The sequence below is a fragment of the Candidatus Nomurabacteria bacterium genome (genome assembly GCA_023898645.1).
Classification (GTDB): domain Bacteria; phylum Patescibacteriota; class Saccharimonadia; order Saccharimonadales; family Saccharimonadaceae; genus UBA2112.
In genome coordinates, this window is sequence record CP060232.1 from 806,567 (window position 1) to 862,455 (window position 55,889).

Consider the following 55,889-nt stretch of genomic DNA (forward strand, 5'->3'; position numbering starts at 1 on the left):
AATGCCCGCATGTCTAGACCCAAAGTCACACTAGAAAACTACGAAGAAGTTTACGACTGGTATGCCAATTATTATCAGCCACGCCGCGCAACCAAGCTTGCCTATAGCGTACTCAACCGCCGCTTCAATCCTGAAGTTCACTACGAGCCAGGTGCTCTCGACGAATTCAGCGACTTTCGCCGCAGCGACACTCCGCAAATCTTTGCGCTCAATCACCTCACAAATACTGTCGACCAGTTCGTCGCATCTTCCTTTGCGTACCAAGCCGTACCCGAAGACGTCGGCCGCACGCGCGTCATGGCCAAAGACGAGTTATTTCGCAAATCATACCGTCGCTTCATCGACCTGATGGGCGCCATACCTACATACCGCATGAAAGACCACGCTCAAATGGAAGGCGGCGAAGAGTTAGTGCGCCAGAGCAACGACATGCTCATAGACACTTGCGGCATCATACTAGCCAGCGGCCAAAATTTGGGCGTGTTCGTCGAAGGCTCACACAACAAAGTCGACCCAGCAGTCGTACAAACTGTCCGCTCAGGCTTTGCTCGCACGGCGTTCAACGCGCTGAGTAGGGGAGTCAGCACCATGGTGACACCCGTCGGCATGTCGTTTGGTACCAGCCTCGAAAATCTCGACCCACGCCAAGCCGTCTTGGTCGTAGGCCGCTCCATACCTGTCACCACCGAGCACACCGAAGACTCACTTATTGCTAGCACAGCTACAGCACTGCAAACCGCAGTAGACCGCGCAAACGAAATCCGTAGCACCAGAACTAATTAATCACTGGCAGCTGGTATACACCATTCATTCAAGCACTGCCTAAAAGTTGCTTAGCTATACATTTCAATTAAAAAGGTCGGGGCCATGAGTTTGCGCATTGCAAACTCATGACTCCCGACTACATCTAGTGTGGAACTACTCGACGAGCAACGTAACACTCATCATCGCTTTTGGAGTCGCCTATGTGGCCCAACAAAAAACGATGCACCGAGATACAGAAGCGCCACAACAAATAGGTTGAGCAAGAACTGCACTGCGACGCTGTCAAGCAGTATGAACCGATTAACGGTAAAGCTCATCGAAAACCCATACGCTAGGCCAGACGCGTACCACTTCCAGTCTGTAGTATCCTCGAGTCTCAAAGTGACCCACAAAAGCACGAGGCTCAGGACACACAACATAACAGTAATAACCATTTTCCACCTCTTTTTCAGTACCAAGATGCTCGGACAAGCAACTCGGCTCATCTGACTAGACTATTATACAATAAGCACATAATATAGCAATGTACTGTCGCGCTCTTCGACACCTTGAAGCAGCCACACACCTCAAATTGAAAACGAAGTACAAAAAGGGTATAATAACCTCATAAAATTATGACCGAAGTAAATTTCCAAAAATGCAGCAAAGACCCAGAGACTTGTGACGTCATACACGACTTGATCGAACTCGACACATTTTACGAAATCGCCAGCGACATGGACGAGCACTACCAAGAACCACGCAAAATCGTCTGCGGTCTTTTCAACGCCTGCGTAAACGGCACATGCCCCGGCCAAGCGCCAGAACTCCTCGAACACTTCAACCGGGAAATCACTAACGAACTACGCGAACGCGAATAAACTCCGCAACCGTCTACGGCAGATCTTCGACAGATTCAAGGGTAGTCAAAAGCTCTTCAATCTCGTCAGCAGACATCTCGAGCAAGCCAAGTTCTTTGGCCGTTGCTTCCGAGCGGCGCTTGTCGTGGTAGCGGGTTTCTATGGCTTGCATAAACCGCTCAGTCTCGGCTTGGTCATAGTGCTCGGCCACAAAATTCCTGAGAGCATTCAGGCCTTCGGTCAAATCATTAGGGCTCATTGCGCCACTCAGCAGGGGCAGTACCATATCTCTTTTGCCAGCGCCTACTAGTTCCAAAGCTTCGTTTATCAGCTCATCGTCTCGCGACCTCGCGCTACTCATCGTTTCAAATCTGCCATCGTCATTCATATATACAGTACTTCCGCTCAGCACATATTCGTCGCGTACTGTCACTGAAACCGCCTGTAACGAACGCCCCTCTGCCAGTATCAACGTCGTAGCCAGAAGCATCATCTTGTTGCCGGTGACGGCATCGTGTAGCGGAAGCGCCGAGTGCACGCCGTCTTCGAGTCGTACAGACGTTGCGTCGGGGTATAGTCGTTTATAAAAAGCCGCCAAGCAATGCACGTGACTCTTGGCAGACATCCGCATCAATTCATTTTGCCCATCAGACTCATCGTTGGCGACTTCCGAGCGGTGCAATTCCACCACGTCTAAACTCTGCGTGCGTGCATGCGAAAGCAATACATCATTAACTCTCTCCACCAGCGCTATCACAGCATCTTGCTGCTTCTCGTATTCGCTACGTTCGCGGGCTCCAAATTCACTCATATGTCAATCTCAACACACCCACCTAAAAAATACAACTCGCCGCCATGCACAAGCACTTTAATTTCTGCTTAATTTATATTACTGTTATCACATGTCTAAAAGCCCCGAAAACCATTCCGAAAACGAATCAGAACTAACCATGTTGCGTTCCGACATCTCCGAACTCTTTCAGGCGCATGCCGACAAACTCGCTTTTCGACAGCCCAAAGACCTACGAGAACCAATCGAAGTAATCTTGGCAGGTACATACGACACGACCTACAACAACAATCCCATCAATCTCGAAGTACAAGTGCGCCAGCGCCTCGACGACAATGGCACAGACTATCTCATCATCATTGGCAAACAGGGCAGCTTCAAGTGGTGCCAGATCACCGACAACTTCGCGAGTGTCATATACGACAAAGGTGAAAAGCCCATCAATGCAGAAGACATCATGGTTATCCGAAAAGTCGCCTCTGCAGACAGCACCGACTGGTCGACCAAAGATTCACAGCGTTGGGCAGGCAAAGGCGACCTTTACCAAGTAGCTGAAACCCACGCACGCCGAACATAACCCACAAGGCTCACAGCATGAACACAGAACGACCACTACAACACACGCCCGACCAAAACCTCCAGACACTTCTTGGCCGATACAGCCTGGTAGGCGAGGGCGACGATTACTTCACTGAGTACATGCATAGTCCAGAATCGCCACGGCAGCTCGGCCAACGTATCGGCTACCTATACGGCGAGCTCACGTCAAAAGGCCTCGTACACGTATGGGCCGACCCGGAAAAGTCCGACTACGCCAACGCCGAAGTACTAATCATCGACCACAGCTTTGTGTCGACATACACGCACGTATACACACTTGCCAGGGACTCGAAGTTGATTATGTCGGAGTTATCATTGGGCCTGACTTTATCGTAAGAGACGGCGTGGTCGTAACCCACCCAGAACACCGTGCAACCACCGACAAGTCTATATGGGGTTGGAAAAAAATGATGAACGAAGACTCCGAAGGCACCTACGCAAAACTCGATGCAATCATAAAAAATACCTACCGGACGCTCATGACGCGCGGGCAAAAGGGCTGCTATGTATACTGCACAGATCCTGAGACTGCAGCGTATTTACGTTCGATGATACGAGTCAATCAGGAGAATAGCTTAGCTGATTTTTCTAGGTCGTGACGCGCACAAAGTAGACGTATGGGGCAGTATACACTACTGATGATATAATACGTGCATGAGAGCCTGGTGCCGCAATAGTGTTTCTGAATTCTTACTCGAAAATATCAATAGTGTCATAGGCGAGCTGGCAACATCTAGCGTTAATGATGGTTTTGACGTAGAACAACTGCAAAACGATTCATGGCGATATGAAATATCAAATCTCCAAGAAATCTTACCAGCGAATATCCCATGCCATATTTTTTTTGAGTTCAACATTCCTCGTATGGGCCGAAGGATTGACGCCGTATTACTTGGGCCGAATTTTCCGTACGTTTTTGTAATTGAATATAAAGTGGGCGCCGATAAGTTCATGAGATCCGATATTAATCAGGTGCATGATTACGCATTAGAACTCAAGAACTTTCACAAGGGAAGTCACAAATCGACTATTATCCCAATCTTGGTCGCAACGGAAGCGGAAGATACCGAATTTAACATCAAATATGCTGTTGACAATATAGCAGAACCTATATGCGTGAATCCGGACGGCCTAAAACGGGTGATCGACGGCTTTGCTTTCGAAGGTCAAGTTGATGGCCTAGATTGGGAAAATGCACCATATGAACCAACACCTACGATAATTGAAGCAGCGCGCGCGCTTTACCGCGACCAAAAAGTCGAGGATATCACGCGAAGCGAAGGGGGCTCAGAAAACATCAAGTCTACTTCATCTCGCGTTTCGGATATTATTAATGATTCACGAATTAATAACAAAAAGACCATTATATTTGTCACAGGCGTACCTGGCGCGGGCAAAACACTCGTGGGCCTAAACATCGCAACTCAAAAACGGCAAAATACTACCGATCATGCTGTCTATCTATCGGGTAACGGTCCATTAGTTGAGGTCTTGCAAGAAGCTCTTGCGCGGGATGATGTAAAACAAACCGGTGTCAAAAAGGGTAGTGCCGTCACCAAAGCGAAAACATTCATACAGAATATACACCACTTCCGCGACGAGGCTCTTAGATCCGACACTCCACCCTCGGAGCATGTTGCTATTTTTGACGAAGCACAACGGGCCTGGAACCGTGAACAAACAAGCAATTTCATGCGCCGCAAAAAAGGCGTTCCAGATTTCGATGCTGCCGAATCAGAGTATCTGATATCATACATGGATCGACACAAGGACTGGGCTACGATTGTTTGCTTAGTTGGGGGTGGTCAGGAGATTAACGTAGGAGAATCCGGCATTTCAGCTTGGATAGAATCAATTTTCACAAAGTTTCCAAACTGGAATATTGCGATTTCAGACAAATTGCATGACAAAGAATATGCACTACCAGAAGAAATAAACGAAGAGCTTTATTCGTCACAAAGCGTTTCGGTATTTTCAGAACTTCATCTTGGCGTATCGATGCGCTCATTCAGGGCAGAAAATGTGTCCAGTTTCGTCAAAGCACTACTCGACCTCAACCACGATCAGGCCAAAGACTACCTAGAAAAGTTTAATGAAAAGTATCCAATAGTAATCACTAGGGATCTAATGGAAGCAAAAAAATGGGTACGCAAAAAAGCGCGCGGTACCGAGAGGTATGGATTAGTCGCCTCATCCAAAGCTATGCGACTAAAACCATTTGCAATAGATGTAAAATCAGAGGCAAAGCCAATACACTATTTTCTAGATGGTAGTGATGATTTACGCTCGTCATATTTCCTGGAATCTGCAGCTACGGAATACCAAATACAAGGTCTCGAACTAGACTGGACAATAGTAGGATGGGACGCTGATTTACGACTAGTTAATGATAGATGGTCATACCACGATTTCAAGGGTCATAAGTGGCTAAACATCCACAAAGAAGACAATCGTGTATTTTTGAAGAATGCATATAGAGTACTCTTAACTAGGGCTCGTCAAGGAATGGTTATTTTTATACCTTATGGAAACTATCCGCCAGATGAGTCACGGCTCCCTGGTTTTTATGACGAAACCTTCGCTTACTTAAAATCGCTTGGGATCCCAGAGCTGCAGTCGTCTGAAATCGATATCGGCTACTAAAAAGTTTAATCTAGTAAGCGGCTCTCTGGGGATACAGGGTCTAACCCTAAACAGATAGGGGATACAGGGTCTAACCCTAAACAGATAGAATAACTCCGATTTTTGATATACTGCGTATATGCCGTCACGCAATACTGTCCGTCAATACGATGCGCCCGCTTATTATCATGTGTATAATCGCGGTGCCGGCGGGATGGCGATCTTTCGGGACGCTCAAGACAAGCATAAATTCTTAGACCTCTTGCGGAGATATCTCAGTGACGATCCGGATTATGCCAGTTATCCGACATACGACATTGAACTTGTTGCATTCTGTATCATGGAGAATCATTTTCACATGCTGCTTTTTCAAGAGCATGATCCGACCTCTATCACACAGTTGATGCGATCCGTATCCACTGCTTACTCTATGTACTACAATCTGAAATACAAGTCGCACGGGCACGTTTTTCAAAGTGTTTTCAAGGCATCTAGAATCACCGAAGAGCCGTACCTCGCACACATTTCGAGGTATATACACCTCAACCCAGAAACGTATAAAACCTACAAGTGGTCGAGCTTGCCATACTACCTGGGCACAAAACCTCCCGATTGGGTAAAGCCTGACCGCTTGCTCGATATGCAGCCGGCAGCCTACGAACAATTTCTCGAAGACTACGAGGATCGACGAGAGCTCTTAAAAGAAATAGGCGAGCAGTTAGCACAATAATATGAAATTCGTACTTATTATCTCTGTTTAGGGTTAGACCCTATAGTTTACGACGGGCCAACTGCAGAGTATACCCCAGGTATACTCAACATATTGGCTCGAGAACATGTAAAGGCGACTTTCTTTATGACTGGCGTCGACATCGTAGATAATCCAGATTTGGTAAAAAGAATTATTAGCGAAGGCCATGCCATCGGTAATCATACTTTGACCCATATCGATTTCGACGAGCATAGCGACTTACGCAATCGCGAAGAGTTAATAGGAAACGATCGCCTCATTCGGGCTATCGGCGACTATTCAACTAGATTGTTCAGAATGCCATACGGCGATCCGGACAATAACGTACTTGCGTTGCTGCAGTCTCAACAACTTGGCTATGTCCATATTGATGACGACCTCGACAGCAAAGACTGGTCGTATGCACCTGGTGAAAAAGTTCCGACTCCACAGCTCGATGGAAAGGGCTACGTAGTACTCATGCACGATGGCGGTGGAGACAGGACCGCAACCGAGCATATGCTAGAAAAGCTTATCAAGGAAGCTAAACAAATGGGATACACGTTCAGTACGGTAGCAGACATGCTACCACAGGAACTAAAACCCCACACGTATGACGCATCCTTTAATCCTGACAAAATAACCCTGCACATACTTCAGGCAATCTGGGTACTGCCAGGTAAATTGTTGGGGTGGCTTTTCTGGCTTGGAGTAAGCACCCTGACGATCATGTCGGTGCTTTACTTGACTCTAGCACTCTACAACAATCGGCAGCGCAACAAGCTCCGCTGGACACGAGTGCTAGACAAGGATATGCCCTACGTAAGTGCCGTCATTGCGGCATACAACGAAGCGAAGGTCATAACAAAGACCCTTGATGCGTTGCGTGCTAGCGACTACCCTCAGTCAAAGCTTGAGGTAATAGTTGTTAATGACGGCTCTCAAGATGAGACGCTAGCAATAGTCGAAGACTATGCGCGCAAATGGCCACAATTGCGAGTGATAAACCAGCCTAACAACGGTAAATCATCCGCGATTAATAACGGCATAGCAAATGCGCGACCAGAGTCGAATATTATTGTAACGCTCGATGCGGACACGTTGTTTATGCCACAGACGATTCGCCTGATGGTGCGCCATTTCGTGAGAAATAGCCACCAAAAGGATTTCACACCTGTGGGGGCGGTCGCAGGCCATATCAAGGTCGGCAACCGCCGAAACATCATAACCGCATGGCAGAGCCTGGAATACATTTCTGGCATCTGCGTCACCCGACTAGCCGAGGATGCAATTGGCGCAATCGCCATTGTACCTGGTGCATGTTCGGCTTGGAACCGGCACGCACTAGAGCAAATCGGTGGATTATCCGAAGACACGTTGGCCGAGGACGCCGACGCAACACTCACGCTACACAAGCATGGGTACAGGATACTCCAAGACAACGAAGCAGTAGCCTACACTGAAGCTCCGGAATCAATCCGGACTTTGGCAAAGCAACGCTTGCGATGGACATTCGGCAACATCCAGGTGCTATGGAAGCACAAATCAATGATGCTACGTCCAAAGTACGGCTTGCTCGGCATGGTAGCGCTACCGTATTCACTCCTTTCGTTGCTGATACCATTGGCATTCCTACCGCTAATGGTCTTGGCTGCCGCTACAAGTTTGATGAGCGGTAACTGGTTAAGTATCGTGTTGTTTGCGTCATTTGTGATGGCGCTCCATATGGCCACTTCGACCATTGCAATAGCAGTGGCTCGCGAGCGAGCTTGGCATCTGTTTGTCGTACCGATCTACAGACTGATTTATGAGCCACTGAGGGCATACTTGTTGTATGCATCCCTCATGCGAATACTCAGAGGAACATCGGCCAAATGGAACAAGCTGGAACGTCTAAATAGCGCATCACTACAGTTCGAGGGATAACACCCGAGAACGGGGGCTTGTATAGCAAAAACTATACAAGCCCCCTTTTCATTGAAAATAATAAGTTCTAGTGAACGGTTTTCCTGATAGATACGTCAAAGAATCGGTACTAGTGTAATCGAAATCGAGTAGCCGTTTCTGCTACCATAGCTATATGCAAAAACAAGTCGCTAGAAAAATTATTCGGATTAGCTGGATAGCATTTGGTTTAGCCCTGGCATTGTGGCAACTTGATCCTACCAACCAGTTTGTTATAGACGTAGTTACAAAGTTTGGACTTTTTGCGTTTTTCACACTTGTAGGCGCCACAATAGCCGTAAACGTTCGCTCGCAAAGCGACAAGAAAGACCCAGAATATGCCAGCGCGCCACCGCTTCCGACCATCGGCACTGCCATACAAAAATCATTTATGTACGTGATAATACCTGGGATCCTACTGACCGTTATTTTCTTTGCCGTGGCATACGCACTTGGCTGGCGCCCGTAGAAGGCGCATGGCGCAACCATAATGAGCTACGCCAAAATACATAGCTCGACGCTCAAGAACTTTGCTCAAACACTTGCTATAATATAAATATGACCAAAGAACCAAAACGACTCTACCGTTCGCGCAAGGATCGCATGATTGCGGGTGTGTGTGGCGGCATAGCCGAGTATTTCAATATCGACCCTGTAATCGTCCGCGTCATCGCAATTCTTCTGCTTTTCCCGGGCGGACTACCAGGCCTCGTTCCATACCTTGTGCTATGGATCATAGTGCCCGAAAACCCAAGACAAAAAAAGCAATAATTAACCAAGATAGAAAAAAGCCGCGCAGTATAAGCCGCGCGGCTTTGTAGTAGGAAAGGTACGAGGTTCAAAGATCTTCGTCGTCAGTGCTGGGCCGATTGTCTCGACTCAAGCGTGGTACTGCGCCTTTTGTCAACGCAATCACAACGATGGCTAGCGCGTATAGCGCCACTGCACCGAAAAACACAGTCAGTCTGTCGCCGTATGATTGCGATGCATCAGGTGGCAGTGTAGCCGCATAGGCAATCCCGGCAGAAGCCGCGACAATCATCACGACGTTGAGCCAGCCTTGCCATGCAAAGGGCGGCCGCTTTTTAGGATTTTGTGTCATGATCAGAAACGTGTCCAATCTCACTCGTCGACATAGTGATGCCGGGCTTCCAGCAACTCCTCGTCGTGCTCTAGCTGCCGTTCCCTCATGGGATGACGCAAGGCCAGCACTACGTACACGGTGAGGAAAGTCAACGCGCCGACCGTAGCGTCGTTTGTCAGGTATCCTGCGAAAAACGACACGACACCCGGAACGACCGGAAACCACATGAGCTTACGCTCATATACGCTTACGATCACCATGATTACCACGGTTGTCAGACCAGCCCTGAGGACTGCTTCCCACAAACTCATCTTTGCTCCTTGTTTCAGAACGTTAGCATACGAACGCATGCCAATGGTATATTTTTATCACATTTTCACTAAAAATTCAAATAACTAGCAGCCCTTGCGCTTTATTTACTGCTGAGATTACATTTAACAAAATTAATAGTTGCAATATTTGGTGCATGAGGCGTACAATTGCTAGCAATACTCAAGGGGAAAGTATAAGCGTACAATTGCTAGCAATACTCAAGGAGGAGACATATGGCAGAACGTATCGAAACGAATAACGCCAAACATAATCTGTTCGCAAAGATCGACCAGCACAAAGGAGATCTGGAACGTTTACGGTGGGAGGGGTCATTCGGGGAATACGTCGACATGGTTGTCGAAAATCCTGCTATATCTAGAACTGCGCATCAGACTGTATATAAAGCCCTGACTTCTCGTGAGGACTTCTTTACCACCGGACGCAACGCGCTGTTTGGAGCCGAAGAAGCAACTAGTCGTTACATCGAAATCCTGAAAGCAGGCGCTGAAGGTTTGGAACTAGGCAAACGAATCATCTTGCTTGTAGGCCCTCCGGGCAGCGGTAAGTCAACGCTTGTCAACGGAACAAAGCGCGGCATAGAAGAGTACAGCAAGACCGACGAAGGTGCGCTGTACGCGATCAAAGGCTGCCCAATGTTCGAAGATCCGCTACACCTGATACCACACGACATGCGCCCGATGCTCGGTGAAGAATACGGCGTACATATAGAAGGCGACTTATGCCCTCAGTGCGCCGACAAATACGGACGAGAACACGTGACCGCAGACAACCTGAAAGATGTTCGCGTAGAACGCCTGATACTTTCCGAAAAAGACCGCGTGGGAATCGGCACGTTCAAACCGTCTGACCCGAAGTCACAAGACATTACCGAACTTGTCGGTAGCGTGGACTACTCGAAGATCGGCGAGCTTGGATCTGCTTCCGACCCAAATGCGTACCGTTTTGACGGCGAGCTTAACGTCGCCAACCGTGGCGTCATGGAATTCGTAGAAATGCTCAAGAGCGACGAGCGATTCCTGTACTCACTGCTCGACCTAGCGCAAGACCGCGTAATCAAAAGCCCGCGATTTTCAAACATCTCGGCCGACGAAGTGATATTAGCTCATACCAACCTGACAGAATACAAACGCTACGTCAGCGATCCTAAAAACGAAGCTCTCCGCGATCGAATCGTCGTCATACCAGTGCCGTACTCGCTACGCGTTTCGGACGAAGCGAAGATCCACGAAAAGCTAATTGGCGACAGCGAGCAGGTACGTGCAGCGTCGGTTCACATCAACCCGCACACACTACAGACCGCAGCAACATTTGCCGTATTGTCCAGACTCAAGCCGTCTGCCAAATATACAAAGGTGCAAAAACTCAAGATTTATGACGGCAAAGAAACCAACGGTTTGTCGCAGCGCGACATAAAAGAGCTACGTGCCGAGCACCCAGACGAAGGTATGTCAGGTATATCGCCACGTTACATCATCGATTCACTGTCGATGGCGCTTACCACGCAAGGCAGCAGCAAAAAATGTCTGACTCCTATCGACACCATCCGCGCGCTTCGCGAAAACTTAGATCGTCACCCGCACACACGCGACATGAAAAAGGAAGACAAAGACGCGCTGCTCGACGACATTGCGAACGTCAAAGCCGAGTTTGACGAAGCTGCCAAAAAGGAAGTACAGAGCGCGTTTATATTCTCATACGAAGACACCGCCCGAACACTTTGCGACAACTACCTGGCAAACATCGAAGCGTTTTCGACTCAGTCAAAAATCGTAGACCACATTACCGATGAAGAATCCGAACCAGACGAAAGACTAATGCGCAGCATCGAAGAGCAGATCGGCGTGAGCGAAAGCGGTAAAAAAGAATTCCGCAACGAACTGTTGATTCGCATAGGCTCGACTCTCCGCAGCGGCAAAACGTTTAACTATACGTCGCACCCACGGCTAAAAGAAGCGATTGAAAAGAAGCTATTTGCAGACATGAAAGACGTCGTCAAACTGACCACAAGCACGTCGGTACCAAATGACGAACAGCAAGATCGTATCCGCGGCGTGGAACGAACACTTGTCGAAGATCGAGGCTACTGCCCACACTGTGCCTCAGAGCTACTACGCTATGTCGGCACACTACTAAGCCGCTCATAGATTTACCCGACACACTAACAAAAGAGGGGAAAGCGCATGGAAAACCACGAACAAAGGAATATGTCGGTATCGCGCCAAGACTGGACGTTTGATCGGCGCATAGAGCGCGACGAAAACCGTCACAATGACAAAGTTAAAGAAGCGATTCGCGACAACCTAGACTCCGTCGTGAGCGACGGCACTATCGTGACGGCCGACCCTCGTAGCAAAAGAATAATCAAGGTACCTATGCGCTCAATCGAGCTGCCGCACATTCGCTATGGCGAACCAAAAGACGGCATAGGTACGGGCTCGGGCAAGGGCAAACCAAAACCGGGCGACAAAGTAGGTACCGATCCTGAAGCTGGCGACCAAGCAGGCGAAGAATTTTACGAAGCCGAGATGACAATCGCCGAAATTCAAGAAATGGTATTTGCCGACCTAGGCTTGCCGAACCTGAAACCCAAAGGCGAGCCGACGATCAACGAAACTGAAATTGTATACAACGACGTACGAAAAAAGCGCACAACTACCAACCTAGACATGGGGCGCACCATACTACAAAACCTGTTGCGCAACGCCAAAGAAACAGGCGAGGCAAAAATACACGGCATATCACCGGAAGATTTTCGCGTGCGCACATGGGAAGAAGAACAGCGGCCAAAAGACAGCGCCGTAGTCGTAGCCATGGCCGACATATCGGGCTCGATGGGCGAGTTCGAAAAATACGTCACCCGGGCGTTTTGCTGGTGGACGGTATCGTTTTTGCGTACCAAATATCCGTCGGTCGAAGTGGCATTTATAGCACACGACACCGAAGCATACGAAGTCACCGAAGAGCAATTCTTTACCCGTGGTTCGAGTGGCGGCACCAAGTGCTCGAGCGCCAATCGCAAAGCACTGGAACTCATAAATGACCGCTACCAGACCGATCGCTACAACGTATACCCGCTGCATTTTTCGGACGGCGACAACTGGTCGACAGACAACCCCGACTGCGTGAATCTGGTACAAGAGCTGCTTAACAGCGACATCAGCCAATACGCCTATGTGCAAATAGGAAAGACCAGCCGCAGCCAGCTACTCGACGCCTACACTGACGGCATCCACGACGACCGATTCAAGGGACTCATGATCCAGCAAAAAGAAGACGTACTGAAAGCACTCAAGCAAGTATTTACCGTGGAGCAGGGGAACGCATAATGACAGGCGAGTTCCAACCGCAAGCAGCAACAAACCACGAATACGCGGCCGAGGACCAAGAGCTGGAGCAGGCGCTCGAACATATATGGGATATTGCGCTCGAAAATCACCTTGATCCGTTTCCGACGAATTTTGAAGTAGCGCCAGCTAGTGTCGTGTACCAGATCGGTGCGTACGGCATACCGGGGCGGTTTTCACACTGGACCTATGGCCGCGCGTACAGGCAGATGAAAACGCAGTACGACTACGGTCTGTCGAAGATTTACGAACTTGTCATCAACAGCAATCCGTCGCAGGCGTTTTTGCTTGAAAACAATCCGCCAATCGACAACAAATTCGTCATGGCCCACGTGCTGGGACACACTGACTTTTTCAAAAACAACGCAACATTTGCCAACACACGCCGCGACATGCCCGAAGCCGCCGCACGTAGCGCTATGCGGATTCAGTCGTACGAAGATCATGAAGGACGCATGGCAGTAGAGCAAACACTCGACGCAGCACTGGCTATCGAACAGCACATCGACCCGTATCATATCCACCGACTCGACCGCAACGAAGAGCTAAAGCAATGGCGCGCGCAAGCAGCCAAAAACGCTAAACCAGCCCGCGAAGGTGATAGTGAGTTTGACGACCTGCTACCACGATCGGGTAGTGTGGAGCAAAACCTCGGACGCCAAGCACTTGCCATGATGATACCGCCAGCGCCCGACCAAGATTTGCTAGGGTTTATACGCAACCACGCACCATACCTGGAAGATTGGCAGCGCGACGTCGTCGATATCGTACGTAGCGAGTCACTGTATTTTTATCCGCAGCGCCGCACCAAGATCATGAACGAGGGCTGGGCCGCCTACTGGCACAAACGAATCATGCGTGAAATGGGCGATCGCGGACTCATAACTGACGCCGAAAACGAAGCGTGGTGGAAGCTACACTCGGGCGTAGTAGGACCAAACCCACGATCAATTAACCCGTACTATTTGGGCATGAAGATTTATGAATACATCGAAGATTACTACAACGGCACGCTAACCGATGAAGAGACTGCGCAGCTACAAAAAGAGGGTGTACCGACATACCCACGCTACGATGGTCCACTCAAAGATAGTCCGGCTATGCCGCACCTGCGCGAAGCCATGATGTACAACGATGATCAATCGTTTATACGCAATTACTTCAACAAGATCATTGCTGATCGCACCGAGATGTATATATACGAAGAACGTCGGCTCTCGCCGTATCATCAGCCCGAAATGGTAGTTGCCGATGACGGCTGGTTGCGTATACGCGACATGCTGACAAAGTCTATGGACAACAACGGTACACCGCGGATAGACGTGATAAACGGTGATCATAGCCGTGCTGGCGAACTATACCTCAAACACGAATTTGACGGGCGATCGCTCGATCCGCAATACGTCGAAAAGACCCTACCTTACATACACGCTCTATGGCGACGCCCGGTGCACATCGAAACGCGCGAGGCAGCTGGCAACAAAGTGCTTATATATACGTACGACGGTAAAAAAGTCAAAAAGCACACCAAATAGCCTTCAAGCCTTTTGCGTTATTGCTATTTTATAGTATTTATGCTATAATAATTATTCTAAACGAGGTTTATCGATGGCAAATTCATTTTCGTTTGAAATTTGTAAGGATGTCAGTGCCACAGACATCTCTATTGACCCTGTAATGGCCAGTCTCGAAAGTATGCGCGAACATACTGGCGAGATAGATATCATAGATACTGATCACTTGATTGAGTTTCCAGACTCAGACAGCGAAAGAATACGCCCACGCCAGCTTGGCATCAAGCAAATGGCAGACTTTGCGTTAGTACTTACCAACAAGCCAATCGGCGAAGAGGACGAAAGAACCAAGGGTTTCACGTATTCATTCCCAGACGGTAAGCCACTCGGACTTCGCGCGTCAATAATATCTACCCACGACAATTATAATCTTGAAGTCGTGACAGACCACGAGGTAGGGCATTTGTTCAACATGGTTAACCACGGTGAAAAACACGACGGCAACGGCCACTGCACCGACGAAGAATGTATGATGCACAAGAGCCTTACAAGAGCGCTTGAAAGAACCGTATACGTGAGCAACGAGAACGGCGAAGAGCATCGCACTATAGGCGAGACTCGACCGACGTACCTCAAAAAGCGCCTGTGTCAGACATGCGAGTCGCTCTTTGCATACAATACCCAAGTCCTTTTGGACGCAAAGCGAGGCAAAGAGGTCGCGAATAGTCTGGTTTTTGCCGCAATGGCACGCGCCGGTCACCTGTAACACTGCTATAATGCACACATGACAGCAAACCGAATGCGTAAAAATTTTATGCAAAGTCGCTTAGCAATAGCGCTGCTAATATTGGTAGCAATCTTGGCACTGTTGATTGGGTTTAGCATACTCCGACAAACCATCGTAAAAAACGACATAAACAGCTTTGAAGACTGCGCAGCTTCTGGCCGACCAGTTCTGGAAACATTTCCCGAGCAATGTATAGGGCCCGACGGCACACGCTACACAAAACAGTACGACACAACACCAAGAAGCAGTATATAAAGTCTTACAAGTTTTCGGCGCTACGATGAAAATCGCATTCGTTCCACAAAATCTTGCGAGCGCATTTTTGCACTTGGGCGATTTTTTGTGGCGAAAAGCCAAGTTCTTCTAGCGCATCTTCGTAGGTTTTGTCGCGCGCGTCTTCCACGATTTCTTCTGGCGTCATAGCTGATTTGGAGTATGAATACCGACCACCCACAGGATCTTCGATGTCGACCATGCGAGCAACCGCAGCGCAAAGCAGGGGAGCGTCGACGTCATTTGAGGCAATAGGGCAGTTTTTGCAGGTTTCGGACATAGCTGTTCTCGATTTTACATGGAAATTCAGATTTGTCTAACGCGGGTAACTACCAAATATTAATAAAAAATGGTATAACTATACAACCGGTCAAATACCGGTGATATTTAAAATCCCACCCCAGAAAGAGATGATGCGATGCGAATCATGCGGTTGCTTATGGCAGCTACGCTATCGTTTGGCGCTGCACTGATGGGCGCCACTGGTGCTCATGCTGATACATTGCCGATCAATTGCAATGCTCACGTTCTAGACGCGACAACCTCGGGAGGTGTCGACACGGCTTTTATCCAGAAAAAGATCGACAGCCTCCGTGCAGTTTCACCGACAGCCGATATTTATATCCAGGCGTACCAAAACCTCCCAGGTGGAGGCGCAGGGCAGTTTTGGCAGGCGGGTCTACAACAATGCTCGAATTGGAGATCTGCGTCGGGCAACCGTGCAGCCGACAATGTACTCGTAGCAGCATATGGCGTTGATTCAGGCGGACTTGCATTGTACTACGGCAAAGATTTCGCCTTGGCGATGTCTACCTACGAAAAAGAAATCCGCTCCACCGTGTTGATTGAGTTGGCAAATTTGAACGGCCAGCCAGGCAATCTTGACTACGTGACAAGTGGTTTGGCGCAAGTACTGATGAATGCGGAATTCTATATCAGAAATTCGCAGTACTATTCGGAAGTTGACGGCATCTACTATCCACCGGTAACTTCTGTCCCCGCAGTTGAGGAATTCCGCTTCGAACCGACTGCGTTCATCAAAGCTAGTGGCCTCGGGCTGCTTTTGATTGTTGGATTTGGACTACTCGTCGTGGTTCTTTCTCCTGCAGCGAAGCATCTGTCGCGGTTTGTACCGCCCGAACTCAAAATAGGCAGGCCTATGTAAGAGCTGGGTCTAATGGGAAATAACTAGCCGGAGCTGCGCATCAGCGTAGCTCCGGCATTTACCCCTGTCTTTATATGAAGGTAGAGGTGAATCAAATGTCAGCACGATATCGTTAATCTACGGTGCAATAAAAGGTATTGTCGCAACTATGAAAATCACAGTCACAGTAAAACCAGGCAGCAAAAAAGGACCGCTAGTTCAGCCAGATCTACTGGGTGGATATTTAGTATACGTGCGCGAGCCAGCGATTGAAGGCAAAGCAAATCGTGCTGTAGCAGAAATGCTAGCAAAATTTTTTGATATACCGAAAACTAAGGTCATATTGGTGCGTGGTGCAACCAGTAAGATAAAGGTATTTGAAATCCCAGAATAGACTATTCGTTCCAGTCGTCTGGTAGAGTGTCGGGGATTTTAGTATGCCCAACTTCGTAATCTACATAACTGTCGCGAGAATTTGCAGTAGCAATGCGGCGCAAATCCGCCTCGCCGAAACTGGCTTGTTCAAATCCGTCGCCCATGATGCTAAGCACAGTTCGTGCAGCCTTTTTTATGCGCGCTGATATGCTCTCACGATTGTCGTTGTATGATTCATAATTCATAGATTGATTATACAACAAATGCATGTTTTTAGCAATTTATAAAGAGGTGAGTGACTTTAAGTAATCACTTTTTTGATGGCATCGTACTGCTCGCGGACAACCTTTGCTACGTTTGGCGTAGCAGCGACAAATTCGAGGGTTTTGTAGTCGTAGTCCCTACCTTCAAACGATACGATTTCGCCACCGGCTTCTTGAACCAACAACACCCCCGGTATGTCGTCGTGTAGCATTGATCCACTACGCAGTTTGGTGACACCCTGTATGTTGCCCTGAGCCAAACGAGTAAACTCGTATCCCGAAGCACCGATAGGCGCATACATACCGAGCCCCGAATAACTCAGCACAGGATAAACATCCTTGTATGCCACTGCACCCGCAAATACGATCGAATCGTCTAACACAGTATTATTTATATGTATACTTTCACCGTTGCGATAAGCGCCCAGCCCGCGGATGGCCGTATAAAGCTCGTCGGTTGCGAAATGATATATGACGCTCGCTACCGTGACACCGTCTACCACCAAGCCCGCCATGTTGCTACAGTCGGGCAGTCCGTGCATAAAACTTCGCGTACCGTCGATAGGGTCAACGAACCACGTCGCGTCTATAGTGCCTTCGACGTCGTCGGTCTCTTCGCCATGAAAACCAAAGTCAGGGTAGGCGTCTGCTAGTTTTGTTTTGAGCGCCTGCTCGATCTTGACGTCGAGTTTGGTAACCGGAGAACCGTCTTGTTTAGATGAGTGCTTGATCTTGCCGTACGATTCCATAAGTTCATCTCGAAAGCTCTTAAACACGTCGATGACGAGCTGTTGAGACTCACGGATTACTTCTGGCGATATAATCATGGCTCTACTATAGCAGAGCGGTAATCAAGTAAGGTTTACGGTGTAAAAATTGACTGCATACTTATAAGTGCTATCATTCACTTACATGCACTATAACCGCAATCTCAGCATAGAGATATTCCGGGACAGTGAAACGCCCGATGTCCAAGTTGACCTTGCCGTGACGGCCCTGGAAGAAATACGACAAATCACAAAACATATAGAAATCGTTGAACGTGGAAATGTGCTGCAACTGAGCGAGCCAGGTGTCGACGCTGTGTACACAAAAGATGTGCCGCTACACAAAATTCAAACTGATTTTGGCATTATACTTTCAAGCCGTCCGCTTGTGTTGCCGACTATGCTAGGGCAACCGCCAAACACAGGAAACATAACGGTAGGCAATGCGTGGGTAGGGCTAGACAAACCATTTGCTGTCATAGACGCTGAGCGTACGTACTCACTCAAAAACTCGACCAAACACGAAGTAGGGCATTTCATAGGAGTGCCGCGAAAAGGCAAATACTTTGACGGTGACTGTCACTGCAATCGCCCGAACTGCGTGATGCACTCCATGACCAAAATCGAAATCGAACAAGATGATTATTGCCACAACTGTACCGCGCAGCTTGCCAAAAATGCGTTTAATTTAATGAGACTCAAAAAGTAAAAACCCGCACCGATAGTTTCGATGCGGGTGTGTTCGGACTCATCCGACTGAAGTTGTTGGTTAAAAATCCTCGTCTGGATTGTCTCCGGGTTTTTTACCCCAGCGCCAGCGCGGAGCAGGGCCTTTGGCACTGGTAATCAGCATAACCGCTACAATGTCGGCGACAACTATGCCGATAAACAGTACCAGCTGACTAGCCGTGGGCTGTTCGGGCTTGGGCGGTAGAACGGTAATCCCCGCCGTGATAACCACTGCAAACAGTGCAGCAATAATTAGCCAACCCTGCAGGGTGACCGGAGTCCAGCCCCAGCCGTAGCGTTTGCGTTTGAACCAATACTTTTTCGATTGTTTTTGTATCATAAACTCAGTATACATCTATTCGAGCTTGTAAAAAATATATTCCACTGCCATACTCAAACATATGAATAAAAGGAGTGGGCACGGCTTCACAATCGTTGAACTTTTAATAGTTATTTTCATTATCGGTATTTTGGCGGCAATTGTCATCGCACTGTACAACGGTATCACGCAAAGAGCATACGATAGTCGTTCTCAATCAGAAATGTCCGCACTCACAAAAGCCGTACAAATATTTCAAGCAGTAAACGGTCGTTACCCCAACGATGTCAGCAGGGGAATCCCGGCCGAAATCACACCCTACATAGACGGATCTTCGACTAATTGGCCAAACGCACCGTGGCCAGGAAGTATATACGATTACGACACCTTCACGGGATCTGACGGCAATGAAGTAGTACAAATGAGTATTCGATTTTGTCCAATGGGCGGGCCACTTAGCGCATGTAAATTCCCTAATGAACCTTGGGCAAGCGGGTTCAATATCGACAGTAGCGCTTATTGGTGCATTACAGGAAAATGTCGTGCCCATCCATCGCAACCAGACAACTATCCAGGTTACTGTCTAAACTGCGAAAGTTAAGTTCATTTTGATTTAAATACTATGCAAATAGACTCAAATTAACCATGCAGTAACACCATGTGGCCTGCAAAATCAATATAAAAATTGGGGCGAGTGCCCCGATTTTTATACCGCTACTTTAGGTTGTTTCGGTTTTTTGACTTCTTTGCGTTTGTTTTGACCTTTTGACATATTTGCCCCTTTGATTACTAATCATAGTATAGCATGCGCATAGGAGTAAAAGAGCCCCCGAGAAAACTCTTTCGAGCTCTCGAGGGCTTGATCTAGAAACAGAAGTCGCATTGGCCCGTAGGGGGCAGAGTGACGAAGCAGGTTGGGCAATACGGTGAGCGCTGCTCATCGGAATGCAGAGATCGAACGCTCAAGTCTTTGCTACCCAGTGGCCTACCAAGGTGCGATAAACCATTCGGCCAGAAAATCTCGTTGATTTCAGTACCGAGAGCCCTGCAAAGTGCGTGTGCCACGTTATAAGACACACCCTGTCCATACCCGCCATGTTCAATGCGTGAAATGGTGGATTTCGAGACGTTCGAAAGCTTTGCGAGCTTAGTGAGTGTCATGCCGTGGTCCAGACGAACTTGCCTAAGACTGTGCAACCTAACGTATACAGAGGTCACGCAACCAACTCCTAATTATCTAGAACAACACAATTTGTGTATAGGCATGTTTTATCATGAATTTAAATATATTACAAGTAAACACGTGTTGTCTGCCACGCAATCGACAATATTGAACGTACGGTCAGCTAGATGAGTTTTGATTTTTTGGCGGCCGCAATGCCTACAAATACGCCCAAGCCAACTTTTGCCACGTCAAGCGCCTGAAAGCCAATTTTTTTGAGTAGTTCTTTGCGTTTGACGCTTGGCTTTTGTTCGTAATTTTCTGCACTAATGGCAGAAAGTTGGTTCATGTCGGCTTGAAAACACATCTGGTACAACTCGAGAACTTGCTCGGCCACACTCTCGTCATCGTTGTCGTCGCTCTCAGATTCTAGTAAATAGCTGCGTAGCGAATCAAAAGCATCGTTTGCCACAGTGTATGGCTCATCCTTGCTTCCACTGATTTCATTGAGAAATGCAACGCGTTGGATTTCGAGCCCTCTGGCGTATTCAATCATTTCATTTATATTTTCAACGCTACCGGACTCGTCGTCGATTTGCTCAAGTGCAATCCGTACCGCACTTAAATGCGCAGATGCGGCCTTTTCAAGTGGGTCGCCGTTTTTTAAAAGAGGTTTTTCTGCAAAGGCAGTGCATAAGTCCTTGATGTCCGAGAGTTGATCGAGTATACGCATGTCGATGAATGCCGTGCCTTCCAGCTTGAAATCGTCTTCACCAGTAAACTCGTGATTCATGACGAGACTATATCATAAGTAACAAAAAACGTCAAAGATAAATTCTAATACAGAGATTTTCTTGGTAATTTGCTTAATTTACAAAAATATGGTAAATTAAGTATAGAAAAGTCATTACGACGAAATCACTAAAAAGAAGTCTCTACCCCAAACTCAGTAGTTTACTCCCAAACAAGCGATCAGCCTAACGCGCAAGGAGAAACAACTATGAATATTTACAATCACAAAAAAGAAATTTCACTTAATCAATGGCAGAAAAATCTCGAAATAGCTAACGACATTGAAACAGAAAGAGTTCGAGCAGAAATTGCAGGAATCAAACAAGCATATACGGACAAGTACGGCCCGCCAGACGTAGTGGAGGGGCTATCTCATGACGGCGTAGTACGGCGAGACTCAAACACGGCGAAGCCGAACTCCTAAAATTTGCCAAATATTGCGCAAGGTAAAACCAAGTTTGATACAATGTACGGTATTATGTCGTCTGTTGAAGAATATGCTTATACGTTTCGGATGATCATACCGGAAAAATCACTGGTAGACTTAGAAAGTATAAGCGAGAAAATGATGAAAAATTCAGCAGAAGGCTCTACGCCCATGGTTGTATCGACTATTGACGATTACTTAACCATCAGCATCAACGAAGATACTGAATTTCCCGACGAGCGACTGCCATATGCTGTGATGCTGGCAAAAACCGCCTTGCGCGAATACGGTATAGAACGGCCGATGTTTATAAATGCCTACGCTACACGCATGAACGGAGAAGATTTAGCTGACATTCACGAGCAAATAGTAATTGAAACCGAAGAAGACTACATAATCAATCTGACAGACGAACTAATGCAACACGAACTCAATAAATAGCGTCGCCTGAATTATTTATTTGCCCAACACCTTAGACCATCTGCGCCTAAGGTGTTACTATTAGTAGCTGTGATTGCCGACATTTCCATCACCGAAAAATCATTCGGACCAAAAAGCCTCATGCAAAATGTGAGGTTTACGATAAATGACGGCGAAAAAATCGGCATCATCGGCCGCAACGGAGTAGGTAAGTCGACTTTGTTTGGCATACTTAATGGCACCGACAAAGACTACACCGGTGAAATCATCTACAAAAATGGCTCGGTCGTAGTGGCAACTCAACAGGAATACCACGACGTAGGTGACAAAACGGTGCTGCAGTATGTACTACAGGGCTTGCCGGAATACAGCAAACTCAGCCACATCATAGAAACATACCCTGAAACAATGGGCGACAACATGAAGCTGATAAATGAATATAGCGAAGCGTTGCAGCGGTTCGACGACAAAGGCTTTTACCAAATCGAAGATCAAATCGAGCGAGAACTCGAAAACTTCCAGCTAAGCGGCATATCGCACCGACATTTTTCTACACTCAGCGGCGGGCAAAAACGACTCGTCGAAGTTGTTAAGATTATGCATTCCGACGCGCATTTAGCACTAATCGACGAGCCGACTAACCACATGGACTACATCGCCAAACAGCAATTTGTCGACTGGATGAAAAACGCTCGCGAAGCCGTGCTGGTCATTACTCACGACCGCGACGTGCTGCGCGAAGTCGACCGTATCGTCGAGCTCAAAGACGGTGGTTCGCAAAGCTTCAAAGGTAACTACGACGCCTATCTAAAACAAAATGCCGTCAGTACGGGTAGCCAGATGAACGAATTTGAAATGATTGAACGACGCATCACGAACCTGAAAGCCAAGGTCATAGAGTACCAGCGGTTCAAGGAAAAATCTCGCAACCCTAGCACGATTCAGCGGTTTAAACGATTAGAAGAGCAGTCTCGTAAAGAATTGGCCGAGCTACAGCAAAAAGAAAAGCCGACGTTCTGGATAGACAAAGAATCAGCTGCCGACCTTAATTACAAAACTGCCGCCCAATACGAAAAATTCAAAGCCAAAAACGTGCGCATCAATTTAAAAAACAATGACTCACGAAGCAAACACGTACTCGTGGCTACTCGCGGCCTAAGCCTTGGCTACGACACTCCACTGTTTGAAGGACTTAACATCGACCTACGCGAAAGCGAAGCAATTGAGCTGCGCGGCCGAAACGGCGCCGGTAAGACGACACTGATCAAAGCAATCCTGGGCGACAACTCAGTTACGACATTTGACGGCGAGCTGACTGTCGACAAGCACGTGCGAGTAGGTGTGTACGAGCAAGAAGTATCGCCGACATACTTCGATCTTCCGTTAGAAATAGCGATTGAAAAAATGTACTTAGATCGTGGGCTTGCGATATCGACGACCAAAATCAGGTCACTGATGAGCGACTATTTGTTTACCGAAGGCGACGGCAAAGTGCCCGTAGAACGCCTCAGCGGAGGGCAAAAGGCAAGATTCCAGCTGATAGCCATGCTGGCAAATGACCCGCAGCTGCTCATCCTAGACGAACCAACCAACCACTTGGATCTACCGAGCATAGAAGAGATGGAAACGGCTCTGAGTAAATACTCCGGTGCAACCATATACGTAAGTCACGACAATTATTTCCGCGATAAAATCGGTGGCGACGTGATAAAAATCGGCAAGGAATAGCAACGTCTAGTACGCACAATATGCTAGGTAGACAACCGCAGCCAACCCGACAACGATAATGCCTACTCGTAGCCAATGGCCCGAGATGCGCTGCGCAAATCGAGACCCGCTGTAGCCGCCAACAATACTACCGATCGCCATAATTACGCCTATACGCCAATCTAAGAGGTTCGACCCGTATAGACAAATCATAGATGTAACGGCAAGAAACACGGCCGATATATTTTTCATGGCATTCATCATGTGAGTGTCGTGCACGTTCGTAAAACTCAAAAAAGCAAGCATCAAAAACCCAAAGCCAGCACCAAAAAAACCACCATAATAACTTACCGGCAACAGAGCGAGACCGAGTAAAAATAGTGGCCAGTTAGACTTTGCACGACCTTTCACCAGTTTATGCAGATGGAAATGCATAAGTGGCTGAAAAGCGAACAGTCCAATACCAAACAACACCAATACCGGCACTAATTTGGCGAAATATCCCGGCTCAGTACCGCGCAAGGTAATAGAGCCTGCAGCCGCACCGATAACCACTGGCACTAGTAGCCACGCATAGCGCAGCGGCACTCGTTTTAGATAATTCCAGTAACCAATGGCTGACGCTAGCTGACCAGGTGCAGTAATAATAACACCGGTCGCGCTAGCTGTAATTGGCGGTATACCAATTGCAATCATGACAGGCAGACCAACAAGCATGCCGCCACCAGCGATAGCATTCATAGCGCCCACGACGACGGCAGTTACGAGCAATATAACATCATTTTCCATGTTTGTTTTGTGTTGTTCCTGTACAAAGTATACCAGACAACACGTCGCAGAATTGTTCAAAAATATTGTCCTATCCTGCTATGAACATCAGCGGGTAGTTATTTAGTGGATTCCGGCAAAAATACTTGTTGTACCTAAGAAGCTCATGCTATATTAATAGCAAACAAGGGGGAACGAAGTTGAACACTAAACTTATGCGTTTGCGTATGAGAGTGACGGTATTGATTTCCGTTGCCGTACTTTTAATTTCACAGTCAGCACCGGCATTTGTACACGCAGTACCTGGCGAGACTATCTACACCGGTGGCAACACTGGGCTTGCCGGCGACGATGATTACGCAGGTCCAATCAACCTTGGATTTAATTTTGACTTTTACGGCAGCACCTACTCGAGCACCTATGCCAACATCAACGGTACGTTGAATTTTAGCAGCGGCTCCAGTACATATTCCAATAGTGCTTCCGTACGGAAGTATGAGTAACTCGATCATGGCCTTTTGGGATGATTTAATCACAAGGGATTTCAGCGACCAATCTATCTTGTACAAAACAATCGGAACGCCTGGCAGCCAGGAATTCATCATGCAATGGACCAATATGTACTTTTATAGCAACCCCAGCCTCCCCATGGGTACATTTCAGGCTATTTTGTACGAAGGGACAAACAAAGTCCAACTACAATATCGAGATTTACTCGGTGGTGACGCGTCCATGGGAAACTCGGCAACAGTTGGCATAAACAAAGACGGCACGACAGCAAACCAAGTTTCATATAATTCCGCCAGCCTTACCGAAGGGCAAGCCATCAGCTTTACGCCAGACGGCGGGGGAGGCTATACGGTCAACACAAGCGCAACATACGACCCTGTCTACTTAGCGGATGCCAGCGCCCCAGACGCACCAATACTCAGTGCACCCACAAACAGTACTACCGATGTCAGCACGACACCGACATTTTCGTGGGGAGCTGCAAATCTAGCCGACACATACCAGCTGGTTGTCGCAAGTGATGCAAATTATTCAAATATCGTCATCAATGAGAGCGGGCTAACAAACACAACATATACGCCTTCAACGGCACTAGACACAAATACGATGTACTACTGGAAGGTTATCGCAGTCAATAGCAGCGGTACAGCAATATCTGACGGATGGAAGTTTACTACTGCGCCGCCAGACGACAATGACGGCGTCTTACAATCCGTCGAAGCGGCAGCTCCAAACGGCGGTGATGCCAATGGAGACAGCACGCCCGATTCACAACAAACAAACGTGACAAGTTTAGTAGACCCAGTAACAAATAGATATGCCGTTCTCGATACCGTAGGCTGCCCGACAAATACGAACGTATCCGCGGCCGCCCATACGAACGACGACTCTTACACGTACCCAGCAGGCATGCTCAGTTTCGTTCTAGATTGCGCCAGCCCTGGCGATACCGCCACGATAACGCAGTATTACTACGGCGTCGACCCAAGCGGACTCGTGCTACGTAAGTACAATTCAACCACGCACACATACCAAAACATCACCAATGCAACAATCAGCAGCGTGCTGATAGGCGGCCAAGCCGCAACCAAAGTCGTATACACCGTTACGGATGGCTCGGCACTCGACGACGATGGCACGGTCGACGGCCATATCGTTGACCCAGTCGGCCTAGCCGAAGCCGTTGCGCCTGGCGCGCCCAATACTGGCGTCGGCTCACGTGAAGACTATCTGGCAGGCTTGCTCGCCCTGACTTCAATCAGTCTATTCATAACTGCTGGAGCACTCACTCTGAGCCGCAAAAAATCACAATTTTAGACAATGCGCTCGTACTTAAAATACCCCCGAACGTAAAAGCCGAGGGTATTTTAAGTAGCAACTATTTACGATTCAATCGCCGTCAGCTCGATATCAAACACCAAATCGCTGTTTGGTGGGATGTTTGGCGATGGGCTAGCAGGGCCATAGGCCATAGCTGCCGGTATAACTAAACGGCGTACGCCACCGACTTTCATGCCTGGCACGCCTTGTGTCCAGCCAGGAATAACGCCGCTAAGTGGAAACGTCACAGGATTTCCAAAGTCGTGGCTGCTTTGAAAAATCGTACCGTCTGCTACGAGAGCACCGGTGTAATGAGCGGTGATTGTCGCGCCTTGTGGCACTTCGTCACCCGTGCCTACAGTCACGTCAGTGATCTGTAATTCAGTCACTTCAGTCATAGGGTTAAAGTTTGCTAATTTCGTACCTTCGAGTTTTTGAGTATTATCCATGTACCTAGTATAGCTGCAAAAGATCAAAAAAAGTGTTATACTAAAAACAGCAAGTATTCTAGACTTATCGCTATATATTGGTTTAGCCACCGACCTGTACGACAAAAGCAACGCATATTGCATCTAAAAGCTTTAAACGAAAGGCAACACATGGCAACAAAACTATTTATAGGAAAACTCTCTTACGATACCGTCGAACAAAGTCTCAATGATTTATTCTCTCAGTACGGACAAGTAAACAGCGCGGACATCATCATTGACCGACAGACAAACAAGTCCAAAGGATTTGGATTCGTAGAAATGGCCGATGACGAAGCAGCTAAAAAAGCAATCGCCGAACTCGATGGCAAAGAGTTTGAAGGACAAAGGTTAGTCGTAAACGTCGCCAAGCCACGCGAGGAACAACCTCGTCACCAAGGCGGCTTCCGACGAAGTTGGTAATATGACGAATTCTCTCACGAGGCAACAATTCTTGAAATCAGAACAAGGGGTGTCGCTTCGGGAGGAACTGATGGTGATGGTAAAAAGTGCCGAGTATAATACTCGGCCTATTTATTCTTTGGTTTCTGTCGATGAATTCCAATTCGTTGAAAAGCACATGGACTACATGAGTAAACACCCACGCATGAACCATCGGCAGTACGTTCTAAACCTCAAACTGATGACAAAAATCCGATAGCTAACGAAGGTCCGATATCTACGATACGCGGACGGCGTAGACGACTAGGCGGTGATCGTAAGTACCTTGTGTCGCTACATAAGTTCCGGCGCAAGTCATAAGATTCAATCCTTGAGAACCGTCGCCATAGACACTCAACGCTTTGCCCATGTCAATATCGACTAGGGGTACTGTTTCTGTGTGTACTACACGGTATTTGAACGTTTGACCACCATAGTTTACGCTGATAATTTGACCTTCACGAACACTGTGAAGCTTAGCAAAGACGCCGTCAACATGACCGTCCAAAAATGCCGCGCCATCCACACCGGGTCGAGCGCTACCAATCCAATGACCAACCTGTAGGCTGGAAGGTACGTCAATATTGTTGGTTGCCGTTACGCCCACCTCGATGATAGACGACTGAAACCCGATAGATGGAATCGAGAGGCTGTTGCCTACGACAGCCGCAGCACGAGGCTTAGCAGGCTGAGCAGCAGACACGTTCTTAGTCGACGCCGTGAACACTTGTGGTTTAGATATGCTTGAACTTGGAGAATTTTGGCTTGAGTTTTGAGCAGCTTGCGGCAGCGCGAGCTCTTGCGTGTGAGGGTTTTCTGATGAGTAGGCAGGTGTTGCCGCCCAAACAGTGACACAGAGATTAACACCGACCATAAGAGCGGCGAAAGCTGACAATAAACTAGTACGTCGTTGCATATAATTCTCCCAATGCATGTCTGCAAATAAAAAACCCCGGACAGTCGCCCTCCGGGATCTATATGAACTTAATATAATTATATCAGAAAACTACAAAAAATGCAAGCGTGTACGAGGGGTCCCGTCTGGTTACGTCTCGTCCGCTAGACAATTGGTATACAATGGGTGCAATATGACATCGGAAAACGTTCCCGCCATAAAGCCTAACAAGCAGTTTCCGATAGGTGATGTCGTCTATGATAGCCACCGAAACAAAAAAGTATCTGAGTGGTTCGAAAGAGTAGAGGACATGGACCGCGACGGGTATTCGGCGCACGTCAACTTCCACCATGCGCCAACATCGCAAGACGGTGAAAAAGCATGTTTGACGCACGACGCTGCAGTGCGACTTTGTCAAAGTTGGGACAATTCACGAGCAGATGGTGTACCGGCCTCACATGTAGGGTATAGACTAGTTATGACCTTCAATCAGCAGGCTCGACTACTACCAAAGTGTGACGTAGACCTGACCAAGCAATTGACTCAAATGTGCGAGCAGCAAAAGCACTTGGCGCGTGAATTCGCGCGCTTTGCATGGGAAAGTATCGCTGACTATCCGCACGTATACGCAGTTTATGAGCGTTTACTCGAAATTGGCCGGACGCGGTTCGCCCTAGACGACGAAGAAGATCGCGATTATTTTAAAGCGGGCATGGCGCTGCCATTCATGTTTGCCTGGACAAGCAGGCTCGAAGGCTACACACCGAAATTTTCAGGCATGATAGAAACGACTGGCGAACCAGACAGTGACAGTTTCGGTCGATGCTTTACGACCTGACCAACTAGTTCGAGCCTGATTCGTACGCAAGGCTATATGACGGTGAAATTTCACCGGTTACATTGTCATACGGCGCACCAAACAGCGCGACGCAACGACGCAACAATTCGGCATGAATGCGCTCCATGTCTGGCTCGCCAATCACTTCCGTCAGCAAATGTTCAGTCTCTGTAGGTAGATGCTTTGCAATCAAGCTATCGCTCAAGGCAAATGATCGTATGCGCCAGCTTAGCGCGGCGTCTACGGTTGGCAATGGGTTTCCGATGCAAGCTTCGCAGGCCGGAACGCCAAGACACGCTACAGTCTTGAGATTTACGTCAGGCTTCGTCCACGTGTCGGGCTTTCCCCATATCATATACGCGAAGTCTCTTGCGCGTCCTCGATCCATAGTCGGGTCATACGAGTGAACTATCACTGCATCGTCTTCGTTCTGTTTCCTGATACCGATTACTCGTTCGTGCAATACGTCGCTAAACACGACCGGATGTAAATCATCCGGCTCAAACGGCTCACCGTTTTCGCATTTCCATAAATCTCGTACTGGAATACCCCAAATTTTTCGCATATATACTCCTGTTTCGTAGGGACAAGGGTACTACACATTTATCGACCGTACAAATTTAATGTGTAGTTTGTGTCATAATTATATATAGACACAAGGAGGGTATATGAGAGGATTCGTAGCCAATATCGAAGAAATATCGAAAGCGAACACAAATTTTCGCCACGTTTTGTACACCGGACACAACGCACAGCTAGTCGTGATGAGCATCGCGCCTGGTAGCGAAATCGGCATGGAAATTCACCCGGATAATGATCAGTTTTTGCGATTCGAAAGTGGAACAGGCAAGGTAATCATCGACGGCAATGAACATGACGTCAGCGATGGTTTTGCCGTGGTCGTACCAGCTGGCTCGGAGCATGACGTCGTAAACGTATCGCAAACCGAGCCGCTCCAGCTCTACACACTTTATTCACCGCCACATCACCAAGACGGGTTAGTACGTGCCACCAAAAAGGACGCCGAAGCTCATGAAATCGAATTCGACGGCGTAACGAGCGAATAAATAATCTACTCCGATTCTGAGGATGAAAACTTTATTTATTGACAAGTATATTTTTTGATTTTATAATCACCGGTAATGAAATTACCGCGAATAAGTGTTGAAGTATTTCGGGATCGCGGTTCGCCAGACGCGGCTGTTGAGCTTGCCGTACGCGCCCTGCAAGAAATGAATCTGATTTTTGATGATGGCTTAGGAGTTATTGATAGCGGCCGGCTAGCCCCACTTGGTTATCCGGGCGTTTCACATGTCAATGTAGATGACGTGCCCACTATAGAGACAAGGGCAGATTACGGCGTAGTTATGACGCACAATCCACTCATATCGTCCCCTGGGCTACAGACAGAGTACGATGAGCGAAATGAAATAATAGTAGGTATAGCAATAACGAACGGTAAAGAAAAACCGTACGGAATAATCAATTCCGAATATCCAGAAGAAGTGTCAGAACGCGCTGTACAGCACGAGTTTGGTCACCTGATGGACGTCAAACGAAACGGTGAAAATTATGATGGCGAGTGGCACTGCAGCCTAGAACAGTGCACCATGTATCGTACAGCGACTCGCGAAAAAAGCGATTTTTGCAATGAGTGCGCCGACCAAGCTGCTAAATATTTGTTCATGCGACGCAGACAAAAAGCCGGACTACTACGCAGGCTTTTCGTCTTGTAAAATTTCATCAGTTCTAAAGACCCTTACAATACTCTGATTAGGTTCATATCTTTTAATTTGTTATAGTGTTTTCATTATGTCGAACCCCGAAACACCTGAAGCATCCGGCGGACCAGACTTTGGCAACATAGCCCCCGAGGATCAACAGTATTTACAAGAACTTAGTGACGCATTTGACCGATTACCTGAGCAACTCGAACACAGGCGAGCAATCTACATGGCCGATCTACATATACGCAAAGAGACAATTGATCGCGCCATAGAGTCGCTGGAGCGGGATCAGCACGAAGCATACAAGCAAATTTATTCTCATGGGTTACGTAATCAAGAATCAAACACTAGGTTATCCTTTAAACAATACGTCGACACGTTATTTATGCTACCCGAAAGCAAGTTAAATGAACGAGCAAGGGCGCTAGAGTTTGCACTTAGTAGCGCGGACAGGTCGCAGTCAACTCTTAACGAAGCTATAAACGGGTTTATGAACCATTTCGATCCTTCCACTCTCCGTGATATGGTGGAAGAAATCACGGCAATGACAGATTTAACAGAGGCAGCATCGCGCGCATGCGTCATCTACGACGCCTTAGTAAAACCAGCCGATCAATTGCTAAAACGCTTCGACACGTAACATGCTACACTGGGGGGCACATGTATACGAGGGACACTATACCGAAAATTCTACCCAATGAAAGCTTCCCTCTGGGCGACATAAAAGACTCACTTAAAGAGCAGGGTGCAAACGGGTGGCTGAACACCATAGAAAAACTGGATAATAATCAATTCAGGGCAAGGGTAAATTTATTTCATGCGCCAACCGCTACCATCGGATACGGAGCAGGGTACAGGACATTCAAAGCCGCGATGCTACTTTGTGGACAGTGGGACCTCGTGCAAGGCAACAATAGTAGCCTTGCTACTGTCGGGTTCAAAGTTGCAATGACATTTCAAAACGAAGTCCACTATCTTCCTAGCTCAAATCTAGATCTCACACTCCAACTAGCCCGCATGCAAAACTCAGAAGAACAACTTTATCGCGCGCAGGATTTTGCCCGAGCAGCCTGGTACGGTATGTCGCAATATCCTAATGTATATGAAAAATTCGATCGCCTCCTAGAACATTCGCGAATCAGATACCGTCTTTCACCTGAAGAAAACCGTGAATATTTCCAAGCTGGCATGGCACTTCCATACATGCTGTCGTTAACAACTGCGCTGGCGGAAAGCACACCTGAAATCAAAGGCATGGCTGACAGAACTGGTAAAAACTGGAACTTACAAACCACGCCGTTTCGTCAATTTTTTACAGACGAAGTAGAACTCGCCGAAGACAACATTATACCCAGCGACTATCTGGAACGTAACGAATAAACTTGATAAATACATGAGTGTTTCATGCATAACTCGCTCATGCTATAGTTAATCCACCATCTATACAGCTGGTGTCCTTTCCCTACGATTCAGAAGGAGTTGCCATGCAAACCTTCATCAACACGCTGGTCATGTTTCTTTTCATCATGAGTGTTTTGCTGGTCTCCGGCGCTAGCGTTGGAGGCGGCGTTTTACTCCTCGTCTGCGGCTTTGTATGCCTCGTGGCTTGCATCGCCCTAGGCAAGACCAAGAGCACCATCTTTTCTGAAACAGTATAATGTCCGCTAAGGGCAGAGACCCCGGCTCGCACAGTGTGTGGCCGGGGTATTTCAATAGAAAGGTGCGTGGCTAGTCACGCGCAAAATCTAAACGGATTTGCAGCGCAGAAATCGTCGCGGCTAGCGCCTCGTACTGGGTAATCAACAGACTAAATTCGATAAGTTGCTTTTCATCGAAATAAAACGCCAATCCAGCCCATGTGTTATCCGAAATCGTACGAGTAAGGACCATCTCATCGACCGCTTTGATCATCGCCCTGTGCCGATGCGTCAAACCATCGCAGTCAGGGTAGACGAACACTCTGTCTTGGAACTCAGAATCCAAGCCGTATTTACGAGCAATCCGACGATGATGCTGCAGCTCATACTCACATTTGCACAGATGGGCAACACGTAAAATAACCAGTTCGGTGTCTTGACGCGGAATCCTACCGCCACCGAGAAGCATACCGCTAAACGGTAACCAGGCCCAAAACAGGCGCTTGTGTAATGCCAGCATGGCAAACAGGTGCATTTCCGGCGCGCCCACGGCGCGTGCGGCAATCCGACAAATTATCCAATTTATCAAACCGATATCGCGCAGACCGCGTGAGCGTATACGTCGTCGATCAATTGTCATAAATCCTCCTAGAAGCGGAGACTAAACAAGGCAGCAATTTGCTGCCCACGCAATCATTATATCAATAATCAGATTAATTCAGGCCGATATTCACGTGGCATGATGCGCGTAAAGCACGACACGGAATCAATCGTAAATTGTCGTGGCAACGAAATCGATTCAGCCACGATAGCGCGCGTCTTATCAATATCGAGTACGTTTGGCTCTGTTACCTGTAGCAACGTAACGTGAGGTGTATACGGACGCTTGTAGTGAGCAGCTCGTACATCCGGAGGCAGTAGTTTAACCAGTTGCGACTGCAGCGAGTAGAGACTATGCGATTCGGCTCGCAGATAGCAGACTTGCTGGCCAAATATTCCGATTTCTTCGAGTGCTATGGTAAGTGGTAAATAACGACTCGCGATTTCGCGGACCTTCGGCAACAGTTCACTCGGCATAATACCGCGAAGGCTCGGCGGATTAAGTAATGTGACATGGGGCACTAGTGGTTTAAGCGCCACTTCGTTCGTTTCATGCAGCCGCCACTTCAGTTCAGCAATTTGCCGGTCTAACTCTGGCGGTAGGGCAATCCCGATAAAATACACCTCTTGATGCGGCATGTCATCCATATATTCATGGTAACGTGGTCGGCAGAGAATAGCTACCGCGCCCGTTAAAAATGCCCGCGCCGGAAACTCGTATGAATTTCCAGCGCGGGCTTTGCGCAAACTTAGTCAGCCTTAGCCGCCACTAATACTATCTATGTAGTCAACGAGGGCTGTACGAAGTGATAGATTAAGATATTTTTTGCGTTCGCGCGACGTTACATCACGTACTCGCTCAATCTTCAAGCGATTGAACTGATACAGCTCCGGTGGCTTGAAGTCATCCGTACCTTCTACGTACGACATCTCTTCGATAAACTGGTGCAGGACAAGCTGCCGAATCGCATGATTGTTAGAATTAGTCAAAGCTTCGGTCGCCACGCTGTCGAGTAGTGGCATCCGCACCTCAAACTTACCGCAAACAATGTTGTACATACCGATTTGTCGTGCACTCTTCACGATACCGATGAGCCGCTTGGGCAAGTTCGCTACCTTGATCTGCCTCATTTTCATAGTAACTCTCAATCCTCGAGTTGCGAGCCGCAGTGCGACTATGGCCTCAATCATGCCATAAAATGCACTAAAATAAAACCATACCGAAATGACAGTCCGTCCTGGAAAGTCATAATGCTCTCGTCTACAAATACCGCAAAACTCATGATATAGTCAGGTAGTACATTAATTAATCAGTATCCAGAGTGCAGCGAGAGATCTAGCTCTACGACCTGCCGGCAACCTGTTCGCATACGTGTGCATAAGGTGCCCCCTCTAGCCCTAGCGGAAAGATAAATGCGCAAGCTCCTTTTCTGCCGCGTGGGCGACAGATACGAAAGGAGTTATTTTTATGCCAAAATTCAGAACTGCCGAATCGGTAAGCCCGAAACATCCGGATAAAATATGTGATCAGATTTCTGACGCTATTCTGGATGCGCATCTGACGCAAGATTCTCACGCGAGAGTGGCAATCGATGTAACTGGCGGTCACGGTACCGTATTTGTAACAGGCGAGGTAACGTCTAAGGCGACTGACATAGACGTAGCCAGCATAGTTCGACGAATCGCAGGCGACGTAGAAGTCATAGAACATATCTTTAACCAGAGTGGCGAAATTGCCCGCGGCGTGGACACGGGCGGCGCAGGCGACCAAGGCATTATGGTAGGTTACGCCACCGGCGAAACTGAAGAACTGCTGCCGCTCGAAGTCGTACTTGCACGTCGGCTCAATCAATATCTATATGAAAAATGGGAATATGATGGCAAGACACAGATCACATTAACCGACGGCGAAATCGTCTCTGTAGTAGCTAGTTTTCAGCATGCGCCGAGTAACAAATTGCGACGACGATTGGATGCCTGGCTGGACAATGAACCGCTGGCAAAACCGGCGAAAAACATTGAATTTCATGTCAATCCAAGCGGAGACTGGGAGCAGGGCGGTTTTGACGCTGACGCCGGCCTGACTGGTCGCAAACTCGTCGTCGACAACTACGGCCCACGAATTCCGATAGGTGGCGGTGCTTTTAGTGGCAAAGACCCAAGCAAGGTCGACCGTTCGGCAGCATATGCCGCGCGTAAAGTCGCAATTGATTACTTAAAAAAGGAAAAAGCGAATGAAGTTTTCGTTTACCTTGCATACGCCATAGGCCACGATCAGCCACTTGAAGCTACTGTTGTCGTGGACGGTCGCGAAGAAAAAGTAGAAGGCTATGATTTGTCGCCAAATGGCATCATAAAACTCCTTGACCTGAAACGTCCTGTTTATGAGCAGACTGCTCGCTACGGTCACTTTGGCCATCCTGACTTCACTTGGGAAAAGTAGGATGCAATAAAACATGCTATACTTTGTATATGAAAGCAACTTGGAACAACACAGTTATCGCAGAGGCACCGAAAGAGGAGTTAATCCGTATCGAAGGTAATTGGTATTTTCCGCCACATGCTATAAAACGTGAGTACTACAAAGACAGTGACCACCACACTACCTGTCCCTGGAAGGGCGAGGCAAGCTACTATGATGTCGTCGTCGATGGTCAAACAAACGAATTTGGGGCCTGGTACTATCCGGAACCGAAAGAAGGATCAGTTGAACGCGTCGGCAAGGACTACAAAGACTACGTGGCGTATTGGAACGGTATTGAAATAACCGAATAGTCAATCCGTCGAAATTTTATACGGTTAAACCCTTGTGCTTAGCAAGGGTTTAACCGTATAATACCGCTTAAGCCTGTCGTCATAAAAAGGGGAGGCCATATACCATTAAACTTACAGCGCTAACACCGTTCTGGCATCGCCGCGCCTGCGAGGCAGTTGCCCTAATTGACGCCATTATATTGGCGTTGTTTGCGTGGGTAAATATAGAAGGTATCGATGATCCTAATGCCGGGTTTACCGTCAGTATACTTGCAGTCGTCATCAGCTTTGTCAGTTTTATTATTGCTGGCGCATCTTATTTCTTCGCTAAGGAAAAATTCCGTACCAGTAGCGTTCTCGCCGCGTATGTCCTGCTCGTTATTGCTATCGGGGTAGTCATTTTACAAACCGGCCAATACAGTTCACCGTTTTTGGTGCTCTGGATAATATCCGCGTTCTTCAGCGGCATATTCGGCATACCTGTTACCGCCTTTTTACTTACCGGACTCGGCGGGTATACCGTCTGGGCAATAACGACAAACCAATTAGCAAGTAGTCGGGTACTCGGCATTCTTTTGGCCGGCCTACTTCCGCTGCTTATCAGTTATGTACTGTGGCACGGAAAGGCAAGTAGCGACAAGACTAAAGATAAAGCCTTTTACGATTTAGAGAACAAACTGAATCAAGTCGCGAATAAAGCCGATGTTGTAATTGGCGCCATCAGCGACGGCGTTATTGCCATAAACAACAAACAACAAATCGAGCTAATCAACGCCGCCGCGCAGCGACTCGTAGGATGGAAGGACCAGGACGCACTCCATCTGGATTACAAGTCGGTCCTACAGCTACTCTCGAACGACGGCCATGAGCTCGACAACTCAAAAAATCCAATTCTTGAGGTCCTAACCACCAATCAACCAAAACGACGTAATGACCTGCAACTACTAACCAGCTCCGGCAAAAAAATTACCGTCGAAGTTATCGTGTCTCCGATTGGTCGACTAGGCTCCGGTGCCATTATCGTGTTCCGCGACATCACCAAAGAACTAGTAGAAGAGCGTGCTCAGGCAGAATTCATTAGCACCGCCAGTCACGAAATGCGCACACCGGTAGCATCAATCGAAGGATATTTGGGTCTAGTATTAAATCCTGCAACGGCACAAATTGACGACAAGGCTCGTGAATTTATCACAAAAGCTCACGCCTCGGCTCAACACTTAGGCCGCTTGCTCCAAGATCTACTTGACGTCACAAAAGCAGACGACGGACGCCTGTCTAACAATCCTAAAGTAATCGACCTTGTCGTCTTTGTTGGCGGTGTAATCGAAGAGCTCAACTCAAAAGCACAAGAAAAGGGACTGAGACTGTTTTTCAAACCTGCAACTGACAGCACCAAAGGAAGCTCGCGTACAGTTGAACCAGTATTTTTCGTCAACCTTGACGCAGATCATTTGCATGAGGTCGTGATCAATCTTGTCGAAAACGCCATCAAATACACTCCTGCCGGAGAAGTCGTCGTCGACATCAAAGGCGATGACGATCATGTAGTCGTTTCAATCACCGATAGCGGCATCGGTATACCGACCGAAGACATCCCGCACCTGTTCCAAAAATTCTATCGCGTGGACAATAGTGACACGCGTGAAATCGGAGGAACCGGACTAGGTCTCTACCTCTGCCGTCGCCTGACAGAGACGATGGGAGGACGAATTTGGGTTGAAAGCGAATATAAGAAAGGGTCAACGTTCTCAGTTGAGCTTCCACGTATATCACATACCGAGGCCAACCACCTTATTGATATGTCGTCACCAGAAAATGGCAGCGGCACTGCTGAGCTTGGTGAAATAGCCGCACCGACCGCTGATGAAAATGACGACAGCTCCGACATCGGACAAGGAAGCATGCCGATGGTACAACGTGCCGAAGCCCTAAAAACACCTATAATTACCGACCACAAAAAAAGTCTCAAAGCGGCAACTCCAACTGCTACACAAGTTAAAACGCCACAAGTAGCACCACAACCGCCGACGCCAGTCGCTCCAGCACCAACCGCGCCACAAGTAGCACCACAACCGCCGACGCCAGTCGCTCCAGCACCAACCGCGCCACAAGTAGCACCACAACCGCCGACGCCAGTCGCTCCAGCACCAACCGCGCCACAAGTAGCACAGGTTGCCGCTGGGGCTGTCGGCCCGCAAGATCCACGAATTGCACAGCTTGCAGTACCTAAACGTTAAAAACATAAAAAGCATAAGGGGTATAGTATTTTCCGCAATGCTTTAGTAGAATGGGGGTAATATGACAAAGATTTTATTAGTAGAAGATGACAAAAGTTTGCGCGAAATCTATGGTGTTCGTCTACTTGCGGAGGGTTACGACATCGTTTCTGCAGGTGACGGCGAAGAAGCACTTGCTATGGCCATAAAAGAGAAGCCTCACCTTATCATTAGTGACGTCATGATGCCCAAAATTAGTGGCTTCGACATGCTAGATATTTTGCGAAGTACCACTGAAACTCGTGACATAAAGGTCATTATGATGACAGCGTTATCAAGTGAAGACCAACGATCACGTGGCGAACAGCTTGGTGCCGATAAATATCTCGTGAAATCACAAGTTGGTATCGAAGATGTCGTACGTACTGTCCATGAAGTCCTCGGAGACTCAAGTGGCGGAGACGCATCTGCAGCATCGACAGAAAGCAAAGACACAGCACCAGCTGCCGATGCCGCAAAGCAAGCCGAGACACCAGCAACCGAAAAAACCGAATCAACCGATAACGAAAATAAAGAGGAAAACATGCAACCAACCGACAACGCAAACCCGACCGTACCAACAGTAGAACCAACTGACACGTCTTCACCTGCTCCAGTAGCTTCAACACCCGGCAACGAAGACGCCGGCCCGCTGCCTCCTCAGCCAAGTGAAGTTGAAAGTACATTACCTCAACCGACTGCACCGTTTTCATCACCAGCACCAAATAGCTTAGGCGAGCAAATTACTCAACCTGAAACACCGGCAGAGAACACGTCTGTTGATTCAGTTCTTCCACCTGTTGCGCCTGTTGAAAGTGAATCTGTAGCGCCTTCTGAACCGGTCCAGCCACCAGTAAGTGAGTCCGTAGACACAACTACGCCAACAGTAGGCACCGAGCCTGTCGTTGAAGCGCCTGCACTCTCAGGATCACCTGTAGTGGAGCCAGTTTCATCTGAGCAACCCGCCTTTGCACCAGCTCCTGCTGAAAGCGTAGAAGCTCCTAGTACTGACGACGGCTCAACACCAGTCGCAGGTACACCCGCCGCCTAGAACAACGTGCTATCATAATCCGTAGTGAATATTGTCTTTCCTATTCGTTTAAACAAATACCTGGCTCAGGTCAGTGGTATATCGCGCCGTAATGCCGACGATCTGATTAGTGGCAAACGCGTCACTATTGACGGTAAAGTTGCAACACTAGGTGACAGAGTCGAAGAGGGTAATGAGGTACGAGTTAACGGTAAACCGATTAATACTGATGTGTCATTTATATACGTAGCGCTCCACAAACCGCGCGGCTATGTTTGCTCACGCAAACGTCAAGGCGACAGCCCAACCATATATGAACTGTTACCTGATAAATATCATTCACTCAAAACAGCTGGCCGGCTCGATCGAGATAGCAGTGGAATTATATTGCTTACCAATGACGGTGATTTCGCGCAGCGCATGACACACCCTAGTTATCACAAGGTAAAACGCTATACTGTTGAGCTCGACAAACCGCTGGAGCCACTTCATCAGCAAATGATTAATGATTTTGGCGTCGACCTTGAAGACGGCAAAAGCAAACTAACTCTCGAAAGGGAGTCAGATGACCGCAAACGATGGGTTGTTACTATGAGCGAAGGTCGCAATCGACAAATTCGGCGTACGTTCATAGCACTCGGCTATACAGTTACGACTCTGCATAGAACTGATTTCGGACCGTACCACGTACATGACATAAAAGAAGGTTCTTTCGAAATTACAGAACCTAAATAGCGCACAAAACGTCCATTTACCACCTCTGTATATACGTAAAAATTGTGAAATGTCTCACGATAAAGCGTATAATAAACGACTACTGATGTCGAAAGAATTGGTGAGGAAAAAAGAGAGGGTATATATATCAGACTGGGTTGGGCGCGCGCTCAGCATTACAAGCCTGACTTCAATGCTCATGATGCCCGCAGGCACGTACGCGTCGCTCCAACCAGACGCAGCACCATTCAACCCCGGAATTACGCTACAGGACGCGCAAACTAGCCCTCCGGTTGAACAAACCGCACCGATTATCACTTACAACGAAAAGACGGGTCTGACACGTGATACTGGTACTGATATGCAATCATGCCTCGACTTTGTCGTCTGCGGTACCGATTTAGGTATACCATTTCGTCTACCAAATGGCGCCAGCGTCGGATATCTTTTTGGCGACACGTTCGCAGTAAAAGGGCCGTTTATCAAAGACAGTGAGTTGCCACCGAGTGGTGATCAATACCGTGCACAGGTGATGCTACGATCAGATACGATACCGACAAAAGGTCAGCCAATCACATTTGACGGCGCAGCGGGCTTGGAAAGTGCAAATACAGGCACGGCACCAGAGTTCCTTGGCCAATGGCACATACTCGTCAACGATGGTATCAGTCTCCCCGACGGTAGTGTCGTCGTCTCGTATCAACACACCGTAGAGGTAAACAATCCGGCCGACAACACGTGGCACACTGATTATTCCGGATTAGCATGGAGCCCCGATGGTAATCACTTTGAACTTATGGGCCCACACTGGGAAAACACTCAGGACAACAACGACCCATTCCAGATGTGGTCCATGCAGCTCGATGGCGACTACGTATATATCGTCAGCGACCAAGCCGGACGTAAGTCAGGACCAATGATGCTCTTCCGCGTACGTTGGGATGATATGTTCAATGCAGACGCATATACATATTGGAATGGCACCGACTGGGGTAACAAACAAGATGCATCACCAATTATGGACGGCCATTTCGGTGAGCCTTCACTCCGTAAACTAAGCGACGGAACATGGGCGCTCGGGTACACCGACTACACAGGCGCACCCAAGATTGTCACGCAAACCCTGAAAAATCCGGAAACTGGTCCCGAAGGAGAATGGAACAAACCAAAAGTACAACTAACATGGCAACAACAACCCTTTCTCTACGGAGGATTCATTCATCCTGATTCGACCGCTGACAATCTTATCCTTATGGTGTCCGTGTGGCAAAAACAGAACGACGGTTCCGAGCACGGCAAGTTAGTTCAATATGACGTGTCACATTTAGTAGGGTCACTCTAGGTGCGCCTTTAATCTCAGCCGATTGGCACTTTATCCTTACACAAAAAGCCTATTGTGCTTATGTCAAAACTATGTTGAATATATTGTACACGGGTGTATAATGGCCGAAACTACACATCTCTGTAGCGCACCTAAAATCAGGAGGAAAAACAATGTCCCGCTGGTTCGTCTGTTTCTTCGCGACACTCGTCGCGATGCTCGGGCTGGCGGAACCAACGTCAGCAACTTCGTGGTCGCCACCGATGCCGCAAACACTAGTTATCGCACCGCTTTTGACACGAATTACAGGGGCCGACCTGAAAACCACATCCCAATTCGGTGGTGATTCGACGGATCTGATGATCCCGTTCACCCTTGAAAACGGCAGTGTTGGATTCTTGGGCGGCGATACATTCGATACGGCAACACCCGGAGTAGGAAATTGGCGTTCACCAATTCTACTGCGTTCCAACCAAACACCGGTGCCTGGTCAGCCGCTTGTCTTTGACAGTGCAGCAGGTATCAATGGCACCGGTCTGGCGCCGGAAATCATGCAGAATGCACACCAGAACGGTACTGAATACACCGTCATTCCAACCGACGGTATCAGCTTCCCGGAAACGGGCAACGAAATCGTATCGTACATGTCAGTTCATGCGTGGTGGCCGACGGACGACCAGGCGTGGTCGAATAACTATTCAGGCCTGGCATGGTCGCCAGACGGCAACCATTTTTATCGGATCGGACCTACGTGGGCCAACGATACGGTAAATAACGACAGTCCCTTCCAAGTCATGAGCATGCAACGGAATGGAAATTTCGTTTACATCATATCGGTGCGTGCAGGCCGTCAGCCGGCCACGGACGCCCCCATGATGCTGCAGCGAGTGCCGTGGAACAGCATGCTCGACAAGTCGACGTATCAATGTTGGGCGGGTACCAACGTATTTGACGATTCGTGGTCATCGGATTACTCGGCCTGCAAGCCGATTTTAACCGGTAGCTTCGGAGAGCCATCGCTACGATTATTGAGCGATGGGAAAACCTGGGCCATGTCCTACCTGGACACCAGTAGTCCCGACGCACCGTCGATCGTTACGCGAGGTGCTCCCTCTCCGGCCGGACCATGGAGCGTACCGAAAGTACAGCTGACCTGGGACCAAAACCCATTTCTGTACGGGGGATTCATCTATCCGCGTTCGACTCCGAAGAACTTACTGCTGATGGTCTCTACATGGGTACCGCCAGACTGTGGACTCGAACCACGCTATGACGTATCTGTGCTTAGGGGAGCATTGTAGACATGTAAGTAATCACTCCAACAAACCCCGAATGACGGTATCACAACCGTCATTCGGGGTTTTTCATATTTGGGCATATTTATAATAAAAAACTCATCTATTGTCAATAGTTATTACCTCTGTTATAATGGTGGCAGTTATGGCTACAAAATTACCAACTGTTGCAATCATCGGTCAAGCGAACGTCGGAAAGAGTTCGCTGTTTAATCGTATGGTGCGCGCACAGCAGGCAATCGTAGCCCGAGAAGCCGGCACTACCCGAGATAACGTACTAGGCAAGGTTGACTATCACGGGCATCAGTTCTGGCTAGTCGACACAGCCGGCCTCAAAGATCCCTCTGACGATTTCGAAGCCTCAATCCAGGAGCAAATCACCGAAGCTGCCGACACTGCAGACGTCATCGTTGTTGTCGTTGATAGCACACAGTACGTCAGCGACGACGATCGCTACATCGCTAAAAAGGCACTAAAAAGCAAAAAACCGGTCATACTCGTCACCAACAAAGCCGACCTCAAAGAAAGCCTCAAAGACGACGAGTTTAAGCGTCTCGGCATAAAAATGATTGTCCGCACCAGCGCCGAACACAACAGTGGCATCACTGATGTTCTCAATGAAGTCACTGCACACATTCCGGCGCGAACTGAAGAGCAGCCAGACGAAGTACTACGTATCGCACTCATCGGCCGACCAAACGTAGGCAAGTCATATCTGTTTAATACTCTTGCAGGCAAACAACAGGCCATAGTAGCCAACATCGCCGGCACTACTCGTGACGTGAATCGCGTGGCGCTTAGGTTCAAAGGTCGCGACATCGAACTGCTCGACACCGCTGGTATGCGTAAACCAGGCAAGCAAGAAGTAGGTATAGAAAAATTTAGCGTGTTGCGCACCCTACAAGCTATCGAACAAGCCGACATCTGCCTGTTGCTCATGGATGCAAATGAGCTAAACACGCAGCTCGACCAGCGACTTGCTGGTATCATCGACGAAGCAGGAAAGGGCATGGTTATCGTCGTCAGCAAATGGGATAGCGTCGAAGACAAAGACGCCTTCACGCGTGACGCCATCGCTCCCAAAATCGCCCGCTCATTCAAATTTACTCCATGGGCACCGCTTATCTTTACATCGAGCGTCACCGGGCAGAACGTAACAAAATTATTCGAACTTGCACTCGACATCGAGGCTCGACGCAATCAAGAAACCAAGACCCGAGTCTTGAACGATTTATTGCAAACTGCAATTCAAAAACACCCGCCAGCCGGGCTCAAAAACACGCACCCTAAGCTGCGCTATATCGTGCAAACCGATACAAACCCACCTTGGTTTGTCATCCACGGTAGCAATCTAAAGTTTGTCCACTGGTCTTACAAGCGTTATTTTGAACGCCTACTACGTGAGACCTACGACTACTCAGGTACGCCAATCAAGTTTAGTTTCATTGACGAAAAACAAGTCAAAAGCAACAAAGAACGAATCGCTCAGGGCAAAGATCCTGTCACCAAAAAATACAAACAAGAAAAGAATAGTTAATCCTTATTCAACGCGCGTCTGATCACTGATTGCGCGACGTTTCTGTGTGGCGCGAGGTAAGCGGCGCGGATCAGTCTGGTGAACGCCAGCTCCAGACGTCTTGCGCGTCCATAGCTGCTCGCGCGACATCTTAAACAACGTTGCTAATTTTTGATTAGCTTGGCCCTTACGATGAGATCTTTTTGATTTCTTTTTGTTTGTCATAGTATTTATATACCTCTAACTCTAGAGTACCACAAGAGAAATGCTCAATTACAAGCACAAAACCGTGTTCGGGTATACTAGTACTATGAAACTTGTTTTCGCCCAAGGTAATCCCGGTCGTGAATACGCTCGTACCCGTCACAACGTCGGGTTTATGTCGCTTGATTTTTATGCCGACAAACACCGCCTAGAATTCCAACCTAAATCAAAATTCACCGCCGACATAGCAGAGGTGATGATGAGCGGCGAAAAAGTCCTACTCGTCAAGCCGACGACATTTTATAACGAAACAGGTAGAGCGGCGCGTACGCTAGCAGATTTTTACAAAGTCGCACCAGAAGACATCCTTGTACTCCACGACGAGTTAGCGCTACCTTTTGGTACGCTTCGTACGCGCGAAAAGGGCAGCGACGCTGGCAACAACGGCATCAAATCTCTCAACGCGCACCTCGGCGAAAACTACGCTCGCATTCGTATCGGAACGCAAAACGATTTACTCGAAAAAATAGGCAGTCATGACTTCGTCTTATCAAACTTTAGCGCCGACGAAAACGAAAAACTTCAAAGTGACATCTTCCCAAAAATCGCTGATTTAATTAATGATTTTATAGCCGACAAGCACGCCAGCTCCAGTCACTCGCTCTAACGAACTTTGGCTTGGCGCTTTTCGAGTATGCTCGTAACGACAGCAGTTACGATAAATATTAATCCCAACGATCCTGTCAACCAATCAGGCGGTTCAACATAGTACAATTTTGCCAGCATCACCATGCCGAGTGCCAGTATTGCCCAGTGCGCGCCATGTTCCAAGTAGCGATATTTCGCAAGCGTACCCCTTCGTACCATATATACAGTGAGAGATCGCACCCATAACGCGCCAGCTCCCAGACCCGCCATAATAAGAAACACGCTGCTTGTAATGGCAAACGCACCAACGACGCCATCGAAACTAAACGACGCATCTAGAACTTGTAAATACATAAATGTCATAAAAGCTGCCATGCCTGTATATTGCTTTGTCTTCACAGCATGATTATTATGGCCGTTAAATAGCACTGAGAGGCTCTCTAGCCCGACATGCAGTGCAATACCGAGCAGACTGGCGGCAACCACAGCATCGCGCAGCTCCGGCGCTACAGTCAAGTAGAGCACTAGCGCGACAATCAACATTACGATTAATTTGAGAAACCGCACGCGCCCAGCACGTGACAACCACCGTTCTACGGCGGGCAACCAATGCACATCTTTTTCTCGATCCACAAAGTAGGCAAGACCAATCATCAGCAAGAACGTACCGCCGAACGCATCGATAAGAGGCGCGGCCTCATGTAACTTATGACCGTATTCAACAGGATGATTTAGTGCCAGATCAACAACTTCACCGCCCCCAAGTCCCGCGCTCGACATAACGATAAGTACCGGCAGCAAAAACCGCACTACAAACACCGCTATGAATATACCGACCGTCAAAAATAGACTTTGCCACATCGGACTAAGTTTCATAAGTATTTTGCTATTCACAACAGCATTGTCAAAACTGAACGTGATTTCAAGCAACACAAGTATGACATACAGCCAAAGCCCATCTAGTCCGCCATAAAGCGCCACCACGCCGCCCAAAAGAATAGTGAGAAGTCCAGAAACGGCAAATATCCGAAGCGGGTGATACTTATGCATAGGCATCATTATAGCAATTAAAAACCCGGACTTTTCTAAAAGAAGTAGTCCGGGCTGAAAGACATAGGAGAAATAGCTCTAATGCCTTTCGATTAAAGCTATCGTCGCTGATAGCCGTTAATCAGATAGGGGGGTCGTTAGACGTTTGTATCTTCAAACTCTCGTTGACAGGACGCCTGTTTACGGCAACGGTTCGCTTCGCAGATATGACCCGCGAACCAGACCGAAATGGCAAGAACGATCGCAAACTTCCAGGCAATATCACCGTGCACTGGAATACCCCATGGGTCACGATAAAACACAAGGCTGACGGCAGCCACAAAGACAAGCGCCAGCGAAGCAAGATAGAAATGAGTCAGCGCCAAATAGTCATACTGATTCAGCTCCCGATCCTGCGGTGCATGATTACCCATTTTTCTCCTCTGTCCATGAACCACAACGGTTGTGGTTCGAACTAAAAAGATTTGCTTGGGACAACATTGTCGCCAAACCGTTAACTATTTATACTACTTTGAGTATTATATGTCAATACCTCCCGCAACTACCGCCATGAATTGTTTCATAGCGAAAGTTGAGGGAGACAGAGGAGAAATGAGTCCGCTGCTCCCAATCCAACTCATCAGAGATGGTCAGATTTAGATTTGCATCCCGCGTAGAAGCGAGTTATCGCGATTTACAATACGCCGCGAAAATTTTTGCTGTGGCTGTCGTCCCACACGGGCTCACTCGACTCGTTCTGGTAGCCGAGCACGTAGTGAACGACCAGACCGGGCACGGCGAGCAAAATCGCAACGCCAAACAGTGCAAGCAGGAACATAATTCTCCTCTGTCGAATTGTAAGGAACGTAGTGCATAGTTACATACACTACTTATATTTATAACATATTTTATTATGTTAATCAAGTATTTATAAGACGCACCTCAGATTCATATCCTTAAAAACCAAAAGAGACCAGGTAAGGGTGGGCATCACCTGGCCTCATTTGGCCCTTCAACCCACCCGAATGGGGGATACACGAGTGAACGCATATCGAGGCGTGACCCACCTCACAACTTGGAGGTCCGCTGGTTAAAGGGGTTAGTATGCACGCAATGATTGTCAAGTTCCGAGGAACTAATTCTGAAAAGTGGAGGGTAGTTACTTTAAAGAAACATTGCATGCAACCTAACATAAGTTAGAATAGGGGGTATAAGGTGCGATTGGATGACCCGAGGGCCATCAACCATGTTCATATTAGCACGTATTTGACACAATGTCAACACTTTCTGACACAATTCCCATGAAAATCAACCAAATATCACCCCAGTCTAATAATTTCTTACAGATTATAGATTCCATTGTGCTTATGCCTAAAAAGTTGTATTATATTGGCACGTTGCCGGAGCATCGTGTACCGACAGTCGCAATCGTAGGCACGCGCAAACCAACTCCCTATGGAACGGAAGTCACCTCAAGGATTGCTGGCGACCTAGCAAAACGAGGCGTCGTGATTGTCAGCGGCATGGCGCTCGGTATCGACGCAATCGCACACAGAGCCGCACTCGATGCTCACGGCATGACGATAGCAGTGCAAGCAAACGGGCTCAGCAAGCTAACGCCAGCCACAAATCGCCAACTTGGTGAAGATATAGTGTCTCATGGCGGGGCAATCATTAGCGAATACGAGCCAACCATTCCGGCTCGCGATTTTCAGTTCTTGGCGCGCAATCGAATTGTCAGTGGTCTGTCCGACGCCGTACTGATTACCGAAGCATCCGCTCGCAGCGGCACGCTTAACACTGCACGACACGCACTCGAGCAAGGCAAGGAAGTCTTTGTCATACCCGGCAACATAACCAGCCCGCAGTCTGCCGGCTGCAACAGCCTGCTCAAACAAGGAGCAACACCAGTGACATGCGCAGAAGACATACTCGAAGTCATCGCTCCCGAGCTATTGAAACCTCAGACGCAATTAGCGCTCGGTGACAATCCTCTACAAACCAAAATCATCCAATTGTTACAATCAGGGACTCGCGATGGAGATGAGCTTCAGCGCCTTTCAGAAAGCGACGCTGGACAATTCGCAACAGAACTGACAATGATGGAACTAAGCAATACGATCCGCGCTCTCGGCGCCAACCAGTGGACCCTTCGCTAGCACTTGAGACGCGGTAGACAGCAAGCCCGAGATATGAAAAAATGGCTGGCATGATAGAAAAAGTTGGAGCGGTACTTGCATCAGCAACACTACTATCCGGGTGCGGTTCAAATATAGTCAATGCTTTAAATCTGACCCCCGCATATACAGAAATCAATCTAGATAGTCTACCCGAAACGCTGCCCGATGCCGTCACACAACAGATTCCTAACGTTGTCGCACTCACCGACAACATTCCATTCCTTTCTCAAACAGAATATTGCTCTGGAGTACGCGTAGACCAACGCGACTATTTAAGCGCGGGCCATTGCGACTACCAGCTTGCAAGTAATGCGCTAACACTTTGCGTAGACATGTCTATCAGCAGTCAATCAGCAATCACCGCAGACGGCGAATCAATCCCGGTTATTAAAAAAGCCGGAACCTTTACTGGCGACACCAGCGGAAAGGTTAACATCGTCCTCAATAACGCTCCAGAAGATGCTCTCCTTGTTGAAACGGCATACGAGCCTCTTCCTTACTCAACACCGACACACTTTAGAGATTCTTCTTCGGAAATTTCACCCGGAACGCCGCTATACCTCGTTAATTACGAGCCGACAGCAGACAATAGACTACGATCGCCCTACGCGAAAGACCTATACGCTAACGAACTACAGGCAGGCCTCAACAAACCAGCAATCTTCGGTGCTATCGCTTTAAAACAGTTTTCAGACGGCACAACTATGGCTATCGCGGGCATCAAATCATACAGCATGCCACCAGAGACTGATGCACGCGGGGGATCAAGTGGTGGCCCCGTCTACGACGCAGCTGGCAATCTAGTCGGCACAACTATCAATCTCTTTAATTACTCGTCACTTCCAGAAGTAGAAAACGACCTTGGCGTAACTTTCAAGAACTCTTCTAACGAAACTGGGGTTAACGTATTTCTCATACAAGACTCAACGCCATCGCTCATCGATGATCTGCAGGCGAAACAACAGCCGACCGATGGCTGTTAATTAGTCATTTTTAATTCGCAACTGCTTAGTCAGGGCAAACGTCGATAAAATACCGACAAATTCTCGTAACATATCCGTATCGCGTACATTGCCTTCGGTCGTATTAACATGCCAGACAAACTTCTCATTACTTGAAAGTGTCAGGTAATCAAGAGGCTCATAAAACAGTTCTTGTCCGCACGTCTCTCGCCGATCATCAGCTTCCACCACTTGGATAGGTTGACTATCTTCACGACGCACTACGAAATCCCGGCCCGCACGTTCAGTCTCTACGACAATCCGTCGTGGATTATATATTTCGCCACTATTGATAAGTAGATTTTCATCTCTTGTCGGCACGCTTAAAGGTATGGTCGCCAAGCTCAGCTCAGCAAGGTTTTTGTGTATGTGAGTGAAGCTGTGAACAGACAATTCATAACTAGCAGCATTTTTCATAATGGATAACATCGTGACACAATATATATAAGAAGTCAATTATGTGGGCAGATATCTATTTTATCCTTAAAATATGATATAGTAGGCTCATCGTTGCCCACATCCGTCGGGCAATCGTAGCTTGATAAACCAGCTGAAAGGCTTAAAACATGGATATGAAGCGAAGCTTTTACGTAACCGACTCGAAAATCAGTGCAGTTTCGTGGTCACACGACCTACACCCTTTGACGCGACTACAGATCAGAATCGCGAACATCGACGGCGTTCAGAAGGTAGATGCTCCAGTTTTTTACATCGACATGGCCACTAATGATTTTGTCTGGAAGTATTCCGTCGAACGAAAGACCACGGCGACGTGGCGCTCCATTGTGACGGCTCTTGCGGCCGCGCATGAAGATTTTTTTCGTACATGCGCACCGTCAGACTATGACGCCGTCGTAGATTTCGATGTCGATACAGCCAACTTACTAACCGGAATATACGGCAAGTTCTATCGTGCCTGCACACAATCAACCATCGATTGGCAGTCACAAGAACCAACCGAAGACGAGCCGTACATATTAGTAGGTGAGTGCGGACACTTTGCCGTTCGACTTTCATAGCTGGTTCACGTCAGGCAACCGCCGCCCTCAGGGGCGGCCTTGTCTTTTCTTGACAAAGTTGCTTTCTTGCATACAATTATTCGTTGTGCCATGCTAAAGAGATGGGGTGCGGCATATAAATATATGACAAAGAATCTAGTTATCGTCGAGTCGCCAGCCAAGGCAAAAACGATCGAGAAATATCTCGGTCGTGATTTTGTTGTCTTGTCTTCTATTGGTCACATCCGCAGTATCGTCAAAAAGACCACAGACGGCACGCCGCCAATCGACGTCAAGAATGACTTCAAAACTCAATACGAAGTCGACCCAGAGAAGAAAAAAGTTATTACAGAACTAAAAAAGGCCGTTAAAGTTGCCGACACCGTCTGGCTTGCAACCGATGAAGACCGCGAAGGAGAGGCTATTGCCTGGCATCTTTGCGAAGTCCTGAAACTTGATCCTGCTACAACGAATCGGATCGTATTTCACGAAATCACAAAGACCGCCATCGAAGAGGCTGTTAAAAATCCTCGTACCGTTGATATGCATCTGGTGCAAGCACAACAAGCTCGACAAATCCTCGACCGCATCGTCGGTTTTGAGCTCAGTCCGGTCGTATGGCAAAAAGTTCCTGGTGGTAAATCTGCCGGTCGCGTCCAATCGCCAGCAGTTCGTTTACTTGTCGAACGTGAGCGCGAGATTACTGCGTTCGAAGGCTCGTTCCAGTTCAAGGTCACTGCGATATTTATGCAGGGTAAGGATGAGATAAAAGCCGAGTTACCACAACGTTTCAAAACTGAAGAACAAGCTCAACAATTTCTTGAGAGTCTGCTCGACGCCACCTTTACGGTTACTGATATTGCCACTACGCCAGGTACACGCAATCCGACGGCACCGTTTACTACAAGTACTCTCCAGCAAGAAGCAAACTCGCGCCTCAGTTTCGGAAGCAAGGCAACCATGGCCAGCGCGCAAAAACTCTATCAAGCCGGTAAAATTACATATATGCGTACCGACAGCGTCAATCTGTCAGGGCAGGCTATTGCAGCTATCAAAGATTTCATTGTTAGCAAGTACGGCGCCGACTATAGTCAGGTTCGTCAATTTAAAACCAAGTCATCTGGCGCCCAAGAAGCTCACGAAGCCATCCGTCCAACAGACATGGGCCTAGAACAGGGCAGTTCTAACGAATACGATCAAAAATTATACAACCTCATACGAAATCGTACACTCGCCAGCCAGATGGCACCTGCCAGGCTCGAGAAAACTACCATCACTATCTCTATCAGCTCATCAAAAGAAACATTCGAAGCTAAGGGCGAAGTAATCTTGTTCGACGGATTCCTAAAGGTCTACGGTACAAATAAAAAAGAAGACGACATTTTGCCAGCAGTAACGAAAGGCGACTTGTTGCAATTAAACGAAGCAACCGCAAAACAAACCTTCGCACGACCCCCAGCACGATTCACTGAAGGTAGTTTGGTTAAAAAGCTCGAAGAGCTCGGAATTGGACGCCCGTCAACTTATGCAACTATTATCGATACCATCCAAACTCGTGGCTACGTACTGCGTGGCGAGGGAGAAGGCACAGAACGCGATACAATTGTCTTGTCTTTGAAAAACGATACGGTTAACAAAGAAGTGATCCAAGAAAAAACCGGCGCCGACAGAGGCAAACTGGTACCGACTCCAGCCGGTGAATTGATTGCCGATTTTCTAGGCGAGCATTTCGAACAAGTTGTCGACTACGATTTCACAGCCAAAGTAGAAGAACAATTTGACCAGATTGCGACTAATAAACTAGCGCGAAATGCCATGCTAAAGGCATTTTACACGCCATTTCACAAACTCATCGAACAATCTGGCGGCATTGACCGTAGCAAAGTAGGGCAGTCGCGTACCATAGGTACCGATCCAAAGACCGGCAAGCTCATCACCGCCCGCTTTGGCCGCTTCGGTCCCATGCTACAACTTGGCGAAGCAACCGACGACGATAAGCCACAGTTCGCACCCATGCCAACTGGCGCGAAAATTGAATCCGTCACATTAGAGCAAGCTCTCGTAGCCTTTCAGCTGCCACGTCTTGTAGGCACAACCTCCGACGGCAAAGAAATCAAAGCTAACATCGGCCGCTTCGGTCCCTATATCCAAGTCGATAAATTATTCGTGAGTATCAAACCCGAAGATCCGCACGATATCACGCTCGAAAAAGCCCTTGAACTCTACGAAGCTAAACTCAAGGCTGAAGCAGAAAAAAACATTGCCGACTTTGGTGATGGCGTTAAAGTTCTCAACGGTCGCTGGGGGCCCTATGTTACTGACGGCAAAAAGAACGCCAAGATTCCGAAAGATACTGATCCAAAATCAATCACTCACGAACAAGCAAAACAGATGTTAGATGAAGCTCCGACCTCTAAAAAACGATTTGCGCGTCGCAAGAAATAACCCTATTAATACATATTTATATTGACTTTGCTGAAATTAAGTCTAGTATTATCTTACTAGTCTCCACCTGTGAGGCTCGAATTCCCTCGAAAGGGGGTGAATAATATGAAGGTAGTCGGCACAGTAGTCGGTGTCGTCGGCGTCCTGTTGCTCGTTGCGGCAGTCGTCGTCGGTTTGCCGGTCGTCTCGTCAGCGCTTGCGCTCAGCTTCTCGACCGTATGGTCGTGGGCAACACTGCAATCGCTCGTCGGTGGCGTCCTCGGCGTGCATCTGGCCAGGTGGGGTTTCGATCACTGATATCGAATTCACCACCGCACAGACCCTAGGAAGTCAGCCCAGCTGATACTCCGATCGTCCAACCTCATAACAACTCAACATCGCCCTAGAGGAAACCGCTTCGAGACAATATCGTCTTGGCATGCTCCTCGGGGCGGTTTTCATTTGCTTTATTATAACGTTTATGATAAAATAACTACCAAGCCAACACTACTATCGTTAGGATAATAATGGCAAGTACATTTAAACCTCGCAACTGGCGAAGCACAGGCCTCAAGATAGTGAGCAACTGTCTGTATGCGTTCGCGATACTGGCCGGTTTCGCAGCCATGTATCCCGCATACTCTCTTTACGATCAAGTCGAACGCTCGCAATACATTGCAGCACCGGCCTCCGGACTACTGACTATCGTCATCGCCCTACTGCTTGTCGGCATGGGATATGTCGCCGGTCAGGCATACGAGTTTCTTGAGAAAAAGCGTAACACCGACCAGTAAGACACGCGAGGTCATTCATCACAGCCCGCCTCATAGAGCCCATCTCTAAAGAGGCGGGCTCTATTCTTTTTATATATTATAAATTTTATGCCATATTATAATGCTTTTGTTTAGTTATGCACAAAATAAACAGAGAAATTAAAAAGTCTGAAAACATTCTTTACTTAATGCGTCTATTTCATGCTATAATCGACGAAAGTACGAAAAATGTTTGACATTATAAAAAATATGTTTTATAATGATAACAAGAACTTAATAATATCCAAATACTGAGGTGAGGCAGAGAGGACTACCCGTAATATGAGCCAGGCTCCAAGCAAGACAACTACAGAGACAACAACCGTCGATATCGACGGTGCTGTAGAAGCAATTCTCGGTGCAATCGAACAGGAACGTGAGAGAGAGATCATCACGCGCCGTTTCGGTTTGTACGATCGTAAAGAAACTCTTGAGCAAATCGGTGAATTGCTTGGTATCACTCGTGAGCGTGTTCGCCAACTCGAAAAAGCTATCCTCGTCCGCCTAAAAATCGCTAGTACGGAGGGTAAAATCCCTGCTGTTCAGACTGTCGAGAAGGCGATCGTTCGTGAACTAAGTGAGATGGGACGCCTAGCCACTGTCAACAACCTGGCCGACGCACTACTTGACGGCAAAGCTACGCCACTTTCTCGTGCCCGTGTCGCATTTGCTGCTACTCTAGCGCCGAAACTAACAGTCGTCGATGAAAACGACAACTATCGTGCCTCTGTCTGCATTGCCGAATATGGCGAAGAAAAGAAAATCCGCGAGCAAGTTGATGCTGTCGTTGCTGCTGTCAAAAAACACGGCGAACCATTGACTATCGAGCAGCTTCATGAGCAGCTAGACCATGAACATCCGTCTCATGTACGTGCCCTTGCCACCGTTAGCAAGCATTTGTCTAACCTAAAAGACATGTGGGGCCTCAACAAATGGCCAACTGTTAATCCAAAGAATATTCGTGACAAGATCTACGTTATCTTGGCCGAAAACGGCAAGCCTATGCACTTTTCTGAAATTGCCGACTCTATCAAAGGCAGTAACTTTAGTCGCAAAAACGTCACCACCCAGGCTATTCACAACGAACTCATTAAAGACAAACGATTCGTCTTGATTGGCCGTGGCATTTACGCACTCGACACTTGGGGTTACAGCAAAGGCACAGTTGCCGATACAATTGCAGACATCTTGAAAAAGAGTAAAGAACCTCTACACCGTGACGAAATCGTCAAGCGTGTACTAAAAAGTCGCCAAGTCAAAGAAACAACCATCTTGCTCAACCTGCAGAGCAAGCCGCAATTCAAACGAGTAGCAAAAGCTACATACGCACTTGCTAACGAAAAGTAGCATAAGCTTGCTAACAGGGGCGTTAGGTGGGACAATGGTTAAGTAATATGGAAGTAATCTCCTGGATTATCAATCTGATACTTTCCTGGTACGTATGGATACCAGCCGTATTAATACTTGGCTATTTGACGTGGCGAAATTATCAACAAATCGACGCCGTCAGGGCAATCGAGAGTACACTTCTTATTCTCGAAATCCCAAAGGCGAACGATAAATCCGAGCTCGCTGCCGAGCAGCTATTTGCGAGTCTGCATGGCATCCTACGCGACAAAGACGAGCTCAAACAAACCGGCGGGATTCAAGAGCACCTTAGTTTCGAGATAGCATCGGTCAATGGCCAAATTCGTTTCTACGTCTGGGTACCGACAGCTCTTCGTAGCTTTGTCGAAGGTCAAATTTATTCACAATATCCAACCGTCCAAATTCACGAAGCCGACGAGGACTACGTTGCCCACGAGCGCGACCACAGCGTCGTCTATACGAGCGACATTACACTAACGGGCAGTGAATTTCTTCCGATAAAGACTTTCCAAAGTTTTGAGGTCGACCCCTTAGCTGGTATCACTGGTACACTCGCCAAACTCGAAACAACCGGAGAGGAACTCTGGGTACAGGTGCTTGTGCGACCAATCGCGGATGACTGGCATAAATCAACAGAGCGCTGGATCAAGAACGTGAAATCGGGTGGGGGAGGCTTCATGAGCGCCCTTAGCGAAGGGAAGGGATTCGACGCAAAATGGTTCCTAGGCCTACTTGAAGCATTATGGCGTCCGCCAGAACAAGGAGCAAACGGCAAGCCCGAGACTCCCGAACTTTCAGATCGTGACAAAACCCGCATCAGCGAAGCAGAAACAAAGGCAACAAAATTAGGATATCAAGTAAAAATCCGATTGGTGTATCTTGGTGAAAGTCAGACCAACGCCAAATTACAGATGCAGGCAATCGTAGGTACGTTTAAACAATTCAACAGTACCAATCTTAATGGCTTCAAGATGACCAATGCCAGCTTCCGCAAAGAAGACCTAGAACGCTATCGAGCACGCTTATTTGCTGACAAAGGCTACATCTTAAACATCGAAGAAGTCGCCAGCGTCTTTCACTTACCGCATACCAATGTGGAGACGCCAAATATCGTCTGGGCATCTTCCAAAACCGCCGAACCGCCTGCAAAGCTACCCGTATTGACGGGTGATGATGCAATTGATGAAAACATCAGTGCCTTTGGATTGACGAATTTCCGCGGCATCAACCACCAGTTTGGCATGCTACGCGTTGATCGTTCGCGACACATGTACATCATCGGTCAAACTGGGGCAGGTAAGTCCGGCACACTCGCACTATTAGCACTCAGTGATATTTTCCATAATCAAGGGTACGCCATCATAGACCCGCACGGTGACTTTGCTGTCGACAATATGAAATTTATCC

Annotated in this window: 68 protein-coding genes and 1 pseudogene (1 of these 69 cut by a window edge); 48 read left to right on the plus strand and 21 right to left on the minus strand. The window is 47.9% G+C overall.

Annotated features, from left to right (window positions below; genetic code table 11):
• The first annotated feature begins 9 nt into the window (after window positions 1-9).
• Both H6797_04185 and H6797_04190 read left to right on the plus strand, forming a co-directional pair.
• Window positions 10-783 (plus strand): 1-acyl-sn-glycerol-3-phosphate acyltransferase, encoded by a 774-nt coding sequence (locus H6797_04185; GenBank protein ID USN96247.1) that lies wholly within the window; start codon window positions 10-12, stop codon window positions 781-783.
• A 596-nt stretch (window positions 784-1,379) separates the two neighbouring features.
• A complete protein-coding gene (locus H6797_04190; protein ID USN96248.1) occupies window positions 1,380-1,625 on the plus strand; it encodes a hypothetical protein in 246 nt (81 codons plus the stop codon).
• A gap of 13 nt (window positions 1,626-1,638) precedes the next feature.
• Here H6797_04190 and H6797_04195 read toward each other — a convergent pair whose 3' ends face one another.
• Window positions 1,639-2,415, minus strand: coding sequence for a hypothetical protein (locus H6797_04195; protein ID USN96249.1), 777 nt, complete (start codon window positions 2,413-2,415; stop codon window positions 1,639-1,641).
• 91 nt (window positions 2,416-2,506) lie between these two features.
• On the opposite strand from H6797_04195, the gene H6797_04200 reads away from it, so the two are divergent.
• The 7 genes and pseudogenes from H6797_04200 (at window position 2,507) to H6797_04230 (ending at window position 9,061) form a co-directional block, all read left to right on the plus strand.
• Window positions 2,507-2,971 carry a hypothetical protein gene (locus H6797_04200; GenBank protein USN96250.1) on the plus strand — a complete coding sequence of 155 codons (465 nt, stop codon included), beginning with the start codon at window positions 2,507-2,509 and terminating at the stop codon, window positions 2,969-2,971.
• A 208-nt stretch (window positions 2,972-3,179) separates the two neighbouring features.
• Window positions 3,180-3,593, plus strand: a complete 414-nt coding sequence (locus H6797_04205; GenBank protein USN96251.1) for a DUF2075 domain-containing protein — start codon at window positions 3,180-3,182, stop codon at window positions 3,591-3,593.
• Between the two features lie 55 nt (window positions 3,594-3,648).
• Window positions 3,649-5,637, plus strand: a complete 1,989-nt coding sequence (locus tag H6797_04210; protein USN96252.1) for a DUF2075 domain-containing protein — start codon at window positions 3,649-3,651, stop codon at window positions 5,635-5,637.
• A gap of 118 nt (window positions 5,638-5,755) precedes the next feature.
• Complete coding sequence (locus H6797_04215; GenBank protein USN96253.1) at window positions 5,756-6,346, plus strand: transposase; 591 nt, start codon at window positions 5,756-5,758, stop codon at window positions 6,344-6,346.
• 51 nt (window positions 6,347-6,397) lie between these two features.
• Window positions 6,398-8,272: pseudogene (locus tag H6797_04220) on the plus strand (glycosyltransferase).
• Between the two features lie 154 nt (window positions 8,273-8,426).
• Window positions 8,427-8,759 carry a hypothetical protein gene (locus H6797_04225; protein USN96254.1) on the plus strand — a complete coding sequence of 111 codons (333 nt, stop codon included), beginning with the start codon at window positions 8,427-8,429 and terminating at the stop codon, window positions 8,757-8,759.
• A gap of 89 nt (window positions 8,760-8,848) precedes the next feature.
• Window positions 8,849-9,061: a PspC domain-containing protein gene (locus tag H6797_04230; protein ID USN96255.1), complete on the plus strand. Its 213-nt coding sequence runs from the start codon at window positions 8,849-8,851 to the stop codon at window positions 9,059-9,061.
• A gap of 67 nt (window positions 9,062-9,128) precedes the next feature.
• Here the strand turns inward: H6797_04230 and H6797_04235 are convergent, their stop codons facing one another.
• Window positions 9,129-9,392, minus strand: a complete 264-nt coding sequence (locus tag H6797_04235; GenBank protein USN96256.1) for a hypothetical protein — start codon at window positions 9,390-9,392, stop codon at window positions 9,129-9,131.
• Between the two features lie 20 nt (window positions 9,393-9,412).
• On the minus strand, window positions 9,413-9,685 hold the full coding sequence (locus tag H6797_04240) for a hypothetical protein (protein ID USN96257.1): 273 nt from the start codon (window positions 9,683-9,685) through the stop codon (window positions 9,413-9,415).
• A gap of 234 nt (window positions 9,686-9,919) precedes the next feature.
• Here H6797_04240 and H6797_04245 point away from each other — a divergent pair, with 234 nt between their 5' ends.
• From H6797_04245 to H6797_04265, 5 genes are all read left to right on the plus strand, one after another.
• Window positions 9,920-11,851 carry a protein prkA gene (locus H6797_04245; protein ID USN96258.1) on the plus strand — a complete coding sequence of 644 codons (1,932 nt, stop codon included), beginning with the start codon at window positions 9,920-9,922 and terminating at the stop codon, window positions 11,849-11,851.
• Between the two features lie 60 nt (window positions 11,852-11,911).
• Entirely contained in the window at window positions 11,912-13,033 is a 1,122-nt protein-coding gene (locus H6797_04250; protein ID USN97109.1) for a DUF444 family protein, read from the plus strand.
• Window positions 13,033-14,586 (plus strand): SpoVR family protein, encoded by a 1,554-nt coding sequence (locus tag H6797_04255; GenBank protein USN96259.1) that lies wholly within the window; start codon window positions 13,033-13,035, stop codon window positions 14,584-14,586. Before H6797_04250 ends, H6797_04255 begins: the two co-directional genes overlap by 1 nt.
• A gap of 73 nt (window positions 14,587-14,659) precedes the next feature.
• The gene (locus H6797_04260) at window positions 14,660-15,331 is read left to right on the plus strand and encodes a hypothetical protein (GenBank protein USN96260.1); all 672 of its coding nucleotides are present in this window, start codon (window positions 14,660-14,662) and stop codon (window positions 15,329-15,331) included.
• 18 nt (window positions 15,332-15,349) lie between these two features.
• Window positions 15,350-15,607, plus strand: coding sequence for a hypothetical protein (locus H6797_04265; GenBank protein ID USN96261.1), 258 nt, complete (start codon window positions 15,350-15,352; stop codon window positions 15,605-15,607).
• A 4-nt stretch (window positions 15,608-15,611) separates the two neighbouring features.
• Here H6797_04265 and H6797_04270 read toward each other — a convergent pair whose 3' ends face one another.
• A complete protein-coding gene (locus H6797_04270; GenBank protein USN96262.1) occupies window positions 15,612-15,905 on the minus strand; it encodes a hypothetical protein in 294 nt (97 codons plus the stop codon).
• Window positions 15,906-16,043: 138 nt separating this feature from the next.
• On the opposite strand from H6797_04270, the gene H6797_04275 reads away from it, so the two are divergent.
• Window positions 16,044-16,790: a hypothetical protein gene (locus H6797_04275; protein USN96263.1), complete on the plus strand. Its 747-nt coding sequence runs from the start codon at window positions 16,044-16,046 to the stop codon at window positions 16,788-16,790.
• Window positions 16,791-16,938: 148 nt separating this feature from the next.
• Complete coding sequence (locus tag H6797_04280) at window positions 16,939-17,163, plus strand: DUF167 domain-containing protein (protein ID USN96264.1); 225 nt, start codon at window positions 16,939-16,941, stop codon at window positions 17,161-17,163.
• A 1-nt stretch (window position 17,164) separates the two neighbouring features.
• On the opposite strand, the gene H6797_04285 is transcribed toward H6797_04280, so the two are convergent.
• Window positions 17,165-17,389: a hypothetical protein gene (locus H6797_04285; protein USN96265.1), complete on the minus strand. Its 225-nt coding sequence runs from the start codon at window positions 17,387-17,389 to the stop codon at window positions 17,165-17,167.
• 56 nt (window positions 17,390-17,445) lie between these two features.
• A complete protein-coding gene (locus H6797_04290) occupies window positions 17,446-18,234 on the minus strand; it encodes an inositol monophosphatase (protein USN96266.1) in 789 nt (262 codons plus the stop codon).
• A gap of 85 nt (window positions 18,235-18,319) precedes the next feature.
• Here H6797_04290 and H6797_04295 point away from each other — a divergent pair, with 85 nt between their 5' ends.
• Entirely contained in the window at window positions 18,320-18,883 is a 564-nt protein-coding gene (locus H6797_04295) for a hypothetical protein (protein USN96267.1), read from the plus strand.
• 60 nt (window positions 18,884-18,943) lie between these two features.
• Here the strand turns inward: H6797_04295 and H6797_04300 are convergent, their stop codons facing one another.
• Complete coding sequence (locus H6797_04300; GenBank protein USN96268.1) at window positions 18,944-19,243, minus strand: hypothetical protein; 300 nt, start codon at window positions 19,241-19,243, stop codon at window positions 18,944-18,946.
• A gap of 61 nt (window positions 19,244-19,304) precedes the next feature.
• Here H6797_04300 and H6797_04305 point away from each other — a divergent pair, with 61 nt between their 5' ends.
• The gene (locus tag H6797_04305; GenBank protein ID USN96269.1) at window positions 19,305-19,823 is read left to right on the plus strand and encodes a prepilin-type N-terminal cleavage/methylation domain-containing protein; all 519 of its coding nucleotides are present in this window, start codon (window positions 19,305-19,307) and stop codon (window positions 19,821-19,823) included.
• 263 nt (window positions 19,824-20,086) lie between these two features.
• Here the strand turns inward: H6797_04305 and H6797_04310 are convergent, their stop codons facing one another.
• Together H6797_04310 and H6797_04315 are read right to left on the minus strand one after the other, a co-directional pair.
• Window positions 20,087-20,383, minus strand: a complete 297-nt coding sequence (locus tag H6797_04310; GenBank protein USN96270.1) for a helix-turn-helix transcriptional regulator — start codon at window positions 20,381-20,383, stop codon at window positions 20,087-20,089.
• Between the two features lie 185 nt (window positions 20,384-20,568).
• Entirely contained in the window at window positions 20,569-21,177 is a 609-nt protein-coding gene (locus tag H6797_04315) for a hypothetical protein (GenBank protein ID USN96271.1), read from the minus strand.
• A gap of 207 nt (window positions 21,178-21,384) precedes the next feature.
• On the opposite strand from H6797_04315, the gene H6797_04320 reads away from it, so the two are divergent.
• The 3 genes from H6797_04320 (at window position 21,385) to H6797_04330 (ending at window position 23,751) form a co-directional block, all read left to right on the plus strand.
• Entirely contained in the window at window positions 21,385-21,600 is a 216-nt protein-coding gene (locus tag H6797_04320; GenBank protein ID USN96272.1) for a hypothetical protein, read from the plus strand.
• A gap of 54 nt (window positions 21,601-21,654) precedes the next feature.
• Window positions 21,655-22,044 carry a hypothetical protein gene (locus H6797_04325; GenBank protein USN96273.1) on the plus strand — a complete coding sequence of 130 codons (390 nt, stop codon included), beginning with the start codon at window positions 21,655-21,657 and terminating at the stop codon, window positions 22,042-22,044.
• A gap of 69 nt (window positions 22,045-22,113) precedes the next feature.
• Entirely contained in the window at window positions 22,114-23,751 is a 1,638-nt protein-coding gene (locus H6797_04330; GenBank protein ID USN96274.1) for an ABC-F family ATP-binding cassette domain-containing protein, read from the plus strand.
• A gap of 6 nt (window positions 23,752-23,757) precedes the next feature.
• On the opposite strand, the gene H6797_04335 is transcribed toward H6797_04330, so the two are convergent.
• Complete coding sequence (locus tag H6797_04335) at window positions 23,758-24,519, minus strand: sulfite exporter TauE/SafE family protein (GenBank protein ID USN96275.1); 762 nt, start codon at window positions 24,517-24,519, stop codon at window positions 23,758-23,760.
• A 179-nt stretch (window positions 24,520-24,698) separates the two neighbouring features.
• Here H6797_04335 and H6797_04340 point away from each other — a divergent pair, with 179 nt between their 5' ends.
• Both H6797_04340 and H6797_04345 read left to right on the plus strand, forming a co-directional pair.
• Window positions 24,699-25,001: a hypothetical protein gene (locus H6797_04340; GenBank protein ID USN96276.1), complete on the plus strand. Its 303-nt coding sequence runs from the start codon at window positions 24,699-24,701 to the stop codon at window positions 24,999-25,001.
• A complete protein-coding gene (locus H6797_04345; GenBank protein USN96277.1) occupies window positions 24,994-26,325 on the plus strand; it encodes a hypothetical protein in 1,332 nt (443 codons plus the stop codon). Before H6797_04340 ends, H6797_04345 begins: the two co-directional genes overlap by 8 nt.
• A gap of 65 nt (window positions 26,326-26,390) precedes the next feature.
• Here the strand turns inward: H6797_04345 and H6797_04350 are convergent, their stop codons facing one another.
• Window positions 26,391-26,726 (minus strand): FKBP-type peptidyl-prolyl cis-trans isomerase, encoded by a 336-nt coding sequence (locus H6797_04350; protein USN97110.1) that lies wholly within the window; start codon window positions 26,724-26,726, stop codon window positions 26,391-26,393.
• A 201-nt stretch (window positions 26,727-26,927) separates the two neighbouring features.
• Between H6797_04350 and H6797_04355 the strand changes: the two genes are divergently transcribed.
• A complete protein-coding gene (locus tag H6797_04355; protein ID USN96278.1) occupies window positions 26,928-27,218 on the plus strand; it encodes an RNA-binding protein in 291 nt (96 codons plus the stop codon).
• A 1-nt stretch (window position 27,219) separates the two neighbouring features.
• A complete protein-coding gene (locus tag H6797_04360; protein ID USN96279.1) occupies window positions 27,220-27,456 on the plus strand; it encodes a hypothetical protein in 237 nt (78 codons plus the stop codon).
• 18 nt (window positions 27,457-27,474) lie between these two features.
• On the opposite strand, the gene H6797_04365 is transcribed toward H6797_04360, so the two are convergent.
• Window positions 27,475-28,152: a class F sortase gene (locus H6797_04365; GenBank protein ID USN96280.1), complete on the minus strand. Its 678-nt coding sequence runs from the start codon at window positions 28,150-28,152 to the stop codon at window positions 27,475-27,477.
• A gap of 172 nt (window positions 28,153-28,324) precedes the next feature.
• Between H6797_04365 and H6797_04370 the strand changes: the two genes are divergently transcribed.
• Window positions 28,325-28,969 carry a hypothetical protein gene (locus H6797_04370; GenBank protein USN96281.1) on the plus strand — a complete coding sequence of 215 codons (645 nt, stop codon included), beginning with the start codon at window positions 28,325-28,327 and terminating at the stop codon, window positions 28,967-28,969.
• A gap of 4 nt (window positions 28,970-28,973) precedes the next feature.
• Here the strand turns inward: H6797_04370 and H6797_04375 are convergent, their stop codons facing one another.
• Entirely contained in the window at window positions 28,974-29,534 is a 561-nt protein-coding gene (locus H6797_04375) for a hypothetical protein (protein ID USN96282.1), read from the minus strand.
• Between the two features lie 103 nt (window positions 29,535-29,637).
• On the opposite strand from H6797_04375, the gene H6797_04380 reads away from it, so the two are divergent.
• The 5 genes from H6797_04380 to H6797_04400 all read left to right on the plus strand — a co-directional run bounded on the left by H6797_04380 (window position 29,638) and on the right by H6797_04400 (window position 32,354).
• Complete coding sequence (locus H6797_04380) at window positions 29,638-30,036, plus strand: cupin domain-containing protein (GenBank protein USN96283.1); 399 nt, start codon at window positions 29,638-29,640, stop codon at window positions 30,034-30,036.
• Window positions 30,037-30,111: 75 nt separating this feature from the next.
• Complete coding sequence (locus H6797_04385; GenBank protein ID USN96284.1) at window positions 30,112-30,705, plus strand: hypothetical protein; 594 nt, start codon at window positions 30,112-30,114, stop codon at window positions 30,703-30,705.
• A 76-nt stretch (window positions 30,706-30,781) separates the two neighbouring features.
• On the plus strand, window positions 30,782-31,336 hold the full coding sequence (locus H6797_04390) for a hypothetical protein (protein ID USN96285.1): 555 nt from the start codon (window positions 30,782-30,784) through the stop codon (window positions 31,334-31,336).
• A gap of 20 nt (window positions 31,337-31,356) precedes the next feature.
• Window positions 31,357-32,076, plus strand: a complete 720-nt coding sequence (locus H6797_04395) for a hypothetical protein (GenBank protein ID USN96286.1) — start codon at window positions 31,357-31,359, stop codon at window positions 32,074-32,076.
• Window positions 32,077-32,180: 104 nt separating this feature from the next.
• Entirely contained in the window at window positions 32,181-32,354 is a 174-nt protein-coding gene (locus tag H6797_04400; GenBank protein USN96287.1) for a hypothetical protein, read from the plus strand.
• Window positions 32,355-32,424: 70 nt separating this feature from the next.
• Here the strand turns inward: H6797_04400 and H6797_04405 are convergent, their stop codons facing one another.
• The 3 genes from H6797_04405 to H6797_04415 all read right to left on the minus strand — a co-directional run bounded on the left by H6797_04405 (window position 32,425) and on the right by H6797_04415 (window position 34,070).
• Complete coding sequence (locus H6797_04405; GenBank protein ID USN97111.1) at window positions 32,425-32,967, minus strand: carboxymuconolactone decarboxylase family protein; 543 nt, start codon at window positions 32,965-32,967, stop codon at window positions 32,425-32,427.
• Between the two features lie 74 nt (window positions 32,968-33,041).
• Window positions 33,042-33,581, minus strand: coding sequence for a 2'-5' RNA ligase family protein (locus tag H6797_04410; GenBank protein USN96288.1), 540 nt, complete (start codon window positions 33,579-33,581; stop codon window positions 33,042-33,044).
• 111 nt (window positions 33,582-33,692) lie between these two features.
• Complete coding sequence (locus tag H6797_04415) at window positions 33,693-34,070, minus strand: hypothetical protein (GenBank protein USN96289.1); 378 nt, start codon at window positions 34,068-34,070, stop codon at window positions 33,693-33,695.
• Window positions 34,071-34,401: 331 nt separating this feature from the next.
• Here H6797_04415 and H6797_04420 point away from each other — a divergent pair, with 331 nt between their 5' ends.
• The 8 genes from H6797_04420 to der all read left to right on the plus strand — a co-directional run bounded on the left by H6797_04420 (window position 34,402) and on the right by der (window position 43,839).
• The gene (locus H6797_04420) at window positions 34,402-35,376 is read left to right on the plus strand and encodes a methionine adenosyltransferase domain-containing protein (GenBank protein USN96290.1); all 975 of its coding nucleotides are present in this window, start codon (window positions 34,402-34,404) and stop codon (window positions 35,374-35,376) included.
• Between the two features lie 29 nt (window positions 35,377-35,405).
• Window positions 35,406-35,708 (plus strand): DUF427 domain-containing protein, encoded by a 303-nt coding sequence (locus H6797_04425; protein ID USN96291.1) that lies wholly within the window; start codon window positions 35,406-35,408, stop codon window positions 35,706-35,708.
• Between the two features lie 185 nt (window positions 35,709-35,893).
• Window positions 35,894-37,924, plus strand: coding sequence for a PAS domain-containing protein (locus H6797_04430; protein USN96292.1), 2,031 nt, complete (start codon window positions 35,894-35,896; stop codon window positions 37,922-37,924).
• Between the two features lie 61 nt (window positions 37,925-37,985).
• The gene (locus tag H6797_04435) at window positions 37,986-38,993 is read left to right on the plus strand and encodes a response regulator (protein USN96293.1); all 1,008 of its coding nucleotides are present in this window, start codon (window positions 37,986-37,988) and stop codon (window positions 38,991-38,993) included.
• A gap of 24 nt (window positions 38,994-39,017) precedes the next feature.
• Entirely contained in the window at window positions 39,018-39,707 is a 690-nt protein-coding gene (locus H6797_04440; protein USN96294.1) for an rRNA pseudouridine synthase, read from the plus strand.
• Window positions 39,708-39,756: 49 nt separating this feature from the next.
• Window positions 39,757-41,028, plus strand: a complete 1,272-nt coding sequence (locus H6797_04445) for a DUF4185 domain-containing protein (protein ID USN96295.1) — start codon at window positions 39,757-39,759, stop codon at window positions 41,026-41,028.
• Window positions 41,029-41,180: 152 nt separating this feature from the next.
• Window positions 41,181-42,308 (plus strand): DUF4185 domain-containing protein, encoded by a 1,128-nt coding sequence (locus H6797_04450; GenBank protein USN96296.1) that lies wholly within the window; start codon window positions 41,181-41,183, stop codon window positions 42,306-42,308.
• A 139-nt stretch (window positions 42,309-42,447) separates the two neighbouring features.
• Complete coding sequence (der, locus tag H6797_04455) at window positions 42,448-43,839, plus strand: ribosome biogenesis GTPase Der (GenBank protein ID USN96297.1); 1,392 nt, start codon at window positions 42,448-42,450, stop codon at window positions 43,837-43,839.
• A gap of 3 nt (window positions 43,840-43,842) precedes the next feature.
• On the opposite strand, the gene H6797_04460 is transcribed toward der, so the two are convergent.
• A complete protein-coding gene (locus H6797_04460; GenBank protein USN96298.1) occupies window positions 43,843-44,043 on the minus strand; it encodes a hypothetical protein in 201 nt (66 codons plus the stop codon).
• A gap of 85 nt (window positions 44,044-44,128) precedes the next feature.
• Here H6797_04460 and H6797_04465 point away from each other — a divergent pair, with 85 nt between their 5' ends.
• On the plus strand, window positions 44,129-44,689 hold the full coding sequence (locus H6797_04465; protein USN96299.1) for an aminoacyl-tRNA hydrolase: 561 nt from the start codon (window positions 44,129-44,131) through the stop codon (window positions 44,687-44,689).
• On the opposite strand, the gene H6797_04470 is transcribed toward H6797_04465, so the two are convergent.
• The 3 genes from H6797_04470 to H6797_04480 all read right to left on the minus strand — a co-directional run bounded on the left by H6797_04470 (window position 44,686) and on the right by H6797_04480 (window position 46,537).
• On the minus strand, window positions 44,686-45,720 hold the full coding sequence (locus tag H6797_04470) for a DUF475 domain-containing protein (GenBank protein USN96300.1): 1,035 nt from the start codon (window positions 45,718-45,720) through the stop codon (window positions 44,686-44,688). The two genes, H6797_04465 and H6797_04470, sit on opposite strands and share 4 nt — an antisense overlap.
• 137 nt (window positions 45,721-45,857) lie before the next feature.
• Window positions 45,858-46,133 (minus strand): hypothetical protein, encoded by a 276-nt coding sequence (locus tag H6797_04475; GenBank protein USN96301.1) that lies wholly within the window; start codon window positions 46,131-46,133, stop codon window positions 45,858-45,860.
• 260 nt (window positions 46,134-46,393) lie between these two features.
• Window positions 46,394-46,537, minus strand: coding sequence for a hypothetical protein (locus H6797_04480; protein USN96302.1), 144 nt, complete (start codon window positions 46,535-46,537; stop codon window positions 46,394-46,396).
• A gap of 463 nt (window positions 46,538-47,000) precedes the next feature.
• On the opposite strand from H6797_04480, the gene dprA reads away from it, so the two are divergent.
• Together dprA and H6797_04490 are read left to right on the plus strand one after the other, a co-directional pair.
• Window positions 47,001-47,858, plus strand: a complete 858-nt coding sequence (gene dprA, locus H6797_04485) for a DNA-protecting protein DprA (GenBank protein USN96303.1) — start codon at window positions 47,001-47,003, stop codon at window positions 47,856-47,858.
• 50 nt (window positions 47,859-47,908) lie between these two features.
• Window positions 47,909-48,862 carry a trypsin-like peptidase domain-containing protein gene (locus H6797_04490; GenBank protein ID USN96304.1) on the plus strand — a complete coding sequence of 318 codons (954 nt, stop codon included), beginning with the start codon at window positions 47,909-47,911 and terminating at the stop codon, window positions 48,860-48,862.
• On the opposite strand, the gene H6797_04495 is transcribed toward H6797_04490, so the two are convergent.
• Window positions 48,863-49,309, minus strand: coding sequence for a hypothetical protein (locus H6797_04495; protein ID USN96305.1), 447 nt, complete (start codon window positions 49,307-49,309; stop codon window positions 48,863-48,865).
• Between the two features lie 143 nt (window positions 49,310-49,452).
• On the opposite strand from H6797_04495, the gene H6797_04500 reads away from it, so the two are divergent.
• The 6 genes from H6797_04500 to H6797_04525 form a co-directional block, all read left to right on the plus strand.
• Window positions 49,453-49,899 (plus strand): hypothetical protein, encoded by a 447-nt coding sequence (locus tag H6797_04500; GenBank protein USN96306.1) that lies wholly within the window; start codon window positions 49,453-49,455, stop codon window positions 49,897-49,899.
• Between the two features lie 123 nt (window positions 49,900-50,022).
• Window positions 50,023-52,323: a type I DNA topoisomerase gene (gene topA, locus H6797_04505; GenBank protein USN96307.1), complete on the plus strand. Its 2,301-nt coding sequence runs from the start codon at window positions 50,023-50,025 to the stop codon at window positions 52,321-52,323.
• Between the two features lie 105 nt (window positions 52,324-52,428).
• Window positions 52,429-52,620, plus strand: a complete 192-nt coding sequence (locus H6797_04510) for a hypothetical protein (protein USN96308.1) — start codon at window positions 52,429-52,431, stop codon at window positions 52,618-52,620.
• A gap of 209 nt (window positions 52,621-52,829) precedes the next feature.
• Window positions 52,830-53,096: a hypothetical protein gene (locus tag H6797_04515; protein ID USN96309.1), complete on the plus strand. Its 267-nt coding sequence runs from the start codon at window positions 52,830-52,832 to the stop codon at window positions 53,094-53,096.
• Window positions 53,097-53,396: 300 nt separating this feature from the next.
• Window positions 53,397-54,461 carry a hypothetical protein gene (locus H6797_04520; GenBank protein ID USN96310.1) on the plus strand — a complete coding sequence of 355 codons (1,065 nt, stop codon included), beginning with the start codon at window positions 53,397-53,399 and terminating at the stop codon, window positions 54,459-54,461.
• A 26-nt stretch (window positions 54,462-54,487) separates the two neighbouring features.
• Window positions 54,488-55,889 carry the 5' end (the start) of a type IV secretion system DNA-binding domain-containing protein gene (locus H6797_04525; GenBank protein ID USN96311.1) on the plus strand. The gene runs 1,649 nt beyond the window's last position, so only the first 1,402 of its 3,051 coding nucleotides appear in the window; the start codon lies at window positions 54,488-54,490; its stop codon lies beyond the right edge, outside the window.

What these genes read in the sequence shown, in the direction of transcription:
- H6797_04185 (USN96247.1), top strand. Translation starts at nt 10, where the DNA reads ATGTCTAGACCCAAAGTCACACTAGAAAACTACGAAGAAGTTTACGAC.
- H6797_04190 (USN96248.1), top strand. Translation starts at nt 1,380, where the DNA reads ATGACCGAAGTAAATTTCCAAAAATGCAGCAAAGACCCAGAGACTTGT.
- H6797_04195 (USN96249.1), bottom strand. Translation starts at nt 2,415, where the DNA reads ATGAGTGAATTTGGAGCCCGCGAACGTAGCGAATACGAGAAGCAGCAA.
- H6797_04200 (USN96250.1), top strand. Translation starts at nt 2,507, where the DNA reads ATGTCTAAAAGCCCCGAAAACCATTCCGAAAACGAATCAGAACTAACC.
- H6797_04205 (USN96251.1), top strand. Translation starts at nt 3,180, where the DNA reads ATGGGCCGACCCGGAAAAGTCCGACTACGCCAACGCCGAAGTACTAAT.
- H6797_04210 (USN96252.1), top strand. Translation starts at nt 3,649, where the DNA reads ATGAGAGCCTGGTGCCGCAATAGTGTTTCTGAATTCTTACTCGAAAAT.
- H6797_04215 (USN96253.1), top strand. Translation starts at nt 5,756, where the DNA reads ATGCCGTCACGCAATACTGTCCGTCAATACGATGCGCCCGCTTATTAT.
- H6797_04225 (USN96254.1), top strand. Translation starts at nt 8,427, where the DNA reads ATGCAAAAACAAGTCGCTAGAAAAATTATTCGGATTAGCTGGATAGCA.
- H6797_04230 (USN96255.1), top strand. Translation starts at nt 8,849, where the DNA reads ATGACCAAAGAACCAAAACGACTCTACCGTTCGCGCAAGGATCGCATG.
- H6797_04235 (USN96256.1), bottom strand. Translation starts at nt 9,392, where the DNA reads ATGACACAAAATCCTAAAAAGCGGCCGCCCTTTGCATGGCAAGGCTGG.
- H6797_04240 (USN96257.1), bottom strand. Translation starts at nt 9,685, where the DNA reads ATGAGTTTGTGGGAAGCAGTCCTCAGGGCTGGTCTGACAACCGTGGTA.
- H6797_04245 (USN96258.1), top strand. Translation starts at nt 9,920, where the DNA reads ATGGCAGAACGTATCGAAACGAATAACGCCAAACATAATCTGTTCGCA.
- H6797_04250 (USN97109.1), top strand. Translation starts at nt 11,912, where the DNA reads ATGTCGGTATCGCGCCAAGACTGGACGTTTGATCGGCGCATAGAGCGC.
- H6797_04255 (USN96259.1), top strand. Translation starts at nt 13,033, where the DNA reads ATGACAGGCGAGTTCCAACCGCAAGCAGCAACAAACCACGAATACGCG.
- H6797_04260 (USN96260.1), top strand. Translation starts at nt 14,660, where the DNA reads ATGGCAAATTCATTTTCGTTTGAAATTTGTAAGGATGTCAGTGCCACA.
- H6797_04265 (USN96261.1), top strand. Translation starts at nt 15,350, where the DNA reads ATGACAGCAAACCGAATGCGTAAAAATTTTATGCAAAGTCGCTTAGCA.
- H6797_04270 (USN96262.1), bottom strand. Translation starts at nt 15,905, where the DNA reads ATGTCCGAAACCTGCAAAAACTGCCCTATTGCCTCAAATGACGTCGAC.
- H6797_04275 (USN96263.1), top strand. Translation starts at nt 16,044, where the DNA reads ATGCGAATCATGCGGTTGCTTATGGCAGCTACGCTATCGTTTGGCGCT.
- H6797_04280 (USN96264.1), top strand. Translation starts at nt 16,939, where the DNA reads ATGAAAATCACAGTCACAGTAAAACCAGGCAGCAAAAAAGGACCGCTA.
- H6797_04285 (USN96265.1), bottom strand. Translation starts at nt 17,389, where the DNA reads ATGAATTATGAATCATACAACGACAATCGTGAGAGCATATCAGCGCGC.
- H6797_04290 (USN96266.1), bottom strand. Translation starts at nt 18,234, where the DNA reads ATGATTATATCGCCAGAAGTAATCCGTGAGTCTCAACAGCTCGTCATC.
- H6797_04295 (USN96267.1), top strand. Translation starts at nt 18,320, where the DNA reads ATGCACTATAACCGCAATCTCAGCATAGAGATATTCCGGGACAGTGAA.
- H6797_04300 (USN96268.1), bottom strand. Translation starts at nt 19,243, where the DNA reads ATGATACAAAAACAATCGAAAAAGTATTGGTTCAAACGCAAACGCTAC.
- H6797_04305 (USN96269.1), top strand. Translation starts at nt 19,305, where the DNA reads ATGAATAAAAGGAGTGGGCACGGCTTCACAATCGTTGAACTTTTAATA.
- H6797_04310 (USN96270.1), bottom strand. Translation starts at nt 20,383, where the DNA reads ATGACACTCACTAAGCTCGCAAAGCTTTCGAACGTCTCGAAATCCACC.
- H6797_04315 (USN96271.1), bottom strand. Translation starts at nt 21,177, where the DNA reads ATGAATCACGAGTTTACTGGTGAAGACGATTTCAAGCTGGAAGGCACG.
- H6797_04320 (USN96272.1), top strand. Translation starts at nt 21,385, where the DNA reads ATGAATATTTACAATCACAAAAAAGAAATTTCACTTAATCAATGGCAG.
- H6797_04325 (USN96273.1), top strand. Translation starts at nt 21,655, where the DNA reads ATGTCGTCTGTTGAAGAATATGCTTATACGTTTCGGATGATCATACCG.
- H6797_04335 (USN96275.1), bottom strand. Translation starts at nt 24,519, where the DNA reads ATGGAAAATGATGTTATATTGCTCGTAACTGCCGTCGTCGTGGGCGCT.
- H6797_04345 (USN96277.1), top strand. Translation starts at nt 24,994, where the DNA reads ATGAGTAACTCGATCATGGCCTTTTGGGATGATTTAATCACAAGGGAT.
- H6797_04350 (USN97110.1), bottom strand. Translation starts at nt 26,726, where the DNA reads ATGACTGAAGTGACTGAATTACAGATCACTGACGTGACTGTAGGCACG.
- H6797_04355 (USN96278.1), top strand. Translation starts at nt 26,928, where the DNA reads ATGGCAACAAAACTATTTATAGGAAAACTCTCTTACGATACCGTCGAA.
- H6797_04360 (USN96279.1), top strand. Translation starts at nt 27,220, where the DNA reads ATGACGAATTCTCTCACGAGGCAACAATTCTTGAAATCAGAACAAGGG.
- H6797_04365 (USN96280.1), bottom strand. Translation starts at nt 28,152, where the DNA reads ATGCAACGACGTACTAGTTTATTGTCAGCTTTCGCCGCTCTTATGGTC.
- H6797_04370 (USN96281.1), top strand. Translation starts at nt 28,325, where the DNA reads ATGACATCGGAAAACGTTCCCGCCATAAAGCCTAACAAGCAGTTTCCG.
- H6797_04375 (USN96282.1), bottom strand. Translation starts at nt 29,534, where the DNA reads ATGCGAAAAATTTGGGGTATTCCAGTACGAGATTTATGGAAATGCGAA.
- H6797_04380 (USN96283.1), top strand. Translation starts at nt 29,638, where the DNA reads ATGAGAGGATTCGTAGCCAATATCGAAGAAATATCGAAAGCGAACACA.
- H6797_04385 (USN96284.1), top strand. Translation starts at nt 30,112, where the DNA reads ATGAAATTACCGCGAATAAGTGTTGAAGTATTTCGGGATCGCGGTTCG.
- H6797_04390 (USN96285.1), top strand. Translation starts at nt 30,782, where the DNA reads ATGTCGAACCCCGAAACACCTGAAGCATCCGGCGGACCAGACTTTGGC.
- H6797_04395 (USN96286.1), top strand. Translation starts at nt 31,357, where the DNA reads ATGTATACGAGGGACACTATACCGAAAATTCTACCCAATGAAAGCTTC.
- H6797_04400 (USN96287.1), top strand. Translation starts at nt 32,181, where the DNA reads ATGCAAACCTTCATCAACACGCTGGTCATGTTTCTTTTCATCATGAGT.
- H6797_04410 (USN96288.1), bottom strand. Translation starts at nt 33,581, where the DNA reads ATGGATGACATGCCGCATCAAGAGGTGTATTTTATCGGGATTGCCCTA.
- H6797_04415 (USN96289.1), bottom strand. Translation starts at nt 34,070, where the DNA reads ATGAAAATGAGGCAGATCAAGGTAGCGAACTTGCCCAAGCGGCTCATC.
- H6797_04420 (USN96290.1), top strand. Translation starts at nt 34,402, where the DNA reads ATGCCAAAATTCAGAACTGCCGAATCGGTAAGCCCGAAACATCCGGAT.
- H6797_04425 (USN96291.1), top strand. Translation starts at nt 35,406, where the DNA reads ATGAAAGCAACTTGGAACAACACAGTTATCGCAGAGGCACCGAAAGAG.
- H6797_04435 (USN96293.1), top strand. Translation starts at nt 37,986, where the DNA reads ATGACAAAGATTTTATTAGTAGAAGATGACAAAAGTTTGCGCGAAATC.
- H6797_04445 (USN96295.1), top strand. Translation starts at nt 39,757, where the DNA reads ATGTCTCACGATAAAGCGTATAATAAACGACTACTGATGTCGAAAGAA.
- H6797_04450 (USN96296.1), top strand. Translation starts at nt 41,181, where the DNA reads ATGTCCCGCTGGTTCGTCTGTTTCTTCGCGACACTCGTCGCGATGCTC.
- der (USN96297.1), top strand. Translation starts at nt 42,448, where the DNA reads ATGGCTACAAAATTACCAACTGTTGCAATCATCGGTCAAGCGAACGTC.
- H6797_04460 (USN96298.1), bottom strand. Translation starts at nt 44,043, where the DNA reads ATGACAAACAAAAAGAAATCAAAAAGATCTCATCGTAAGGGCCAAGCT.
- H6797_04465 (USN96299.1), top strand. Translation starts at nt 44,129, where the DNA reads ATGAAACTTGTTTTCGCCCAAGGTAATCCCGGTCGTGAATACGCTCGT.
- H6797_04470 (USN96300.1), bottom strand. Translation starts at nt 45,720, where the DNA reads ATGCATAAGTATCACCCGCTTCGGATATTTGCCGTTTCTGGACTTCTC.
- H6797_04475 (USN96301.1), bottom strand. Translation starts at nt 46,133, where the DNA reads ATGGGTAATCATGCACCGCAGGATCGGGAGCTGAATCAGTATGACTAT.
- H6797_04480 (USN96302.1), bottom strand. Translation starts at nt 46,537, where the DNA reads ATGTTCCTGCTTGCACTGTTTGGCGTTGCGATTTTGCTCGCCGTGCCC.
- dprA (USN96303.1), top strand. Translation starts at nt 47,001, where the DNA reads ATGAAAATCAACCAAATATCACCCCAGTCTAATAATTTCTTACAGATT.
- H6797_04490 (USN96304.1), top strand. Translation starts at nt 47,909, where the DNA reads ATGATAGAAAAAGTTGGAGCGGTACTTGCATCAGCAACACTACTATCC.
- H6797_04495 (USN96305.1), bottom strand. Translation starts at nt 49,309, where the DNA reads ATGTTATCCATTATGAAAAATGCTGCTAGTTATGAATTGTCTGTTCAC.
- H6797_04500 (USN96306.1), top strand. Translation starts at nt 49,453, where the DNA reads ATGAAGCGAAGCTTTTACGTAACCGACTCGAAAATCAGTGCAGTTTCG.
- topA (USN96307.1), top strand. Translation starts at nt 50,023, where the DNA reads ATGACAAAGAATCTAGTTATCGTCGAGTCGCCAGCCAAGGCAAAAACG.
- H6797_04510 (USN96308.1), top strand. Translation starts at nt 52,429, where the DNA reads ATGAAGGTAGTCGGCACAGTAGTCGGTGTCGTCGGCGTCCTGTTGCTC.
- H6797_04515 (USN96309.1), top strand. Translation starts at nt 52,830, where the DNA reads ATGGCAAGTACATTTAAACCTCGCAACTGGCGAAGCACAGGCCTCAAG.
- H6797_04520 (USN96310.1), top strand. Translation starts at nt 53,397, where the DNA reads ATGAGCCAGGCTCCAAGCAAGACAACTACAGAGACAACAACCGTCGAT.